The following is a 40,818-nucleotide window of genomic DNA, read 5'->3' on the forward strand; positions in this document are numbered from 1 at the left end:
GTGCGTGACGGGCAGATTGTCGGCGAAGGCTGGCACATCCGCGCTGGCGAGCCCCATGCCGAAGTCCATGCCCTGCGGGCCGCCGGTGACAACGCCCGGGGCGCCACGGCCTACGTGACCCTCGAGCCTTGCAGTCATCACGGGCGTACCCCGCCTTGTGCCGATGCGCTGGTCAATGCCGGCGTGGCGCGGGTGGTGGCAGCGATGCAGGACCCTAACCCGGCAGTCGCCGGGCGTGGCCTGCAACGCCTGGCCCAGGCCGGCATCGCCACCGAAAGCGGCGTGCTGGAAGGCGAGGCGCGCCTGCTCAACCAGGGTTTCCTCAAGCGCATGGAGCACGGCTTGCCGTACGTGCGGGTCAAGCTCGCCATGAGCCTGGATGGCCGCACCGCCATGGAAAGCGGCGAAAGCCAGTGGATCACCGGCCCGGCCGCACGTTCGGCGGTCCAACGCCTGCGCGCCCAGGCCAGTGTGGTGCTGACCGGTGCCGATACGGTGCTGGCGGACAACGCCCGGCTGACCGTACGCGCCGATGAACTCGGGCTGGATGCCGAGCAGACGGCGTTGGTCATGAGCCGTCCGCCGCTGCGGGTACTGGTGGACGGGCGCCTGCGGGTGCCCCTGGATTCGGCGTTTTTCAAGGCCGGCCCGGCGCTGGTCGCTACCTGCATGGCGGTGGAAGAACAGTACGCCAACGGTCCCGAATGCATGATCGTGGCGGGTGATGACGGCCAGGTCGATCTGCGTCGGCTGCTGGTGGCGCTGGCTGCCCGGGATGTCAATGAAGTACTGGTGGAGGCCGGTCCGCGCCTGGCGGGGGCTTTCGCCCGGCTGGGGCTGGTGGACGAGTTCCAGATCTTCATCGCCGGCAAGTTCCTCGGTTCTTCGGCGCGGCCACTGCTGGACTGGCCGCTGGCGCAGATGAAGGACGCTCCCCAGCTGAAAATCACCGAAATCCGCGCCGTGGGCGATGACTGGCGAGTCATCGCCGTTCCCGTGCCACCGGCCAGCGTATAATTCCCGGCTTTCGCTCACGCGGCGGCCCGTTCTCGAGGAGGACTCCATGTTTACCGGCATCATCGAATCCATCGGCAGCATCCGTGCACTCACCCCCAAGGGCGGCGATGTGCGGGTCTATGTCGAAACCGGCAAGCTCGACCTGAGCGACGTCAAGCTGGGCGACAGCATCGCGGTAAACGGCGTTTGCCTGACCGCCGTTGAACTGCCAGGCAACGGCTTCCTGGCGGACGTCAGCCGCGAAACCCTCGACTGCACGGCCATGAACGACCTCAAGAGCGGCAGCCCGGTCAACCTGGAAAAAGCCCTGACCCCCACCACTCGCCTGGGCGGGCATCTGGTCAGCGGCCACGTGGACGGCGTCGGCGAAGTGGTTTCGCGCACGGATAACGCCCGGGCCGTGGAGTTTCGTATCCGCGCCCCGAAGGAGCTGGCCAAGTACATCGCCCATAAAGGCTCGATCACCGTCGACGGCACCAGCCTGACGGTCAACGCGGTGGATGGCGCCGAATTCCTGCTGACGATCATTCCCCACACGTTGAGCGAAACCATCATGGCTTCGTACCGGCCAGGTCGCCGGGTCAATCTGGAAGTCGACTTGCTGGCCCGTTACCTGGAGCGCCTGCTTATGGGAGACAAGGCCGCAGAGCCTGACTCTTCACAGCGGCGGGCCGGTAACATCACCGAAAGTTTTCTGGCCGCCAACGGCTACCTCAAATCCTGACCCAAGGGGGTGCCGCGTGGCGCTCAATAGCATCGAAGAACTGGTTGAAGACATCCGCCAAGGCAAGATGGTCATCCTCATGGATGACGAAGACCGCGAGAATGAAGGCGACCTGATCATGGCCGCCGAGTGCTGCAAGGCCGAACACATCAACTTCATGGCCAAGCACGCCCGTGGGCTGATCTGCATGCCGATGACCCGCGAGCGCTGCGAACTGCTGAAGCTGCCGCTGATGGCGCCACGCAACGGTTCGGGCTTCGGCACCAAGTTCACCGTGTCCATCGAGGCCGCCGAAGGCGTGACCACCGGGATCTCCGCCGCTGATCGCGCGCGCACCGTACAGGCTGCCGCCGCCCGGGACGCCAAGGCCGAAGATATCGTCAGCCCCGGCCACATCTTCCCGCTGATGGCCCAGGCCGGTGGCACCCTGGCCCGCGCCGGCCACACCGAAGCGGCGTGCGACCTGGCACGCATGGCCGGCTTCGAACCCAGTGGCGTGATCTGCGAAGTGATGAACGACGACGGCACCATGTCCCGTCGCGCGGAGCTGGAAACCTTCGCCGCCGAACACAACATCAAGATCGGCACCATCGCCGACCTGATCCACTACCGGATGATCCACGAACGTACCGTTCAGCGGATTGCCGAGCAGCCGCTGGACAGCGAACTGGGCCAGTTCAACCTGGTGACCTACCGCGACTCGGTGGAAGGCGACGTGCACATGGCGCTGACCCTGGGCACCGTATGCGCCGAAGAGCCGACCCTGGTGCGCGTGCACAACATGGACCCGCTGCGCGACCTGCTGATGGTCAAGCAACCCGGCCGCTGGAGCCTGCGGGCCGCCATGGCCGCGGTGGCTGAGGCCGGCAGCGGCGTGGTGTTGTTGCTCGGTCACCCACTCGATGGCGACGTGCTGCTGGCGCACATTCGTGAAACCGGCGATCAGGCAGTGGTGAAAAAACCGACCACCTACAGCATCGTCGGTGCCGGTTCGCAGATCCTTCGTGACCTGGGCGTGCGTAAAATGCGCCTGATGAGCGCGCCGATGAAATTTAATGCGATATCCGGTTTCGATCTGGAAGTTGTAGAATACGTGCCCTCCGAATAATGGCCCGGGGTTCCGGCATTATTGTTCACTTGAGGGATTCATGTGTGGCGAGGGGATTTATCCCCGCTGGACTGCGCAGCAGTCCCAAAAAAGGGGCCGCTTCGCAGCCCAGCGGGGATAAATCCCCTCACCACAAAGATGCGCAAGTGAGCGGCAATGCGGGATCTGCGAGTGCTGTAATTCGTGGCTAATATCACTGAAGGAGCGCGTATAGAACGCGCTCTGGCTCTTTAAGAGATCTGACGAATGACCCTGAAGACCATCGAAGGTACCTTCATCGCCCCTAAAGGCCGCTACGCTCTGGTAGTGGGCCGTTTCAACAGTTTCGTGGTCGAGAGCCTGGTTGGCGGTGCGGTCGATGCCCTGGTTCGCCATGGCGTGAGCGAAAGCGACATCACCATCATCCGTGCCCCTGGCGCCTTCGAAATTCCGCTGGTTGCGCAGAAAGTCGCTCAAAAGGGCGAATATGCGGCGATCATCGCCCTGGGCGCGGTCATTCGTGGCGGTACTCCGCACTTCGAATACGTGGCTGGCGAATGCACCAAGGGCCTGGCCCAGGTGTCCATGGAATTCGGCGTGCCGGTCGCTTTTGGCGTGCTGACCGTTGATTCCATCGAACAAGCCATCGAGCGTTCCGGCACCAAGGCCGGTAACAAAGGTGCCGAAGCTGCCCTGTCCGCCCTGGAAATGGTCAGCCTGCTGGCGCAGTTGGAGGCCAAGTGATTAGCGACGAAAGCGATCGTTTCAACCCGCGCGATCCAAAGCCTGCGGACGCCGGCAAGCCGTCGAAAAGCGCCAAGCGTCGCGAAGCCCGTCAGCTCGCGACCCAGGCGCTGTATCAATGGCACATGGCCAAGCAATCGCTGAACGAGATCGAAGCGCAGTTTCGGGTCGATAACGATTTCAGTGATGTCGACGGTGCTTATTTCCGCGAGATCCTACACGGGGTCCCGCAGTTCAAGACCGAAATCGACACCGCGCTCACGCCTTGCCTGGACTTGACCATCGAAGAGCTGGATCCGGTTGAACTGGCGGTTCTGCGTCTGTCCACCTGGGAACTGCTCAAGCGCGTCGACGTGCCGTACCGCGTGGTGATCAACGAAGGGATCGAACTGGCGAAAGTCTTCGGTTCCACCGATGGCCACAAGTTCGTCAACGGTGTGCTCGACAAGCTCGCCCCGCGCCTGCGTGAAGCTGAAGTGAAGGCGTTCAAGCGCTGATTGGCGCTTGTTATCCCAATGGGTGAGTTTGAGCTGATCCGTAACTACTTCGCCGCCGCGCCTTGCGCGCAGGGCGGCGAGGGCGTTGCGCTGGGGATCGGCGACGACTGCGCCTTGCTGGCCGTTCCTCCCGGGGAACAGCTGGCGGTCTCCACCGACACGCTCGTGGCCGGTGTGCATTTTCCAGACTCTTGCGAGCCGTTCCTGCTCGGCCAGCGCTCGCTGGCCGTGGCGGTCAGCGACCTGGCCGCCATGGGCGCCAAGCCTTTGGCCTTTACCCTTGCCCTGACCTTGCCGACGGTGACCACCGATTGGCTGCAAGCCTATGCCCGCGGTTTGAACCAGATGGCCCTGGCCTGTGGCGTGGCGCTGGTGGGAGGGGACACCACGCGTGGGCCGTTGAGCCTGACCATGACCGTGTTCGGCCACGTGTCTTCCGGCCAGGCCCTGATCCGCAGCGGCGCGCGGCCCGGCGACCTGCTGTGTGTCGGCGGCGAACTGGGCAATGCCGCCGGCGCCTTGCCGTTGGTGCTTGGCCAGCGTCGCGCCGAGCCTGTGATTGCCGAGCCACTGCTGGCTCATTATTGGTCGCCCCGACCGCAGATCGACTTGGGCCTGGCGTTGCGGGGAAAGGCCAGCGCGGCGATGGATATTTCCGATGGCCTGCTGGCCGATTGCGGGCATATCGCCCTGGCGTCCGGGGTAGCCTTGCAGGTTGAACGGGACCGACTGCCGCTGTCCAACGCTCTGGTAGCGTTTCTTGGTGGAGCCGATGCCGCGCAGGCCGCCCTGAGTGGCGGTGACGATTATGTGCTGCTGTTCGCCCTGCCACCGGGCCGATTGCCGGCGTTGCAGGCCGCAGGCTGGCCGATCCATGTGATCGGCAGCGTCCTGGCCGGGCAAGGCGTCACGCTGGTGGACAGCGACGGGCACGACATCACCCCGCACGTACGGGGCTATCAACATTTTCGGGAGACACCGTGACAGATCATCCCAACCAGGTCCCGGCAGAGTTCGTTCCGCCTTCGGTCTGGCGCAATCCCTGGCATTTCCTCGCATTTGGCTTTGGATCGGGCACTTTACCCAAGGCGCCGGGCACCTGGGGCTCGCTGGTTGCGCTACCCTTCATACCGTTGTGGCAGATGTTGCCGGACTGGGGCTACTGGTTGATGCTCGGCATCACCATGCTGTTTGGCTTCTGGCTGTGTGGCAAGGTGGCGGACGACCTGCGGGTGCACGACCATGAAGGCATCGTCTGGGACGAAATGGTCGGCATGTGGATCACCTTGTGGCTCGTGCCGGAAGGCTGGTATTGGTTGCTGACGGGATTTCTGGTGTTCCGCTTCTTCGATATCCTCAAGCCGTGGCCGATCCGCTGGATCGATCGACATGTGCACGGAGGCGTCGGGATCATGCTCGACGATGTATTGGCCGGGGTTTTCGCCTGGCTGGCAATGCAAGGATTGGTGTGGTGTTTCACCTGAAGGAGCCAGGCATGGGCGTAAGCCGCGCACTACTGCTGTTGCTGTGTCTAGGCGCCTGTGCGGGTGTGAGGGTGGCCGAGTCGGCACCGCTGCCTGACAAGGTCCGCGCGGCCAGCGAGGAGTGGGCCGATTACACCCAGGCCGATGGCCAGGGCATGGGCTGGGACATCTTGCGCGCGGTGTTCGAACCTGAAGGCGTCAAGCTGGAAATCCGCAGCGTGCCCTACACCCGTTCGATAGGGCTGGTGCAGCGCGGCGAGGTCGATGTGCAGGTCGGCGCCTATCGGGATGAATCCGAAGGCGTGCTTTACCCGAAGTGGCACTACGACGTCGATCACATCTATGCCTTGGGGTTGGCCTCCAAGCCGACGCCCACCCTGGCGACGATTGGCAACTATCGGCTGGTATGGATGCGCGGGTACGAATACAACAACTACCTGCCCAACATCCGGCGTTTCAATGAGATCCACCGGGCGGTGGGTATCTTGCCGATGCTGATCCATGAGCGAGCGGATTTTTACATCGATGCGTCGATGGAAATCGAAGAAGTGCTCGCCAAGGCCGATAACCCGAAGCAGTTCAAACGCTCGCCGCTGATCAATTTGCCCCTCTACCTGGGCTTTGCCAACAACGCCAATGGACGAGCATTGAGCGAGCTGTTCGACCGGCGGATGGAAGTGCTGGTGAAAACCGGCCAGCTCAAGCCGATTTTCGAACATTGGAAGCAACCTTATCCTTTCGACGAGAATGGCAAGCCACCGAAGCCGTAATCAAACTTTTCGATGGTTATGGGCGACAATTCAGCCTAAGCGTCGGTCGGGACGTGCTGTTACAATGCCCGCCTCTGCGAAACTCCAGTACTAGATCAGGAGCACACCGGTGCCTGTCGTTTTTGTTGCCGCTTCCAAGCTGCCAACGCCCTTTGCGCAATTCACCATGCATGGTTTTCTCGATGAAGCCACCGGCCGCGAGCATGTCGTGCTCAGCCTGGGTGATTTCGCCGACGGTTCTGCGGTGCTGGGTCGCCTGCATTCCGAATGCCTGACCGGCGACGCCCTGTTCAGCCAGCGCTGCGATTGCGGTTCGCAACTCGAGGCCGCGCTGCAGGCCATCGCCCGCGAAGGCCGTGGCGTGCTGCTGTACCTGCGCCAGGAAGGCCGTGGCATTGGCCTGTTGAACAAGATCCGCGCCTATGAACTGCAAGATGGCGGCGCCGATACCGTGGAAGCCAACGAGCGCCTGGGCTTTGCCGCCGACATGCGCGACTACAGCATCTGCCTGCCGATGCTGGAGCATCTGGGCGTGAAGTCGCTGCGCTTGATGACCAACAACCCGCGCAAGGTCAAGGCATTGACCGACATGGGCATCGTGGTGGCCGAGCGTGTGCCGCTGCACACCGGTCACAATCCCCACAACAAGCTCTACCTGGCAACCAAGGCCAGCAAGCTCGACCACATGATGGGCAACGAGCACCAAGGCGAGGTTGACCGGGCGTGACGCGCGGTCAGGTTCGGCGGCGGCTGTCGGTCAATTGGTGGAAATACCTGGCCCTGGCCTTGCTGCCACTGTTTGTGATCAATGCGGTGTTCGGCCAGGGCGAAGGGATTCTGCCGGTGCTGGCGATGCCGTTGTTCATTGCCGGCCTGGCGTCGATGTTTGTCAGCCTGCGATTCTTCGGGCCGTACAAGCAAGCCCTGGTCGCCACCCAGAAAGCCCTCGACACACCCGAAGAGCCCCAGGCCTGGATCGACCTGGCGGCCCGTCGCCGCGCCGCCTTCCTGGTGGCCGGGCTACCGGCCTGGATCGGCGCCCTGGCGGTGTTCGTGGGCCTGGAAGCGGTGCCGTTGATGCTGCTGGCCTTGTCGACCGCCGTGTTGTTCTACCTGTACCGCATCCCGCGTCAACTCGGCTGATGAGCCGCTGGCTGGCGGTGTTGCTGCTGGCCGTCAGCGCCTCGACGATGGCCGCCTCGCGGGTCGTCAGCCTGGCGCCATCGCTGTCGGAAATTGTCGTTGAACTGGGCTCCGCCGACCTGTTGGTGGGCGTGCTGGATGGCGGGGATCGCCCGCCGGCGCTCAAGGGCGTGCCCTCGGTAGGCCGTTACGGGCAACTGGACATGGAGCGCTTGCTCAGCCTCAAGCCCGATCTGCTCCTGCTCTGGCCTGGCAGTGTCGGCCCGGCCCAGCGCGAGCAGCTCAAGGGCCTGGGCATCCCCATCCATGTCGCCGAGCCCCGCAGCCTCGACCAACTCATCACGCAAATCGAAGTCATCGCCCAGCAGATCGGCCGCCCGGAGCGGGGTGTGCAGCGGGCGGCGCAGTTGCGCGTGCGTCTCGAGGCGCTACGCCAGCGCTATCGACGGGACCCGCCGTTGCCGGTGTTCTACCAGGTCTGGGACCGGCCGCTGTACACCGTTGGTGGCGGGCAGATCATCAGTGATGCGCTGAGCGTATGCGGTGCCCACAACGTTTTTGCCGAGCTGAGCGTGCCGGCGCCGCAGGTGAGTGTGGAAGCGGTGCTGCAACGTAATCCGCAAGTCATCCTGGCCACGGAACAGACGCAGCTCGATGCCTGGAAAACCTGGCCGGTGGCGCAGGGGCGGTTGTTGTTGGTCAATGACAAAGGCCTGGAACGGCCCAGTGGGCAGATGATCGAGGCGACGGCGCGGTTATGTGAGTTGATTGCGCCAGACCGATAGACCGCGGCGCGGCCTTCGCGAGCAAGCCCGCGAAGAGGCCAGTCCAAGCACCACAAGCTCTGGATCAGAGTGACGGTGTCCACGTCGCCCCAAACAACCACGCCCGACCTTCCTCCCGATACCCATACTGCCCCCCATCGTGGCTATACAGCGCCCGGCTGTAACCCTTGTCCAGCAGGTTATCCACCTTCATCTCCAGCTTCACCTCCCGGGTCAGCGCCCAACTGCCGCGCAACCCGAGCAGGGCATAGCCGCCCAGGGCGTTGCGGTTGTCTTCATCGTCATAGCTGCCGCTCACCGCTTGCCAGGTGGCGCCCAGGCCGAGGCGGTCGAATTGCCGGTCCAGGTCCAGGCTCAAGGTCCGTCGAGCGCGGCGAGCCAGGGTGTGACCGCTGTCGCGGTCGCGCGGGTCGATGATGGCCAGGGCCAGATTGCCCTGCCAGCCGAATACATCCTGCAGATAGGCCATTTCAAAGCCGTTGATCCGCGCCGAGGCGACGTTCTGCGGGCGTGAGTCGCGACCAAAAATGATCGCGTCTTCCAGGTCGGTGCGGTACAGCGAGGTTTCCAGGCGGGCGCTGTCGCTCAGTTGGCTGCGCCATTGCAGCTCGTAGCTCTTGGCCGTCTCGGGCTTCAGGCCGGGGTTGCTGAAGTCTGGGTAGTAGAGGTCGTTGAAGGTTGGTGCGCGGAAGCTCTCGCTGTAGGTCAGCAACAGGTCGTTGGCCGGATCGACCGGCAGGGTGAAGGTGCCGCTCCAACTGTTCTGGCCGCCAAACTGTTGGTTCTGGTCGCGACGCAGGCCCAGTTCAGTCGAGAACGTTTCGGCCTGGAAGCGGTGCTGGATGAACGCTGCGCGGTTCCAGCGGCTGTCTTCGTCGAACGGCGTGCTGCTGTTGACCCGGTCCTGATACCAGTCGCCGCCGACGATCAGGCTGTTGCGCTCGTCCAGCGTCACATTGTTCTGCCAGGTCACCGAATCGCGGTAGGTGTTGAAGACTTCGCGGACATCGCTGAGCTTGTCGAAGGTCTTTTCGCGGTTCTCGCTGTGGCCCAGTTCCAGGCGGGATTTCCAGGCGTCGTTGATGCGCCCGTCCACATAGGTGCTGAAGCTGCTCACCGCGAACTCGCTGTAGGGTTGTTGGGGCAGGGACTCGAACGTGCTCGGGTCGAAGCGGCCGAACGGGTTGTCGTATTCGCTTTTGCCGCGGTTATCCAGCAGGTTCAGGCCAACTTCCAGATCATCGCTGGCCGCATGGCTCAGGCTCAGGCTGAAGGACTGGTTGCGGTTGGCATCGTCGTCGCGGTCGCTGGCGTAGGACTCGTGGGTCCGGTTGCTACCGTCACTGTCGTCGAGACTGGCACCGAGGTTGAAACGGGTTTGCTCGTCGCCGCCGGACAGGCCCAGGCTGCGCTCCCAGGTCTGGTGGCTGCCGACCCCCATATGCAGGCGCGGTTGCAGGCCTTGAGTGTTGCCGCGACGGGTGAAAATCTGGATCACCCCGCCCACCGCGTCGGCGCCGTAGATCACCGAACGCGAACCGCGCAGCACTTCCACGCGCTCGATCTGGTTGATGTTCAGGCGTTGCAGGTTGCTGTCACCGGAGGTGGCGTTGCCGATGCGCTGGCCGTCCACCAGCACCAGGCTCTGGGCCGATTTGGTCCCGCGGATGTAAATCCCCGGCAGGCTGCCGCGCCCACCCAGCGGCGCCACTTGCACCCCCGGCACGCGGCTGAGCAAGTCCGTGACACTGGCCGGTTGCAAGCGCTCGATGTCGTCGCGGGTGAACACGGTGTTGGCGGCACTGCTGTCGTTGCGGGCCTCGACCTGGCGGTTGGCGCTGATCACGATGTCGGGCAGCTTCAAGGCCTGGTCGCGTTCGAAGGTGTCGGCCAGCAGGTCTGGGGTTGGCAGTAGGGACAGGGTTAGGGCGAGGCGGAGTTTCATGGGGGTTCCGATCATGTGTGCTTCACGCAAGCCAATGTGGGAGCGGGCTTGCTCGCGAAAGCGGTGCATCAGTCAATATCGAATTCGACTGACACACCGCTTTCGCGAGCAAGCCCGCTCCCACAGGGTTCTGTATTGTTTGAAAGTTACAGGCCCAACAGCTGCAACCGCTGACGCACCGCCGCTTCGATCCCCGCCTCGTCCAGCCCGCATTCGGCGAGCATCTGCGCTGGCTTGGCGTGTTCGACGTAGCTGTCCGGCAGGCCCAGGTGCAGCACCGACTTGAGGATGTTCTCCCGGGCCAGGAACTCGCTGACCGCCGCGCCGGCACCGCCCATGATGGCGTTTTCCTCGATGGTCACCAGCAGGTCATGGCTGCCGGCCATTTCGCGCACCAGGGCTTCATCCAGGGGTTTGACGAAACGCATGTCCACCACGGTAGCGTCCAAGGTGTGGGCGACTTTCAAGGCCTCGGCCAGTTGCACGCCGAACACCAGCAGGGCGGTTTGCTTGCCCTGGCGGCGGATCACGCCCTTGCCGATCTCGATGGGCTCGAGGTCGGTCGAGAGGGTCGCGTTCGGGCCGGTGCCACGAGGGTAGCGCACCGCCGCCGGACCATCGAACAGGTGGCCGGTGGTGAGCATCTTGCGCAGTTCGTTTTCGTCGCTCGGGGTCATCACCAGCATGCCAGGGATGCAGCGCAGGAACGACAGGTCGAAGCTGCCGGCGTGGGTCGGGCCGTCTTCGCCCACCAGGCCGGCACGGTCGATGGCGAACAGCACGTCGAGGTTCTGCACCGCCACGTCATGAATCAACTGGTCGTAGGCCCGTTGCAGGAAGGTCGAATAGATCGCCACCACCGGCTTGGCGCCTTCGCAGGCCATGCCGGCGGCGAGGGTCACGGCGTGCTGCTCGGCAATCGCCACGTCGAAATAGCGTTGCGGGTAGCGTTCGCTGAACGCCACCAGGTCCGAGCCTTCCTTCATCGCCGGGGTAATGCCCACCAGGCGTGGATCGGCGGCGGCCATGTCGCACAGCCATTGGCCGAAAACGCTGGAGTACTTCGGTCCACTGGCTTTTTTCGGCGCGGCGGCCGGGGCGTCCAGGGGTTCGAGCTTGGTGATGGCGTGGTAGCCGATCGGGTCGACCTCCGCCGGGGCGAAGCCTTTGCCTTTCTTGGTGACCACGTGCAGGAACTGCGGCCCCTTGAGGTCGCGCATGTTGCGCAGGGTGGCGATCAGGGTCGGCAGGTCGTGGCCGTCGATGGGGCCGATGTAGTTCCAGCCCAGTTCTTCGAACAGCGTGCCGGGCACCAGCATGCCCTTGGCGTACTCTTCGGTACGGCGGGCGATTTCCCAGGCACCGGGCAGGCGTGACAACACCTTCTTGCTGCCTTCGCGCATGCTGGCGTAGGTGCGGCTGGAGAGGATCTTCGCCAGGTAGTTGGACAACCCGCCGACATTGCGCGAGATCGACATGTCGTTGTCGTTGAGGATCACCAGCATGTTGGCGTTGACTTCCGGCGCATGATTCAGCGCCTCGAAGGCCATGCCCGCGGTCAGTGCGCCGTCGCCGATCACGGCAATGGCCTTGCGCTCGCTGTTTTGCAGGCGGGCGGCAATCGCCATGCCCAGGGCGGCGCTGATGGACGTGCTGGAATGGCCGACGCCAAAGGTGTCGTATTCGCTCTCGGAACGGCGCGGGAAGGCGGCGATACCGTCCTTCTGGCGCAGCGTGCCCATGCGCTCGCGACGGCCGGTCAGGATCTTGTGCGGGTAGGCCTGGTGCCCGACGTCCCACACCAGCCGGTCGTCCGGGGTGTCGAACACGTAATGCAGCGCGATCGTCAGCTCGATGACGCCCAGGCCGGCACCGAAGTGCCCACCGGTCTGGCCGACTGTATAGAGCAGTTCCAGGCGCAACTCATCGGCCAGGGTTTCCAGCTCGGCTTCACCCAGGCGACGCAGGCCGTCCGGCGTGTTGGCGCGGTCCAGCAGGGGCGTGGTCGGGCGCTTGCGGGGAATCTCTTGAAACGTCGTGGGCATCAGGCGAATCGTTATAGGTATAGAAAGAGGCGGCAGTTTACCTTATGCATCGCAAGCTGCCCACGCGTAGGCCGGAACTTGGCCGATACGCACTTATGAATGGGTTGACCCTGTATCAGCTGCGTCGTTCGACGATATAGCGCGCCAAGTCGCGCAACGGCTCGGCCGCCGCGTCAAAGGGTCGCAGCGCGGCCAAGGCCTGGTCGCGCAACTCCAGGGCGTAGACCTTGGCCGCGTCGAGGCCGAGCAGGGCCGGGTAGGTCGGCTTGTCCCGGGCGATATCGGCGCCCTGGCGTTTGCCGAGGGTCTGGGTATCGCTTTCCACGTCGAGGATGTCGTCCTGCACCTGGAACGCCAGGCCAATGGCCCGGGCGTAGGTCTGCAAGGCTTGCAACTGCTCGGGGGTGGCCCGACCGCTGGCCAGGGCACCGAGCTGGACGCTGGCCTCGATCAGCGCGCCGGTCTTGTGCCGGTGCATGTATTCCAGGGCGCTCTGGTCCAGCTTCAGGCCCACCGAACCCAAGTCGATGGCCTGGCCGCCGACCATTCCTGCGGGGCCCGCCGCCAGCGCCAAGGCGCTGACCATGTCCAGGCGAATCTGCGCCGGGCAGTCGCTCAGGGCCGGGTCCAGCAGGGCGCTGAACGCCAGGCTCTGCAAGCCGTCGCCGGCCAGGATCGCGCAGGCTTCGTCGAATTGCTTGTGGGTGGTCGGCTGGCCGCGGCGCAGGTCATCATCGTCCATGGCCGGCAAGTCGTCGTGCACCAGCGAATACGCGTGGATCAGCTCCACCGCGCAGGCCGCGCCATTGGCCTGTTCGGCCTGGCCGCCCAAGGCTTCGCACGCGGCATAGGCCAACAGCGGCCGCACACGCTTGCCGCCGTTCATCACGCTGTAGCGCATGGCTTCGTACAGGCGCGCCAGTTCCGGGCTCGGGGCGCTGAACAACGTATCCAGTGCAGCATTGACCCGGGCCTGGCTGCTGGCCTGATAGGCACCGATCATTCAGGTTGTTCCGCGTCGAAAGGCTCTTCGGTCAGCTCACCGTCGCGCTCGAGCAGCAATTGCACCTTCTGCTCGGCCTGGGCCAGCGCCGCCTGGCAGTCGCGAGTCAAGCCGATACCCTGCTCGAAGGCGGTCAGCGAGTCTTCCAGCGACAATTCGCCGTTCTCCAGCCGTTCCACCAGCGTTTGCAGGTCGGCCAGAGATTGTTCGAAATCCAGTGCAGCTTTTTTGCGGGCCATGGCGGCTATTCCGGTTGACTGTTAAACCGGCGCGACACTAGCAGACATGGGGTTTTGGGGCAAATCAGGGCAGGCGGGCTGGCCTTATATCGGCTAGGAAGGCAGAACCGCTTGGACGGGGCATGATGGACCTGTGGCGAGGGGATTTATCCCCGCTGGGTTGCGAAGCGACCCCCTCGCTCATCTGCCTCGATGCTTCAGGCGAACTTTCTTCAAGCTTTATTGGGGCTGCTTCGCAACCCAACGGGGATAAATCCCCTCGCCACAGGTGATCTTATGTGTCTGGATAACTGACTCGATACCGGGTACTGCGTCCACCGCCGGGCATTCGTTCCAGGCAGCCTTTCTCCAGCAGTTCGGCGAGATGGCGGGTCGCCGTCGCCTTGGAAACCTTCGCCACCGCTTGGTATTGGGCTGCGCTGATTCCGCCCTCGAAGCCTTTTTCACCGCCATCGAGCATTCGGTTGAGTACCTTGATCTGCTCAGGCGTAAGCGCGCTATTGCGATGAACTTGCCAGAATCTCGCTTTGCAAAACACGCTGTCGATCTGCTTCATCGCCTGCTGGAGGCTGCGCAGCAACGTCTGCAGAAACCAGGTCAGCCAGGCGGTGATATCCAGTGTGGCCTTCTGGCTGTTCTCCAGGATCCGGTAATAACCGGCGCGGTCTTCGAGGATGCTCACGGACATGGCGTAGAAACGGATTGCCTGGGCCTCGCCTTGGGCCAGTGCCAGGTCGGTCAGGGTGCGGGTCAGGCGGCCATTGCCATCGTCGAATGGATGCAGGGTGACGAACCAGAAATGAGCGATGCCAGCCCGCAACAACGGATCGAGGTCGGCCTGATGACGACTGGTCTCGAACCAGTCGATGAACGTTTGCAATTGCTGCTCAAGACCCTGGCGAGGAGGCGCCTCGAAGTGAACGGTGGGGCGGTCCAACCTGCCTGAGACTACTTGCATCGGTTCGTCACCGCGCAGCGTACCTATGCGGATCTGTCGGTGGGCAAAGTCGCTGGTTTGATCAGGGAACAACCACTCATGCCATTCCAGCAAGCGTTCGACAGTCAGGGGCTGGTTGAAATGCCGGGTCGCGTCCAGCAAGAGGTTCGCCAAGCCTTCGCTGCGTTGGCTGACCGGCGTGTCGTCGCCTTGTTCCAGGCCGAGGCGGCGAGCCAGGGACGAGCGCACCGAGCCGACATTCAATTGCTCTCCTTCGATAGCCGAGGAGGTCACGATGTTTTGCAGCAAGGCATCCAGTTCGCTCTGGGCACTGAGCGAAGCTGTGACCGCGCCCGTCATGCCGAGCAACTGGCCTTGGGTCTGCACACATTCGCGAAGCAGCGGTGCCAATGCTTCAGCTTGCCAGCGGAAGCCGGGCCAGTCGGGCTGTTGCCAGATCCAATGGGGGGCCATGCGCCTGTCCAAAGATGAATGAGCCGAATAATAGCGCTATTCGGCTCATTTGGTGAGCCGAATAAAACCCCTATTCGGCTCACGCACCTCTCAGTACGTGATTTCCCACACAGAATCGCGCGTTCCCCGATTGTGGAAAATCCGCCGAATAGCTACTCTTCGCGCCATCTACGGCCCCTTGTAGCGGGGCCTCCAGACGAAACCCGAATAATGACAAGCAGCGCCGAGGAAGGGCGCCGGGTTGCGTTGTGCATGGCAGGAGGCATACGTGCGTTTTCTTTCTTTATTGATCGTGTTGCTCGGTGCGCCGTTGGCGTGGGCCGAGCCTTCGGCCGAGCTGTCGGAGCCGGTCGGGGGCTGGCGCTACAGTGGCCTGCTCGATCGCACGGAAAACCCCCAGGTCGCCTATCCCACCCCGCCCATCGACCGAGGCGTGCAGCGCAACCGCACGATGATCGAGGGCCGGATCAAGGACATGGGCACGGCTCGCCAGCCCCATAGCCTGGCGGTCAACGGCAATCCACTGAATCTCTATACCGACGACGAGGGGCGTTTCGCCCGGCCGTATGCGTTCGGCGCCGGTTCCAACAGCGTCGAGGTGCGCAGCTCCGAAGGCCGCTCCCTCAAGCGCGTGCAATTCTATGAAGCCAACAACCTGCGCACCCCGGCGCAGATCCGTGTGGTGCTGGGCTGGGACGATCCCAAGGCCGAACTGGACCTGCACATCGTGACGCCCGACGGCCAGCATGCGTTCTTCGGTCGACCGGCGCTGACCAACGGCGGCGGCCTCGACCCGGATGGCGTCGATGGCCCCGGCCCTGAAATGTTCACCATGACCGCGCCGATGCACGGCACCTACCTGGTCTACGTGAACTATTGGGGCAACTACGGCAACGGCGGCTACAACTTTGATGAGGCCAGCAACCAGAACGAGGTGATCACCTCGCAGATCAACCTGGTGCTCAACGAAAACACCGTCGATGAAAAACGCGAGACCTTTGTCGTACCCCTGCGCGCCATTGGCGATCTGTTGCTGGTCAAGACTTTCAATTACTAAGCTCCACGGATGAACAGGCCCTTGTGAATATGAGCGACAACACTGCTTCCCCGACCACGCCGACCCCTGTCGCCAAACCTGTGCGCCGCTGGCCGGCGATACTGATCGGGCTGTGCCTGGTAGCGGGTGTGGCCGCCGGGTTGGGCTGGTTCATGACCAAGCCCAAGGCGCCGCCCATGGAGTTGGCGTTGGAAAAACTCGGCCTGAGCCGCCCCGACGGCTTGCTCGAGGCGCATTCCCTGAGCCAGTTGCCCAAGGACCTGTTGGCGGTGCCGTTCCTCAAGGCCACGCTCACCGAGGACTTCGTCTTCTATTACGAGGCCCACGCCGACCGCCTCGGGCTGATCGGCAGCCTGCGCCGGATCATCTACGAGCACGACCTCAAGCTGCAGGACAGCCTGATCGAAGAGCTTTTCGACCAGCCGGCCGATGTCGCGTTGTGGCGCGGTGCGGACGGTCGCCTCAAGGATTTCCTGCTGGTGATGGATCGCGGCGGCCTGGCGAAGGTGTTGGAGCCGTTGGCGAAAGTCGCACTGGATGACACGCAACTGAGCAAGCTCAGCGACCTGAAGGTCGGCGGTGACGACGTTGCGCTCTACCAGCTCAGCTACAACGCCAGCAAATCCCTGCTCTTCGCCTCCCATGGCGACAAGCTGGTGGTGCTGTCCAACCCGATCAAGCTGTACGACCCGGCCAGCGGCTCCGCGGTTGAACCGGGCAGCGTTTCGACGACTGCCCTGGCTGCCTTGCTCAACGGCGACAAACTGTTCCCCGAAGCCTTCGGCCTGCCGCCCAAGGCGCCGGAGGTCAAGCAACGCATCTCGGTCAACGCCAGCGTGCTCGCCATGGGCTACCAGCGTTTCATCCCGAACTTTGCCGGTTTGCGTTTCGACATGGACGACAAGGGCTGGCACAGCTTCCTGGCCATGGACGAGCTGGAAAACCAGCCGGACTTCGACTTCAAGCCGATCTGGCAAGCCATGCCCATGGGCGCCAGCGCCTGCGTGGCCTTGCCCCTGGCCGCCGAGCAACAGAAACCGTTGCTGGTCAAACTCGGCGCCGACGAAAAAGCCGCCCAGGCCATGGTCGATCATGTGGCCGGCGCCGCAGGCCTGTGCTGGTACGCCGATTCGCGCCTGTACACGCCGCTGTTGGTGGCGAGCCTGAATGAAGACGATGGCAAGCTCGATGCCGACCTGGGCAACCTGTTCGGTTCGATGGTCGGCGCCTACGAAAACAATGTCGCCGAACATGCCTTCCCGGTCGTCGAGAAACAACAAGGCTCGACACACCAGTGGCTGCGTCAGGTCAGCTCCAATTTCGGCCCTTACCTGGCCAAGGAAGCGGAGCAGCCCGAGGCGATTACCGGCAAGGCATTCCTGCGGGTCAGCCTGGCACGCCACGGTTCGACCTTGCTGTTCTCCCTCGATGACAAACTCGTGGACAAGGCCCTCGGCACCCTCGACAAACGCTTCCCGCCCATGGCCGACGTCGTGCCCAAGGACCTGCTGATGCCGGTCTACTTCGGCCCGGATTCCATGGCGCAACTGATGCAGCGTGAAACCCTCGACAGCTTGCCCCAGGACATGGAGCCGGTGTTCTACAACGCCGCGCAAACCTACCTGATCCCGAAACTGCGCACCCTCGGTGGCTATGGCAAGTACGCGCTGACCTTGCCTGCAGGCAGCGAGCCGGATGGCCACTGGCAGTGGCTGCCGCTGGAATGGAAAGCGCTGTGACGGCACTGATCCGCAACCCCGCGTTGACGTTGCTGCTGGCGTTGCTGCTCGGCGGGCCGGCGCTTGCCGTCGAGGCGCCGGCGCTGGATGTGCAGCAATCCCAGGTCTTTCGCGCCTGGTTCGTGCGCATTGCCCAGGAACAATTGACCAGAGGCCCGAGCCCGCGCTGGTACCAGCAGGACTGCGCCGGGCTGGTGCGTTTCGCCGCCAACGAAGCGCTCAAGGTCCACGATGAAAAATGGCTGCGCAGCAATGGCCTGTCCAATCGCTACCTGCCGCCGGAACTGCCGCTCAGCGATGCGCAACGGCGCCTCGCCCAGCAATGGCAGCAGGGCGGCGGCAAGGTCGGGCCCTACGTCAACGCCATCAAGCTGATCCAGTTCAACAGTCGCCTGGTGGGCCGCGATGTCGCCCAGGCCCGCCCCGGCGACCTGATGTTCTTCGACCAGGGCGACGACCAGCACCTGATGATCTGGATGGGCCGCTACATCGCCTATCACACCGGCACCACAACCCCTACCGACAACGGCATGCGCTCCGCAAGCCTGCAACAACTCATGAACTGGAAGGACACCCGATGGATACCCGACGCAGCCAACCCCAACTTCATCGGCGTCTATCGACTCAACTTTCTCTCCCAATGACCGGTGCCCGCATGCTGCGCTTGTGTTCAAAATTGCCCCTGCTGTTCGCCCTGTTGCTGGCACCTGTCGTGAATGCCGAAGACACGGTGGAGCCCAGCGGCTACACGCCGGTGGCCGGTGAAAGTTTCTTCCTGCTGGCCGACAGCAGCTTTGCCAGCGACGAACAGGCCATGGTTCGCCTCGAAGCGCCGGGCCGCGACTACCGTCGGTTCCGCATGGAGCCCTACGGCGGCGCCGACATCCGCGTCTATCGCATCGACAAGCCGCTGGACTTCCTCAAGCGCCAGAAGAACCTGCACCGCGTGGTCAGCGACGGCCAGTTCAAGGGCGAAGGCCTGTCGAACACCCTCGCGTACCTGTGGGACAACTGGTACCGCAAGTCCCGTCGGGTGATGCAGCGGGCGTTCTCCTACGAGTCCCGCCAGCAAGTCACCGAAGAAGTGCCGGAATTGAAGATTGGCGACGCCCTGGTCGCGCCGACGCCGTATGAAGCGCCGACACAGTTCGCCTTGATCCCGGGCTTGCCAGTGGTCAGCCAGTTCCGTTATCCACTGTGGCAGGCCAAGCCGATCCAGCCGCCAGCCGGGGTCAACCTGGCCGGTTCGTCCAGTGAGTTCGTCAGCGTCGCGCCGGGCAACGTCTATGTGCCGCTGGGCCAGTTGAAGCCGGGCCTGTACCTGGTGGAAGCGCTGATCGGCAAATACCGCGCGACCACCATGGTCTTCGTTTCCAACACCGTGGCCGTGAGCAAGATTGCCGGCGACGAATTGCTGGTCTGGGCCGCGCGCAAGCATGAAGGGCGTTCGGTGCCCAAGGTCAATGTGCTATGGACCGACGGCCTGGGCGTGATGAGCAGCGGTGCCACCGATGAAGACGGTTTACTGCGCCTCAAGCACGTCAGCCCGGAACGTTCGTTCGTCATTGGCGAAGACGAGGAGGGCGGGGTATTCGTCTCGGAAAATTTCTATTACGACAGCGAAATCTACGACACCAAGCTCTATGCCTTCACCGACCGGCCGCTGTACCGCCCGGGGGACTGGGTGTCGCTGAAAATCGTTGGCCGTGAGTTCAAGAACGCCCGTGATTCGGTACAGCCGACCGCCGCCGACGTGAATGTCAGCGTGCTGGACGCCACCGGCACCGCGCTGCAAACCCTGGCCCTGAAGCTGGACTCCAAGGCCGGCACCCAAGGCCGTTTCCAACTGCCGGAAAACGCCGTGGCCGGCGGTTATGAACTGCGCTTCAGCTACAAGGACCAGCTCTACAGCAGTGCCTTTCGCGTGGCCGAATACATCAAGCCGCACTTCGAGATCGCCCTGAACCTGGCCAAGCAGGATTACCGGACCGGCGAGCCGGTCAAGGGCAACCTCGTGTTGCTGTACCCGGACGGCAAGCCCGTGGTGAATGCCAAGGTGAGCCTGAGCCTGCGCGCCCAGCAACTGTCGATGGTGGATAACGAGCTGCAATACCTGGGGCAATTCCCGGTGGAACTGACCAGCAGCGAAGTGACCACCGACGCCAAGGGCAACGCGACCCTCGACCTGCCCGCCGCCGACAAGCCGAGCCGCTACACCCTCACCGTGTTCGCCAGCGATGGCGCGGCGTATCGGGTCAAGACCACCAAGGAAATCCTCATCGACCGTGGCGCGGCGAATTTCCGCCTGAGCGCACCCCAGCGCTTCAGCGCCGTCGGCCAGAAAGTGGCGTTCAGCTACGCCAACGAAGGCGGCAACGAGCAAGCCAAAGCCGTGACACCCGGCAGCTACGCTTGGGTGCGCCTGGAAGACCAGAGCACCGGCGAAGGCAAGCTGGCGGCCAAGGACAAGGGCTTCAGCCTGACCTTCGAGCGCCCGGGCACCTACAACCTGACGCTCAAGGACGACCATGGCCGGGTCATCGGCGCCGCCGCCCATGCGGTGACCGGTGAAGGTATCAAGGCCGTGCCAGGCACGGTCGAGATCGTCTTCGACAAACCTGAATACAAGACCGGTGACGAAGCGCTGGCGCTGATCACCTTCCCGGAACCGGTCAGCGATGCGTTGCTGTCGCTGGAGCGGGACAAGGTCGAGGCCACGGCGCTGCTGTCCAAGGGCGGCGACTGGCTGAAGATGGAAAAACTCAGCGACACCCAATACCGCGCGCGCATTCCGGTGAAGGACGCCTTCGCGCCGAACCTGACCTTCTCGGTGCTCTACACCAAGGGCGGCCAGTACAGCTTCCAGAACGCCGGCATCAAGGTGGTCACGCCGCAGATCGACGTTGCCGTCGTCACCGACAAGGCGACTTACCGCCCCGGCGACACGGTGACCGTGGACCTGAGCACCCAGTTCGCCGGCAAGGCGATCCCGGCGCACCTGACGGTCAGCGTGGTGGACGAAATGGTCTATGCCCTGCAACCGGAAGTCGCGCCGACCATCGACCAGTTCTTCTATCACCCGCGCCGTAATAACGTGCGCACCAGTGCCAGCCTGTCGTTCATCAGCTACGACGTGGCGCTGCCTGGCAGCCCCGGCGCGCCGGGCAAGGCCAACCGCAGCGAACGTGGGGTCAAGGTGCTGGAGCGGCCGCGGCGTGAAGACGTCGACACCGCCGCGTGGCAACCGGAGCTAGTCACCGACGCCAACGGCAAGGCGCGCTTCACCTTCAAGATGCCGGACTCCCTGACCCGCTGGCGCATCACGGCCAAGGCGATCGCTGACGATGGCCAGGTGGGGCAGAAGAAGCAGTTCATCGCCTCGGAAAAACCGCTGTACCTGAAGTGGAGCGGCCCGACCCGTTTCCGCACGGGCGACAAGCCGCAACTGGGCCTGTTCGCGTTCAGCCAAGCGGAAAAACCACTGAAGGCCGAACTGCTGATTCGTTACGCCGGTGCTGAACAGCGTGTGGCGGCGGAGCTGAAAAACGGCATCAACTACGTGGCGCTGCCGGCCATGGAACTGAGCAGTGGCGACTTGAGCGTGCAGTTGCAGTTGAACGGCGAAACCCAGGACGCCCTGGCCATGCACTTGAACGCCATTGGTAACGGCTGGCAAGTCACCCAGAGCCAGCGCGTTGACGTGGCAGGCGCCGACACCCCGCTGAGCCTGCCGGCCGACGCCAGCGATGTTCGCCTGCGCCTGGATGACAGCCCGCAAGCGTTGTTCCGTTCGGCCCTGGACGACCTGCTGAGCTACCCGTACGGAGGCGTCGAGCAGACCGCCAGCCGTCTGCTGCCGTTGAGCATCGCCTATCCGACCCTGGCGTCGAACCCGCAGATCCGCGACCGCTTGCGGTTGATCATGCAAAACAGCCGCTTGCGCCTGGTGCAGATGGCCGGACCGTCGGCGAGCTTCACCTGGTGGGGCCAGGACGGTGAGCCGGATGCCTTCCTCACCGCCTATGCCTATTACGCCGACTGGCACGCCAGCCAGGCCCTGGCCCTGAGCCTGCCGCCGGAACACTGGCAGCGGGTGCTGGAGGTCTACGCCAAGCAGGCCGGTGATACGCCGCTGCTGCAACGGGCGTTGATCCTGTCGTTCGCCAAGCAGATGCAACTGCCGGTGAACACCTTGCTCAGCGGCCTGATGGATGATCTGGCGAAGGCCAGTGAAGACAGTAGCGAGAGCGTGCTGGACAGCGGCGAAGACAGCCTGGTCATGTACGCGCCGGATTCGGCCCTTGGCTTGGCCAGTGCCCGTGTCCTGACCGCGTCCCTGGCGAAACAGGCCAAGGTGCCGTTGCCGGCGGCCTTCAGCCGTCAAGCCGATGCGGCTCAACAGCAACTGGAACTCAGCTCCCAGCCGTTCGTCGAGGCCCTGGTGCTGTCGTTGCAGAGCTTCGATCAGGCCCGCGCCACCGCGCTGCTGGAGCGCGTGTTGCCACAGCAGTCCACCCTGGAACGGGCCCTGGCCCTGACCTGGTTGCAGCGCAGCATCGAACAGGCAGCGCCGGCCGTGGCCTTGGCACCGGGCGAAGGCTGGGCCGCCAGGCAGGGCGCGACCGGTGAAACCTACTGGCAGTGGCAGGGCGCGCAGCTTCCAACGACGCTGACCCTGACCGGTGCCCAGGAGCGCCCATTGCAAGCGGCACTGAGCTTCCAGAGCCAGCAACCACCAGTAGCGCCAATGGCGGTGTCCATCACCCGGCGCCTGTCGCGCCTGGTGCCAGGGGACGAGGCCTTCACCTTCAAGCTCGAAGCCGTGGGCAACAAACCGTTGTCCAGCGACAGCCTCTACCTGGATGAAGTGATCATCAACAGCAAGGCCTCGACGCCGCTGCGCTACGGCATGCTCGAAGTGCCGCTGCCGCCGGGCGCCGATGTGGAGCGCACCACGTGGGGCATCCAGTTGATGGGCAAGGCCGACAGCGAACCGACGTCCCTGGAAAAGGCCCGCTTCGAGCCCGGCCAGATGGCGTACGCGGTACCGGTGGACGCCCTCAGTGGCGAGCTGCGCCTGCGGCACTTGGTGCGCTTCTCCCAGAAAGGCCAGTTCACCTTGCCACCAGTGCGCTTCACCCAGGTCTACGCGCCGCAGAATCAGGCTCGTGAACAGAAACCGGCGCTTGGTCAGGTCACGGTCAACTGACATGCGCAGGCGGTGGGCTGGGTGGTTGTTGTGCTTGATCCCTGCGCTGGCAACGGCGCAGGACGAGCCGTTGCGCCTGGCCTTCGACGGTCAATTGCTGCGAGTGAGCCAGGCCCAGGTGCTGGATCGCCAGCCGCTGCCCGCTTCCTTGCAGGCGCCACTGGGCAGTCTGTGGAAACTGTTTGTCTACGCCTGGTTGGTGGACACCGACGCTCGCGAGCCGGTCTATGAGTGCCGCGGCGAGTCGAAGGAAGAGGTCTATTGCTGCAATGCCGGACAGAGCATCGGTCGCGATCAGGCGCTGGTGAAGTCCTGTGGCTTGTACTTCGAGCCGCAGCGGCTCGGGCTGTCGGCTTCGAACTGGCGCGATTACTGGCAGGCCCGCCAGGCGCCGGCCTGGTTGTCGGACCTGTCGGCCTTGCAGCCCCAGACGCAGGTGCCGGTCGCGGAACTGCTCAAGGCCCTGGCCATGCTGCCGGCCCAGGACCAGGCTCGTCGGGTGCTGCTGGATGTGGTGCTCGGCGCGGCGGACGGGCGGCTGGTCGGCGAGTTGGGCAGTCGCCTGCGGGTCAAGACCTGGAGCTGGCTGGGTGACCAGGGGCCTTCCTCCCGACAAGGTGGTTTCGCCGGTTGGCTGGCCGACGGCACCCCGGTGTGGGCCGGGGGCCGTGGCACCAGCCAGCAGGTCCTGAAGGTCTACGGCGAAGGTTTGGCGGCGGCATTGCCGTCGCGCTGGTCGGCGGAAACCGGGCGTTGCGTGGAAGTCGGCCTGTTCGCCCGCTATCCCTGGCAGCGGGTGATGGCCGGTGACCGGCCTGCCGCGCCGGGTCAATTGCGCGGTGACTACCGCGTCGAATTCACCAACGGCAACCAATTGGACATCCACAGTGATGGCGAGCTGTTCCTGATGCCCGGCAAGTTGGTGGCGCGCCTGGACCGGGAGGAATACGTCGCCCGGGTCCTGCAGCGCGAAGCCAAGGCCGAGCCCGCCGAAGCCGCCAAGGCACTGGCCGTGGCGATCCGCACCTATCTGCTGCAGAACGCCCAACGCAACGGTGATTGCTTGAGCATCGACGACAGCAGCCATCGCCAGCGCGTCGCGCCACGTCCGGCGGCGCCTGAAACCCGTGCCATTGCCGCCTGGACCAGCGACCTGGTCCTGGCCGGTACCGACGTCACCTACCACTCCGACCAGCCCGGCCCGGACAAACTGTCCTGGGCGCAAGCCGTAGAACAAGCCAACGCCGGCCAACGCTACGACGCCATCCTGCTGCACGCCTATCCGCGTGCCAGCCTCAGCCGCTGGGACAATCCGGTGGCGTCCTGCGAGGCGCTGCCCGCGGCCCAGGACTGGCTGCTCAAGCAGCGCCGGGGCTGGCGTGAGCGGCTGGAAGGTGAAGTGGGCTACAACGAAATCAGCACTTTCGCCGTCTGCCGCGTTGCCTTTGGCCGGCCTTATGTCGACCGCGAGCGCCAGCGCATCTATGTGCGCGGCGTGCTGTCGCTGCAAGACCGTCTCGACCTGACCCATGAATATCTGCACCTGGCCTTCGAAGCTCACCCCAACGGCCAGGACGAAACCTATATCGAAGGGCTCGCCCGTCACCTCTTGCTGGAATAGACCATGACACTCCGTTATCCACAGGTCTTGCTGTTGCTCTGCGCCCTGACCGCGTTGCCACCGGCCATGGCCGCTGACGCCATCAAGCTCGACAGCCCCATTGGCGGCTGGCGCAGCGGGGCGCCGGGCGGTGAAGGCGAAAGCTTCAGCCAGACGGTCAACTACCCGGCCTCGTCGGTCAACACGCCCCCAGGCCAGGCCAACACCGCCCGCATTACCGGGCAGATCAAAGGCGCGCCCAAGGACAGCAATGCGCCGGGCCAGTTGATCGTCAACGGCGTCAGCCTGCCGCTGAAGCTGGATGAGGAGGGGCGCTTCGACCGGCCGTTCTCGTTCCCCAACGGCAGCAACAGCGTGGAAGTACGCAGCGCCGATGGCCAGCAGCGCCACCGTACGCAGTTCCTCAACACCAGCGGCGGCGCCACCCCGGCCAAGCTGCGGGTCCTGCTGACCTGGGACAGCGACGGCACCGACCTGGACTTGCACCTGGTCACCCCCGACGGCGCCCACATCTGGTACGGGGACCGCGTCGTCCCCAACGGCGCCGCGCTCGATGTTGACGTCACCACCGGCTACGGCCCGGAAATCTTCGCCATGCCCGCGCCGATCAAAGGCCAGTACCTGGTGTATGTGAACTACTACGGCGGGGGTTATCGCAGTGAAGAGGACGGCGAAGAGCAAGCGCAACAAGCCCTGACCACCGCACAAGTCACCGTGATCACGGAGGAAGGCACGCCGAACGAGAAGATGGAAACCTTCGTCGTGCCGATGCGGGCGGTGGGCGAGCTGACGTTGGTCAAGAGCTTCAGCTATCCGTAAGCCGCCATCAGCAGCGACAACTGATGCTGCAGCCTGTGGAGATCCCCCTGTGGGAGCTGAGGATCGATGGTGGATGCCCGATCTGTGAACGCTCAAAAAACTGTGGGAGCCGAGCTTGCTCGCGATGGCGTCGGTAAATCCAGCCTCTCTGCAAACTGATACACCGCTATCGCGAGCAAGCTCGCTCCCACAAGGTTCATCAGCCATTTGTGACAAATAAAAATCTCACGCGTGAGCTATTGTGGGCTTTTGAAACTACCTGTAGTGTTTCTCACGCGTGAGTTTTTCACAGTGGGGTCAGTACCATGCCAACCAGCGCTCCATCAGATCCGCCTGACGGGTCTGTGACCGATTCAGCGAGCCGCACGGGAGAGCGCGCCAAGCCCTCCGCGAAAAAACCGTCGAGCTTCTACATGAAGCAGATGCGCGCGGGCCTGAGTGCCGCCGGGTATGTGAAACACGAGACTTGGGTGCTTCCCGAAAACCGAAGCCTGCTCAAGCAAATGGAGAAACAGCTACGCCAACCGATTCTGGCTGGCTCATTCATGTCGGAGGATTACATGAGCGCAGGTAATAACTGGAACATCGATCGCCTCTACAGCGCCCTTCAGGCCCTGGACGAAGTGGTCGCGAACGACATCACCCTCTCCCTCGTCCAAGGCTCCGAGTCCAGCATCAAGCTGGAAATGAATGATTTCGGTGGCTTGCCGATCTACATCGCAGTCGTGGGCGACCAGATCATCGTCGATACCGTCCTGGTGGATGTCGAGTCGATCAGCGACGTGGCGGCCTTCAACGACGCCGTGTTGCGCAGCCGGGAAATGTTCCCGCTGTCGTCCATCGGCATCGAGACCATGCCCAACGGGCAAGTCGTCTACAACATGTTCGGCGCGCTGAGCTCCGACTCCAGCCTGACCAACGTCGTCACCGAAGTCAAAACCCTCGTCGACAACGTCCAGCGCGCCAGCGAAGCCTTCGAACGCTTCTTCATTTAATTCACCGAACAGGAACTATCCAATGACTCAGTCCATCTGGAGCAAATTGTTCACCGCACTGCGTGGCGGTGCCAGCGAAGTCGGTGAATCGATCGTCGACCAACAGGCCCTGCGCATCCTCGACCAGGAAATCCGCGATGCCGACAGCGCGCTGGCCAATGCCAAGCGTGAGCTGGTCACCATCATGGCCAAGCACAAGCTGGCGACTGATCGCGTCGGCGAATACAACGCCAAGATCAAGGACCTGGAAGCCAAGGCCCTGGCCGCGATCCAGGCCAACCGCGAAGACCTGGCGCTGGAAGTGGCCGAAGCCATTTCGACCCTGACCAACGAACTGGACGCCGAGCAAAAGCACGCGACCGAATTCGGCGGCTACGCGGACAATATGCGCAAGGACATCACCAAGGCCGAAAGCCGCATCAAGAGCCTGCGCCAGCAAGTGGACATGGCCAAGGCCCGCGAAAGCGTGCAGAAGGCCCAGGTCAGTGCCTCCATCGCCAGCGGTGGCGCCAATGGCAAGCTGGAAACCGCCGTCGGTACGCTCAACCGCCTGCAGGCCAAGCAACAGCAACGTGCCGCTGAACTGCAGGCCCAGGACGAACTGGCCGAAGCTTCGACCGGCTCCGACCTGGAACGCAAGCTGCGCGATGCCGGCATCACGCCGAACGAAGGCAGCGCCAATGCGATCCTGGAACGCCTGAAGAAAAAATCGGCTGAGTAACGGGCTGGGCCTTGCCTGGGTGAAGACCAGCCAAGGCAAGCCAGGCACATACCTTGTGGCGAGGGGATTTATCCCCGCTGGGCTGCGCAGTAGCCCTAGGACCTGACACTTCGGTGTGTCAGTTTGGTGGTGTTCGCTGCTTTGGGGCTGCTACGCAGCCCAGCGGGGCGGTGCGACGTTTCGATAAATCCCCTCGCCACAGGTTTGTGCTCGGCATCAGGGTTTTGTGCTTGAGTTCTGCTTTCCTGGAAATCACCGGGTTTATTGTCACCGAAGTACTTTTATCCAAGCCCGGCAACAGGTTTAATGCTGTCCGGTCACTAAGTTCGGCATTCACATGCCAGAGCGATGATCCCGCCAGGAACGAAGCCCCACGGAGTCAGGGACGAAATGTCGATTTTCCTTTTGTTGCGCACCTACGCATCGTCCTTCTTCCATCGGTTCGGCTGGGCCGGCCTGGCCATTGCGTTGGGCGTGCACCTGTCCACGGCCTGGATCGGCCTGGTGCTGCTGGGCGAGCAACACCTCATCACCGCCGCCACGTTTATCTACTTCTATCTCACCACCACGCTCACCGTCGGCTATGGCGATCTGTTGCCACAGACATCCGCCGGGCGAATTTTCGTGGCGACCTGGATCATGCTCGGGGGCATTGCCCTGTTGACGACGGTCATCGGCAAAACCACCAGCAGCGTCATCGATGTTTGGAGAAAAGGCATGAAGGGCAAAGGCGATTTCACCGGCAAGGTCGGCCACACGGTTCTCATCGGCTGGGAGGGCGCCTCCAGCGAACGGGTCATCGACCTGCTGCTGCAGGACGAAACCTCCAATGACAACCTGATCGTCATCTGCGATTGCGATCTCGAAGAAAACCCTATGCCCGGCAAGGCGTCATTCATCAAGGGCGACAGCCTGTCCTCCGTCGCACTGCTGCAGCGCGCTGGCGTGCCGGGTGCAGAACGCGTGCTGGTGCGCACCCATTCCGACGACCTGACCCTGGCCACCGTGCTGGCGGTCAATCAACTGGGGCCTGCCGGGCATGTAGTCGCCCACTTCAATGACAGCGAAATCGCCGCCCTCGCCAGCGCCTATGCCCCAAGCCTGGAATGCACCTCCAGCATGGCCATTGAAATGCTGGTGCGGGCCTCCCAGGATCCGGGCTCGTCAGTGGTCATCAATGAGTTGCTCTGTGTGGGGGAAGGCGCCACCCAGTACCTGATGAAACTGCCCGAGGCGTTTGAAGCGACGTTCGGCGAGCTCTACACCCGGATGAAAGAGCAGCATAACGCTACGCTGATCGGCTACCGCGCCCAGGGCGCCCGCCACCCAGCGATCAACCCGCCCGGCACCACGCGCGTTGTGGGCGGAGAACTCTTCTACATCGCCTCCACGCGACTCAAGGAAATTTCCCATGGGGTGGTTTAAACAGTTGATGGGGCTCGAGGCTCCGAACGCGAAGACGACAGCCAGCCATGGCGCCCCCGTCACCGGGCCGTTGGGCCTGGCCTCCGGCAAGCAGGTCATGTTCGATGCCACGCTCAAGTTGCTGCTCGACGGCAACAGCACCGTGGTCATCCCGGGTTCCCAGCAGGTCTGGAGCCTGGGCATCGTCGACCTCGGGCAGTCGAACTGGCTGTCGCGCTGCTACATGAACGACGAAGACTACTGGCTGCAAGTGCACACCAGCGGTGACATCGCCGGGCAGGTCGAGTCGGTGATCCTGTTCAACTACCTCAGCTACGTCACGATCAACAGCGAAGCGGAGTTGCGTCGCCTGGCCGGCCCTGAAAGCCTGATCGGCCTGCCGACCTACACCCACGACGGCGTCGAGTACAGCCGCGAATGGGGCACCGAGGCGGGCCAGACAGAATTGGTGACGTTGAGCGAGCGCGTGAGCAATCCGGATGAGTCCTACAGCGTCGAGCACCGTTCGATGCTGTACGCCCGCGACACCGGCCTGACCGATCGCCGGGAGTTCCTGTTGTTCTCCGTCGAAGAGGACGCCGAAGGCACCGTCAGCCTGAGCACTTCGCTGGGTATTTCGCTGTACACCACTGACCTGAACACTCTTTGAATAAGGAAGAAGTCCATGCTTGAAGCGCTCTCCATTTCCCTGAACAAGGCCGCCGTGTTCGGCTTCGCCCTGTACATCCTCGGCGCCGCCGTGCTGTTCGCGCTGTTCCAGTTCATCTACATCCATGTCACGCCGCACAAAGAGTTCGAACTGATCCGCTCGGGCAACGTGGCGGCGGCGATCGCCCTGAGCGGTGCCCTCATTGGTTTCGCCATCCCGGCCAGCAACGTGATTGCCTACTCGATCAGCATGCTGGATTTCGTCGTCTGGACGGTGATCGCCGCTGTCGTCCAGTTGCTGGCGTTCCTGGTGACCAGCCTGGTGCTCAAGGGCGCTTCGGCGCGCATCAAGCAGGGTGAAATCGCCGCCGGTATCTACATCGCCGCCGTGGCCATCAGCGTCGGCCTGTTGAACGCCGCGTGCATGACGCCGTCCACGAACTGATTGCGCCACGGAGAACCCGATGAAACGAAGCAAGTATGTCCAGCTTTCGCTGGCCGCGTCGGTCGCCCTGGCGATATCCGGTTGCGGGCCTGCGGAAAAAACCTACAAGTTGCAGAAGAAGTACAACTTCCAGTCCGTCCAGGAATGTGTCGATGAAAAGCTGCCGGTGGACATTTGCTCCACCGCCTACATGACCGCCATGGGTGAGCATCGTCGCATCGCGCCGGTATACGATAGCAAGGCCGATTGCGATGCCGACTTCGTGCCCGATTGGTGCCAGCAGGACTCGGCCGGCAAGTTCCTGCCCAAGCTGGGTGGTTTCGAGCTGAACGCCGATGGCGAAGTCACGCAGTCCGAGGTCGATGCCGCCCGGGCCCAGTTGCCGGCTTCGGAAGCGAACGTCGGTGGATCAGGCTTTGGCAACCTGTTGACCGGCCTGTTGATCGGCAACATGTTGAGCGGCAACCGCAGCAGTTATTACTCCGAGCCGGTCTACCGCTACCGCGATGACCGCGGCAACTTCGGGTCCTCGACGCTGAGCCAGCGGGTTTCCAGCGGCTCGACCTTTACCAAGTCCAATCAGGCGCGGTATGGCAGCTACACCGACTCCATCAAGACCAGCAAGGCGATGTCGGTCGCTTCGTCCACGTCTCGCGGCGGCTTCGGCAGCAAGTCCAGCGCCCGCAGCGGTTGGGGCGGATCGAGCAGCTCCGGCGGTTGAGGAACCAGCGCCATGAAGAAGATCCATTGCGCAGAGCGTCCTGACTGGAAGCAGACCGCCGAGCAGCTCGGCTTTCTGTTCCACACCATCGACGACGAACCCTATTGGGACGAAAGCGCGTACTACCAGTTCACCCTCAAGCAGATCGAGGACGACCTGGAAGACCCGACCACCGAGATCCATGACATGTGCATGGACCTGGTGGCCCGCGTGGTCCAGAGCGAAGAATTGCTGGAGCGCCTGAGCATTCCTGCGCCGTTCTTCGACCTGGTGCGCACTTCATGGCTTGAAGGCCACCCGCACCTGTATGGGCGCATGGATTTCTCCTACAACGGCAGCGGCCCGGCCAAGCTGTTGGAGCTCAACTACGACACGCCGACCAGCCTCTACGAAGCGGCGGCGTTCCAGTGGGGCTGGTTGGAGCAATGCATCGAGCGCGGCACGCTGCCGGCCCATGCCGACCAGTTCAACAGCATCGACACCAAGCTGCACCAGGCCTTCGCCCAGTTGCAGCTCACCCAGCCGTTTTATTTCGCCTCGATGAAAGACTCAATCGAAGACAAAGGCACCACGGACTACCTGCGTCTGATCGCGGAAAAAGTCGGCATCGAGTCGCGGCACATCGATATCGAAGACATCGGCCTCAACAGTGACGGGCGTTTCGTCGACCTGGAAGAGCGCTGGATTCCACACCTGTTCAAGCTGCATGCCTGGGAGTTCATATTCCATGAGCCCTTTGGTGCGGCGATTGCCCAATGCGATACGCAGTTTTTCGAGCCGGCCTGGAAGTCGATCATCTCCAACAAAGGCATCCTGCCGTTGCTGTGGGAGTTCAACAAAGGCCACCCGAACCTGCTGGCGGCTCACCTGGATACCGATACCAGCAAAGCCGTGCCCAAGGGCTGGGTGCGCAAGCCGTTCTTTTCCCGGGAAGGTGCCAACATCGAGCTGCAGACGGCTGACGGCTTGATCGTAAAAGAGGACGGCCCGTACACCGACGCGCCGTTCATCCTCCAGGAATTCGCGCCGCTGCCGAAGTTTGACGACAGCTACACCCTGATCGGCTCCTGGGTCATTGGCGACCAGGCGGCTGGCATTGGCGTGCGGGAAGACAACAGCCTGATCACCAAGGATTCGAGCCGGTTCCTGCCGCACCTGATCCTCGACTGACCGATTGCCATCCGCTCTTGTGGCGAGGGGTTTATCTGTGGCGAGGGGATTTATCCCCGCTGGGCTGCGAAGCAGCCCCACGAGAACTCAACTCAATCTGTCTGCAGTACCGAGGTATGGCTTTTTAGGGCTGCTTCGCAGCCCATCGGGGATAAATCCCCTCGCCACAAGAGCGCTTGGCAGTGGGCCAGTGAAGGAGCAAGCAACGCCCCCTGTGGGAGCTCGCCTAAGACTTTCCTCAGGTCCACCAGTACCGCACCAGGTGGAAGAAGATCGGTGCCGCAAAGCACACCGAATCCAACCGATCGAGCATGCCGCCATGGCCTTCGATCATGTGGCCCCAGTCCTTGACGCCACGGTCGCGTTTGATCGCCGACATGACGATGCCGCCGGCAAACCCCAGCAGGTTGATCAGCAAGGCGATGAGGAACGACTGCCACGGATTGAACGGCGTGATCCACCACAACGCGCCACCGATCAGCGAGGCCAGGAAAATGCCGCCGACAAAGCCCTCGACGGTTTTCGAGGGCGACAGGTTCGGCGCGATCTTGTGTTTACCGAACAGCTTGCCGCACACGTACTGCAGCACATCCGACAACTGCACCACGATCACCAGGTAGGCGATCAGCAACAGGTTGCGGCCTTCGAAACCGGCGATGTCCAAGGTCAGCAGGGCGGGCACGAAGGAGATGCAGAACACTGCGATCATCAAGCCCCACTGAACCTTCGAGGCGCGCTCGAGGAAGTGTGTGCTATCGCCGCCCAGGGACGCCAGGATCGGCAGCAGCAGGAACACATACACCGGGATGAAGATCGAAAACAGCCCGTACCAGTCGTAGTAGATCAACAGGTATTGCAGCGGCAGCGCCAGGTAGAACGCCGCCACCAGGGCCGGGTAGTCACTGCGTCGGGTCGGTGTCAGGGTCAGGAATTCCCGCAGGGCGTAGAACGACACGGCGTAGAACAGCAGGATGACCGCCGCGTTGCCGAGCCAGAACGCCACGCCGATCACCAACACCATGATCCACCAGGCATTGATCCGGGCGTTGAGGTTATCGATCACCGAGTTCGGCGCGCCGCGGGTTTTCAGCCTGAGAATGAAACCGATCAACGAAGCCAGCACCAGGATGGCGCCAATCCCGCCAAACAACATCAGGGTATATCGATCCATGTCAGACGTGCTCCGGGGCCAGTGCCAGCAGCGCGGCGCGGCTGCGTTCAAGGAATTGCTCTTTGCTTTCGCCTTCTTCGATGCACAGCGGCGCGCCGAAACTGGTGGTGCATAACAGCGGCAGCGGCAGCACACGACCCTTGGGCATGACGCGGTTGAGGTTGGCGATCCACACCGGGATCACCTCGACCTCGGGGTGATTTTTCATCAAGTGATAGATCCCGCTCTTGAAGGGCAACAGGCCTTCCTCCGGATTGCGCGTACCCTCGGGGAAGATGATCAGCGAGTCGCCGTTTTCCAGCGCATCGAGCATTGGCTGCAATGGGCTGTAGGAAGGATCCTTGCGCTCGCGGTCCACCAGCACGCCGTTGAACACCCGGTTGATGATGTAGCGACGCACCGGGCTGGTTTGCCAATAGTCGGCTCCGGCTACCGGGCGGGTGAGCTTGCGCAGCGCCGGCGGCAGCGAGGCCCAGAGCAACACGAAGTCGCCGTGGCTGCTGTGGTTGGCGAAGTAGATCCGTTGCACCGGCGTCGGCGCGCAGCCGAGCCACAGGCTGCGAGCGCCCGTGACCATGCGGGCGGCGGAGGTGATGAGGTTGGCGACCACGGGTTCGAACATGAGGATTCCTTGTCCTGAGAAACGTAAGCATAACTGTGGCGAGGGAACACACCCTTTGTGGCGAGGGGATTTATCCCCGCTGGGCTGCGCAGCAGCCCTAAAGCAGTTAACTCAATCTTCTTGGCACACCGAGGTGCCTGGTTGGGGGCTGCTGCGCAGCCCAACGGGGATAAATCCCCTCGCCACAAAACGATTTAGATACTTGAAGCTAACCAGGGGCTGGCCAGGATGAAGCCCAGCACCAGGACGACTTGTACGGCCAATAATCGTGACTGCCGACGCAGCAGCAACAACGCGCCGTGCCGGCGTTCAGTCCAGAGACGCCCTGCACGTGCGGCCGGTTGCAGGCCCAGGGAGGTGAGGGCTTGATCCAAGGTATAGGTGCGCTCGGCCAGGGACTGGGTGCTGTCAGCCATGCGCTGGAACAGATCGGCATCGAATGCCACGCGCAGTGCCCAGTATTTTTCCAGCACGCCGAGCACCAGTAGCGCCACACTCAACAGCAGCAACCACGGATCGATGACGCCCACCAGCCACTGCCCCAAGCCCAGCAGCGCCCCAAGCAGCGTCAGCCCGGTGGACAGCTGATCCAGCGAATGACCCCGGCGCAACAGGCTCGCCACGGTGTGGAGCTCCATGTCACTGATCATGGACGTGCCCCCGTGCTATGGATAATTGCTCCAGCGCCCGACGGTGCGCCGCCTGCAAAACGATACGCGGACGGGCGCGCTGGATTTGCACGATCGCCGCATCGACGTTCGCCGCCCGGCCGCTGTGCAGCAACCAGGCCACCACCGCCGTGGCGCTGCGCGAATAACCCAAGGCGCAGCAGACCAGCACCGGCCCGTGCTGGCGCAGGCTTTCGATGGCTTCTGCCGCGTTCAGGCATTGTTCGGTGGTCGGTGCCGTGAGGTCGAGCACCGGCAATGAGCGATAGGCGACGCCCGTGCTATCCATGGACAGTTCCGCGCAGAGGTCGAGCACGCCGGTAAACGCACTGTCCTTCAATTCCATCGGCGTGGGGATTCGCCCCAGCCAGACGTTATCCGCCACTTGGTCGGGCTGCGGATGCTGGCGCGTCCAGCCGCGAGAATTGATCCACGCCGCCGCCAGATAAGGCGCCAGCAACCAACGCGCTGCCGGACTCAAGCGACCATCGGCACGCTTCTGGAAACCGTCGGCACCGAACACCAGGTAATTCAGCGCCACCATGAGCACCGCGACCGCCGGCCAGATCAGCCAGAGCCACGCGCCGCCCAAGGCAAACGCCGGAACAAACAGCGCCGCCGCGCCCAGGCCATAACGCAAGGCCAGGCGTCGGCGAGCAGGATCCGCCGCCAGACGCGCACTCAGCAGCGGACTGGGTCGATCCAGCGGCCACAACCACACGCACAGCCAACCGGCCAACGCGCCCGTGGGCAGGTCAATGAAGTGATGTTGATACGTGGTCAGCACCGACACGCCGATCAACGCGAACCAACCGTGCATCACCCAACGCCAGACCCCCTGCAAATGCCGCTGATAGCAGACCCAAAGGATGACCAGCAACGCAATGTGCAGCGACGGCGCCTGGTTGAACGGCTTGTCGAAACCCGCCAGCACTTCGAACAACCAACCAAACACCCCGTCCATTTCCGGGCGGGGGAAAGTGAAGCGCAACGGCCAGAGCAAAAAGCAACTGACCGCAATCACCTGCGCCGTCAGCAGGCGCAAGGCATGGCGCTTGAGTTCGTCGCGGCTGGTGGGCAATAGCAAGGACAGGCCGTACAACAGATCGATCGACCAGTAAGGCACGATGGTCCAGGCCATGAACGGCATGTGGGTTTCCCAGGCGAACACCAGCGTGCCGACGTCGTCACGCTGGGAGGTGACCCAGGTGGCGAAGCCGTAGGTGGTGAAGAACAGCGGCGCCAGCAATAGCAGCCACAGCACCGCCGGTTTCAGCAGTGCGGGTTCGCGGGCCGGAGCGATGACGGCGCTCATTACTGCACTCGCTGCGCCAGGGAAACGCTGAAAATGCCCCATTCATCGACCCGCAGGGTGATCTTGCGGAAGCCCGCCGCCTCAACCAATTGGTCCATTTCCGCCTGGGTACGTCGACGCATCACCCAGGCCTGGCCGGCGCGGTGGCTGGTGAGGGCGCGGGCGATCAGTTCCAGCTGCGGGTGCCACGGCTGGCCGGTGTAGACCAGGAAACCGCCAGGCTCCACGGCTTCGGCCAGGCCCGCGAGGGAACCACCGACCAGTTGGTTGTCGGCAAACAGCTCGTACAGGCCCGACACCACGGCGAGGGTCGGCTTGGGTTCCAGCGCCGCCAGGTCCTGGCGGTCGAAGGCATCACCTTTGACGAATCGAGCGATATCGCCCAAGCCTTTTTCAACGATCAGCGCACTGCCATCGCGCACGTTGATGTCGCTGTAGTCGCGCAGCAGGATCGACTCGGGCAACGGGCTGACGCCTTGCAGGGCTTCGAGAATGTAACGGCCATGGCCGGCGGCGATGTCGACGATGCGCACCTCGCGGTCCTGGGCGCGCAACTCGGCCATCGCCAGGCGCAGCAGCTCCTCGACGTTCAGCTTGCGCTGGCGAATGCCGCGCCAGCCGATGGAGTTCAGGTAGTTCTGGTCGATCATCTTGCCCAGCGCCGAGGTACCGGTGGGGCGGTTGCGGTAGACGTAATCCAGGGTACTGCCGGAGTCGAACCCGGTGTCGAAACCCAGCTTCACCCCGGCCGACAACTTGCTGCCAAAGCGCATGCTGGCACGGGTCATGCGCCAGTAGAGGTCGCGCAGCGAGTTGTGGGGCAGCGGCGTGGCCAGGGTTTCGGCTTCGGCACAGGTCGCGCCCAGGCGATCGGCGTCCAGCAGAGAAGGGCGGTCTAGCGGTCGGGCGAAGTTTTGCAGGATGAAGCGGCGCGCACTGGCAACGGCGGGCGCGCGGTTCTTCTCGCCGAGGGTGTCGTGGAAGAAACCCGGCAGGATGTGCTTTTCCTTGTGCAGGCTGCCCAGGCGCTCGAAGAATTGCTCCTGGGGTTTGCGGTGTACCACGAAGTCCGAACCGGAGATCAACAACTGCGTCGGCACCTGGATCGCCTGGGCATCGGCCACCACGCGGTCGGCGGCTTCGTACAGGCCCAGCAGCACGTTCACCGAAATGGCCTTGGTGATCAACGGATCGCTGTCGTAGGACGCCACCCGCTCCGGGTCATGGCTGAGGAATTTCGCCTTGACGTAGCTGTTGACGAAGAAATTGCCGCGGAACTTGCGCATCAGCGCCAGGCCCGGACGGGCAAACGGCACGTAGAGCTTGACCTTGAACGCCGGCGACGCCAGCACCAGCGAGCGAATGCGCGGCGCGTAGTCGTGGACCCAGGTGGACACGATCACCGCGCCGACGCTTTGTGCGACCACGGCGATGTTCGCTTCGTCGATCTGATGCGCCGATCCGATGTGATCGCAGAACGTCTGCACGTCCCGCGCACTGGTGGCGAAGCTCGGGCTGTCGCCCCGTTCGCCCGGCGACTGGCCATGGCCACGGGCGTCCCAGGCAAAGAAGTCGAACCCGGGCAGGTCCAGTTCGTCCACCAGGTGCGCGATGCGCCCGGAGTGTTCATGACCACGATGAAACAACAACACAGCCTGGCGGGGTTCACCCGCTGCCGCGTCGACAGCCGGCCAGTGTTGGTAGAACAGTTCCACGCCATCGTGGGTGGTGAATGTCCGGTGTTGGGCTTCGCGCATTGCAAGTTCCTTTATGCTGAGGGAGCGTTTTCCTTCACCTGGTCCAGGCCATGACGCACCCGATTGACCAAGGTATAAACCAGCAGGGCGGCAACCACCGCCATCACACCATTTATCCACAGCGTCCCGAGCCAACCCAGGGCAATACCGGTCGCCAACACGCCGAACACAAAGGCCCGGTCACTCTTGCCCATCGGCCCGTCATACCGCCGCGAAGCCCCCACCATCGCCCCCAGCACGCCGGCGTATTCGCTGAACAGCGCCAACAGCGTGACCAACAACACGAGCAGAAGACTGGTATCGGCAAACAAGGCAAAAGGCAGGATCAGGGCAACGTCGGCGATGATATCGCATAGCTCATTGAGGTAGGCGCCCAGATGGGATTGTTGACCAAACTCCCGCGCCAGCATGCCATCCACCGCATTCAACGCCATGCGCAGGAACATCCAGACCGGAACCAGGACGAAAATCCACGGATGGCTGGCGAACCAGGCAATCACCGCCCCCACCAACACCGAGACGATACCCGCGAGCAGGGTGACCTGGTTAGCGGTGACCCCGTTGTTGTAGAGGCGTTGAACCATGGGGCGCAGCAGGTTTTGAAAGGCAGGCTTGAGTTGGTAGATGGAGGGCATCGGGGGAAGATCTCGGCCGGTTGCGGGGCTGGGGCTTATACAGATGCGAGATTACGATAGGTTGAAGGGTTGCTGGCGGGTATTTCTCGAGAATGCGCGCGGGTAGGCATCTATTCGCGCATTTATCTGCGCAAGACACTCCGGAAAATTGAAAAAACACAGACCCATGGCGAGGGAGCTTGCTCCCGCTGGGCTGCGGTAGGAGCTGCCGAAGGCTGCGATCTTTTGATCTGATCTTTCGCTTGATACTCAATTGGTTTTGGAAAGATCGCAGCCTCGTTTCACTCGGCAGCTCCTACGGCGCAGCCGAGCGGGAGCAAGCTCCCTCGCCACAATGATTCATACAGCCTTAAGTTAACCAGCGCCTGTGAGAACAGCAGTCCGCGCATTCCCGACCCCACCACAAGTCCCCTGTGGGAGCGAGCTTGCTCGCGATGGCGGTGCGTCAAACAAAAAGATCTTCAGCCGGCTGGCACCGGCATCCACAATGGCGGTAAAACCGACTCAAACCCTCCCGCCGGGGCAAATAAACAAGGAGTGTTTTAAATGCTGCGAATCGATTGGCTCGCCAACCACATGGATAAATGCGACCAGATGGCCGAGTGGCTCCATCGGGAGTTCAGTTATGAATTTGCCCAGCAGTCCCTCGCCAGTTGGCAGCAGGAGTTCGCCGCGGGGCAGCAAGATGGCCGCTGGAAATGCCTGATCGCCACGGAGCACGGCCAGTTGCTCGGTGGTGCCTCACTTGCCAGCCACGACCTGCCTGACCGGCCAGACCTGGGTCCATGGCTGGCGTGTGTATTCGTCAGCCCAGACGCCCGGCGCAGAGGGCTTGCGGCGCAGTTGATCGACGGCATCTGTAGCGATGCGCGAGCGGCGGGCCACACCACCTTGTTCTTGCACACCCACAGTCAGCGTGACTATTACACCAAGCTGGGTTGGGACGTGCTGGAGCGCTTTGAGGCTTGGGGGAAAGCGCAATGGCTGATGGTGCGGTGTTTATAGCTATCGGCGAGGCTTCCACGCCAAGCGTTTAAATTTAGCGAATCGCCCTACATCCCTTGTCCCCTTCCACTGACTTAATTCCCCTGTCATCCCCGGCAGAGTCTCGCGTTCGTCCCCGCACCGCGAGATTCCTGCATGTTTGCCCCCGACAAGCTCCTGGCCCTGAACAACACCATCGGTTCTTTGGTGATGGCGGCCATGGACCCCGAGCAGCCGGATGTCGAGGCGGTTTTCCAGGACTTTCGAAACTGCCTGAACGACTACGACGCCTGGGCTGAAAGCTTTTGGGCCGGGTGGGCGCTGGACCTTGAACAGGTATTCAAGGTCGGCAACGAGGTGTCCCTGGCGGCGCCGAAGAATCTCGATCAACCCATCAGTACCACGGTGGTCGCGTGCCCGGCGAGTGGGCCGCTGACGCTGGTGCACATGTTCCAGGCGGCGCGTTTTGTGCCGATTGGCGATACCCCGGTGATGCTGGAGCCCGTCACCGGAGGCGAGCCCGGGAAGGAAACCTTTGGCGAGCCAGTGCATCACGTCATTGGCCCCAGCGGCATCCTGGAAATCCCCGAATGTTGGCGTGGCGGGCGCTACCGCATCACTTTTTTTCCCCATGTGACGGCCGATCACGTCAAGGCGCTGTATGCGTCCTACCAAGGGGTGATGGACGAACTTGAGGGCTGGCTGAAGGCCGAGTGGGACGAGTTTCAACCCCTGTGGGCGGAGTTTTCCGACGCCGGATTTCGCGAACGTTATGACCTGTTGCAGCAGGCCGATTGGCGCGGTTTTGAAAACGCCCTGCATCAGCTATGGGATGACGTTAAACAGGTTTTCGAGCTGCTGGCCAATCTGCAGGCCAATAGCGAAAAGCTCCTGGAGTATCTGACCCAGGTTGAACTTGAGCAGTTACTGAAAACGTCATCCGCGGCCATCGCCAAAGGACTGATGGTGTTGAGCGACGAGCCGTTGCTCTTCGTTCACGTGGCCGCATTCACCAGTTGGCTGCGAATGTTGCCGCCTCAGTACATGGCCGAAGTCGTGGGCGAAATGCGCGCTTCGGTGCTGATCAACTTCCTGTTGATGCGATTGACCGGCGCCCTGGGCATGGGCGTGCGAATGAGCTGCAAGGTACTTGGCCAGCTCCGCTCGGAGCGGGCTCGCGAATGGTTAACCGCATCAAGCCTCAGGCTGGCCCAACGCTCCACCGACCGGCTCGACCGGCATGCCGATGTGCTGAAGCCGTTGGTGGTCAGCGCCCAGCGCGCGCCCTTGAAGCCGACGCCTGTCGGACCTTTGCACATCACCCCTGAACACTCTGCGCCATTGTCTGTGAGCAATCCGGCCGCCGTGGCGCGGGAAAAGTCCCAGTCTTCTACCCGCCTGAGCAAATACGAACCCCACGACGACGCCCCGGCCCAATCGAAAAACCCCAACGGCGACAGCGCCGACACCGCGGCCCAGACCCAGACCAGCGGCTGCCCGGTGTCGATGGTCACCGGCGAAGAACTGCTGACCCTGGACGACGGCACCCTCGACGGGCGCTTGCCGTTCGTCTTCACCCGTTTGTACCGCACCAGCGCCGTCGAACTGGACGTCGGCCTCGGGCGCGGCTGGAGCCATGCCCTGGCCCATCGCCTGGAGCTCAAGGGCGAGCAGGTCACCTGGGTCGACCAGGAAAACCGCCGCACGATCTTTCCATTGCCCACCACCCAGCGTCCGGCGATCCACAACAGCCTGGCCCGGGCGGCCATCTACCTGGGGGCCGAGCCGGACGAACTGATCATCGCCCAGCCCGGGGAAAACGCCCCGTTCCTGCACTTTCGCGACGGTCACCTGATCGCCCTCAGCGACCGCTACGACAACCGCCTGACCGTCCAGCGCAACATCCACGGCGACATCAGCCGCCTGGACAACGGCGCCGGGCGTTCCCTGCGCCTGCGTTACGAACAGCGCCACCTGGTCGCCGTCGACTACCAGAGCTTCCACCCGGCCCTCACCCTCGACGAGGCCTGGCGGACCGAACAGACGCTGGTGTCCTACCGCTACGACGGACGTTTCCGACTGATCGAAGCGACCAATGCCGCCGGTGAAAGCGAACGCTACGACTACGACGACCAGCACGTCATCCTCCAGCGGCAACTGGCCGGCGGGGCGAGCTTTTACTGGGAGTGGCAAGGCGTCGGG

At 63.1% G+C, this 40,818-nt stretch carries 37 protein-coding genes (1 of these 37 cut by a window edge); 26 read left to right on the forward strand and 11 right to left on the reverse strand.

Features of this window, described 5'->3' with window-relative positions; genetic code table 11:
• From ribD to BLP82_RS21805, 11 genes are all read left to right on the forward strand, one after another.
• Nucleotides 1-1,017 carry the 3' portion of a bifunctional diaminohydroxyphosphoribosylaminopyrimidine deaminase/5-amino-6-(5-phosphoribosylamino)uracil reductase RibD gene (gene ribD, locus BLP82_RS21755; RefSeq protein ID WP_092172792.1) on the forward strand. Its footprint begins 117 nt before the window's first position, so the window shows 1,017 of its 1,134 coding nt (coding positions 118-1,134); its start codon lies off the left edge, out of view; the stop codon is at nucleotides 1,015-1,017.
• A gap of 46 nt (nucleotides 1,018-1,063) precedes the next feature.
• Entirely contained in the window at nucleotides 1,064-1,741 is a 678-nt protein-coding gene (locus BLP82_RS21760) for a riboflavin synthase (RefSeq protein WP_028237110.1), read from the forward strand.
• A gap of 16 nt (nucleotides 1,742-1,757) precedes the next feature.
• Nucleotides 1,758-2,849 carry a bifunctional 3,4-dihydroxy-2-butanone-4-phosphate synthase/GTP cyclohydrolase II gene (ribBA, locus tag BLP82_RS21765; RefSeq protein ID WP_024617563.1) on the forward strand — a complete coding sequence of 364 codons (1,092 nt, stop codon included), beginning with the start codon at nucleotides 1,758-1,760 and terminating at the stop codon, nucleotides 2,847-2,849.
• A gap of 246 nt (nucleotides 2,850-3,095) precedes the next feature.
• A complete protein-coding gene (gene ribE / locus BLP82_RS21770; RefSeq protein WP_003206025.1) occupies nucleotides 3,096-3,572 on the forward strand; it encodes a 6,7-dimethyl-8-ribityllumazine synthase in 477 nt (158 codons plus the stop codon).
• Nucleotides 3,569-4,069, forward strand: a complete 501-nt coding sequence (nusB, locus tag BLP82_RS21775; RefSeq protein ID WP_057713127.1) for a transcription antitermination factor NusB — start codon at nucleotides 3,569-3,571, stop codon at nucleotides 4,067-4,069. Before ribE ends, nusB begins: the two co-directional genes overlap by 4 nt.
• 18 nt (nucleotides 4,070-4,087) lie before the next feature.
• Nucleotides 4,088-5,053, forward strand: a complete 966-nt coding sequence (thiL, locus tag BLP82_RS21780; RefSeq protein WP_092172795.1) for a thiamine-phosphate kinase — start codon at nucleotides 4,088-4,090, stop codon at nucleotides 5,051-5,053.
• Nucleotides 5,050-5,553, forward strand: coding sequence for a phosphatidylglycerophosphatase A family protein (locus tag BLP82_RS21785; RefSeq protein ID WP_053125805.1), 504 nt, complete (start codon nucleotides 5,050-5,052; stop codon nucleotides 5,551-5,553). Before thiL ends, BLP82_RS21785 begins: the two co-directional genes overlap by 4 nt.
• Before the next feature lie 11 nt (nucleotides 5,554-5,564).
• Nucleotides 5,565-6,323, forward strand: a complete 759-nt coding sequence (locus BLP82_RS21790) for a substrate-binding periplasmic protein (RefSeq protein WP_092172798.1) — start codon at nucleotides 5,565-5,567, stop codon at nucleotides 6,321-6,323.
• Nucleotides 6,324-6,432: 109 nt separating this feature from the next.
• Nucleotides 6,433-7,050, forward strand: a complete 618-nt coding sequence (ribA, locus tag BLP82_RS21795) for a GTP cyclohydrolase II (protein WP_092172801.1) — start codon at nucleotides 6,433-6,435, stop codon at nucleotides 7,048-7,050.
• Nucleotides 7,047-7,466: an MFS transporter gene (locus BLP82_RS21800; RefSeq protein ID WP_092172804.1), complete on the forward strand. Its 420-nt coding sequence runs from the start codon at nucleotides 7,047-7,049 to the stop codon at nucleotides 7,464-7,466. Before ribA ends, BLP82_RS21800 begins: the two co-directional genes overlap by 4 nt.
• Nucleotides 7,466-8,251 (forward strand): cobalamin-binding protein, encoded by a 786-nt coding sequence (locus tag BLP82_RS21805; RefSeq protein WP_092172807.1) that lies wholly within the window; start codon nucleotides 7,466-7,468, stop codon nucleotides 8,249-8,251. Before BLP82_RS21800 ends, BLP82_RS21805 begins: the two co-directional genes overlap by 1 nt.
• Nucleotides 8,252-8,315: 64 nt before the next feature.
• Here BLP82_RS21805 and BLP82_RS21810 read toward each other — a convergent pair whose 3' ends face one another.
• From BLP82_RS21810 to BLP82_RS21830, 5 genes are all read right to left on the reverse strand, one after another.
• Nucleotides 8,316-10,196 carry a TonB-dependent receptor domain-containing protein gene (locus tag BLP82_RS21810; RefSeq protein ID WP_092172810.1) on the reverse strand — a complete coding sequence of 627 codons (1,881 nt, stop codon included), beginning with the start codon at nucleotides 10,194-10,196 and terminating at the stop codon, nucleotides 8,316-8,318.
• Between the two features lie 146 nt (nucleotides 10,197-10,342).
• Nucleotides 10,343-12,241 (reverse strand): 1-deoxy-D-xylulose-5-phosphate synthase, encoded by a 1,899-nt coding sequence (gene dxs, locus BLP82_RS21815; RefSeq protein ID WP_092172813.1) that lies wholly within the window; start codon nucleotides 12,239-12,241, stop codon nucleotides 10,343-10,345.
• Nucleotides 12,242-12,356: 115 nt separating this feature from the next.
• Nucleotides 12,357-13,244: a (2E,6E)-farnesyl diphosphate synthase gene (ispA, locus tag BLP82_RS21820; RefSeq protein ID WP_092172816.1), complete on the reverse strand. Its 888-nt coding sequence runs from the start codon at nucleotides 13,242-13,244 to the stop codon at nucleotides 12,357-12,359.
• Nucleotides 13,241-13,483: an exodeoxyribonuclease VII small subunit gene (locus tag BLP82_RS21825; protein ID WP_003185917.1), complete on the reverse strand. Its 243-nt coding sequence runs from the start codon at nucleotides 13,481-13,483 to the stop codon at nucleotides 13,241-13,243. Before BLP82_RS21825 ends, ispA begins: the two co-directional genes overlap by 4 nt.
• A 274-nt stretch (nucleotides 13,484-13,757) precedes the next feature.
• Complete coding sequence (locus tag BLP82_RS21830; protein WP_092172819.1) at nucleotides 13,758-14,894, reverse strand: Fic family protein; 1,137 nt, start codon at nucleotides 14,892-14,894, stop codon at nucleotides 13,758-13,760.
• 268 nt (nucleotides 14,895-15,162) lie between these two features.
• On the opposite strand from BLP82_RS21830, the gene BLP82_RS21835 reads away from it, so the two are divergent.
• The 13 genes from BLP82_RS21835 (at nucleotide 15,163) to BLP82_RS21895 (ending at nucleotide 31,464) form a co-directional block, all read left to right on the forward strand.
• Nucleotides 15,163-15,951, forward strand: a complete 789-nt coding sequence (locus BLP82_RS21835) for a YfaP family protein (RefSeq protein ID WP_092172822.1) — start codon at nucleotides 15,163-15,165, stop codon at nucleotides 15,949-15,951.
• A gap of 29 nt (nucleotides 15,952-15,980) precedes the next feature.
• Complete coding sequence (locus BLP82_RS21840) at nucleotides 15,981-17,690, forward strand: DUF2138 domain-containing protein (RefSeq protein ID WP_092172825.1); 1,710 nt, start codon at nucleotides 15,981-15,983, stop codon at nucleotides 17,688-17,690.
• Nucleotides 17,675-18,334, forward strand: a complete 660-nt coding sequence (locus tag BLP82_RS21845) for a DUF1175 domain-containing protein (RefSeq protein WP_092172828.1) — start codon at nucleotides 17,675-17,677, stop codon at nucleotides 18,332-18,334. Before BLP82_RS21840 ends, BLP82_RS21845 begins: the two co-directional genes overlap by 16 nt.
• Nucleotides 18,331-22,899: an alpha-2-macroglobulin family protein gene (locus BLP82_RS21850; RefSeq protein WP_092172831.1), complete on the forward strand. Its 4,569-nt coding sequence runs from the start codon at nucleotides 18,331-18,333 to the stop codon at nucleotides 22,897-22,899. Before BLP82_RS21845 ends, BLP82_RS21850 begins: the two co-directional genes overlap by 4 nt.
• 1 nt (nucleotide 22,900) lies before the next feature.
• Nucleotides 22,901-24,520, forward strand: coding sequence for a DUF2300 domain-containing protein (locus BLP82_RS21855; protein ID WP_092172834.1), 1,620 nt, complete (start codon nucleotides 22,901-22,903; stop codon nucleotides 24,518-24,520).
• 3 nt (nucleotides 24,521-24,523) lie between these two features.
• Nucleotides 24,524-25,339, forward strand: coding sequence for a YfaP family protein (locus BLP82_RS21860; RefSeq protein ID WP_092172837.1), 816 nt, complete (start codon nucleotides 24,524-24,526; stop codon nucleotides 25,337-25,339).
• Between the two features lie 413 nt (nucleotides 25,340-25,752).
• Nucleotides 25,753-26,334, forward strand: coding sequence for a YjfI family protein (locus BLP82_RS21865; RefSeq protein WP_003205989.1), 582 nt, complete (start codon nucleotides 25,753-25,755; stop codon nucleotides 26,332-26,334).
• Between the two features lie 22 nt (nucleotides 26,335-26,356).
• Complete coding sequence (locus BLP82_RS21870; protein WP_003205987.1) at nucleotides 26,357-27,055, forward strand: PspA/IM30 family protein; 699 nt, start codon at nucleotides 26,357-26,359, stop codon at nucleotides 27,053-27,055.
• Between the two features lie 390 nt (nucleotides 27,056-27,445).
• Nucleotides 27,446-28,480, forward strand: a complete 1,035-nt coding sequence (locus tag BLP82_RS21875; RefSeq protein ID WP_092172840.1) for an ion channel — start codon at nucleotides 27,446-27,448, stop codon at nucleotides 28,478-28,480.
• Nucleotides 28,467-29,129 carry a DUF2491 family protein gene (locus tag BLP82_RS21880; RefSeq protein ID WP_092172843.1) on the forward strand — a complete coding sequence of 221 codons (663 nt, stop codon included), beginning with the start codon at nucleotides 28,467-28,469 and terminating at the stop codon, nucleotides 29,127-29,129. The genes BLP82_RS21875 and BLP82_RS21880 overlap by 14 nt, the downstream gene beginning before the upstream one ends.
• Nucleotides 29,130-29,144: 15 nt before the next feature.
• Nucleotides 29,145-29,573, forward strand: a complete 429-nt coding sequence (locus BLP82_RS21885) for a DUF350 domain-containing protein (protein ID WP_060740436.1) — start codon at nucleotides 29,145-29,147, stop codon at nucleotides 29,571-29,573.
• Between the two features lie 19 nt (nucleotides 29,574-29,592).
• Complete coding sequence (locus BLP82_RS21890; protein WP_092172846.1) at nucleotides 29,593-30,294, forward strand: DUF1190 domain-containing protein; 702 nt, start codon at nucleotides 29,593-29,595, stop codon at nucleotides 30,292-30,294.
• A 12-nt stretch (nucleotides 30,295-30,306) separates the two neighbouring features.
• On the forward strand, nucleotides 30,307-31,464 hold the full coding sequence (locus BLP82_RS21895; protein ID WP_092172849.1) for a glutathionylspermidine synthase family protein: 1,158 nt from the start codon (nucleotides 30,307-30,309) through the stop codon (nucleotides 31,462-31,464).
• A gap of 238 nt (nucleotides 31,465-31,702) precedes the next feature.
• Here BLP82_RS21895 and BLP82_RS21900 read toward each other — a convergent pair whose 3' ends face one another.
• The 6 genes from BLP82_RS21900 to BLP82_RS21925 all read right to left on the reverse strand — a co-directional run bounded on the left by BLP82_RS21900 (nucleotide 31,703) and on the right by BLP82_RS21925 (nucleotide 37,632).
• Entirely contained in the window at nucleotides 31,703-32,635 is a 933-nt protein-coding gene (locus BLP82_RS21900) for a phosphatidate cytidylyltransferase (protein WP_060740439.1), read from the reverse strand.
• Between the two features lies 1 nt (nucleotide 32,636).
• Entirely contained in the window at nucleotides 32,637-33,257 is a 621-nt protein-coding gene (locus tag BLP82_RS21905) for a lysophospholipid acyltransferase family protein (RefSeq protein ID WP_003205972.1), read from the reverse strand.
• Between the two features lie 194 nt (nucleotides 33,258-33,451).
• Complete coding sequence (locus BLP82_RS21910; RefSeq protein ID WP_092172851.1) at nucleotides 33,452-33,907, reverse strand: hypothetical protein; 456 nt, start codon at nucleotides 33,905-33,907, stop codon at nucleotides 33,452-33,454.
• Nucleotides 33,897-35,240 (reverse strand): phosphatase PAP2/dual specificity phosphatase family protein, encoded by a 1,344-nt coding sequence (locus BLP82_RS21915; RefSeq protein WP_092172853.1) that lies wholly within the window; start codon nucleotides 35,238-35,240, stop codon nucleotides 33,897-33,899. Before BLP82_RS21915 ends, BLP82_RS21910 begins: the two co-directional genes overlap by 11 nt.
• Nucleotides 35,240-36,997 (reverse strand): bifunctional alpha/beta hydrolase/class I SAM-dependent methyltransferase, encoded by a 1,758-nt coding sequence (locus BLP82_RS21920; RefSeq protein WP_092172855.1) that lies wholly within the window; start codon nucleotides 36,995-36,997, stop codon nucleotides 35,240-35,242. The genes BLP82_RS21915 and BLP82_RS21920 overlap by 1 nt, the downstream gene beginning before the upstream one ends.
• Nucleotides 36,998-37,008: 11 nt before the next feature.
• Nucleotides 37,009-37,632 carry a CDP-alcohol phosphatidyltransferase family protein gene (locus BLP82_RS21925; RefSeq protein WP_092172858.1) on the reverse strand — a complete coding sequence of 208 codons (624 nt, stop codon included), beginning with the start codon at nucleotides 37,630-37,632 and terminating at the stop codon, nucleotides 37,009-37,011.
• A 546-nt stretch (nucleotides 37,633-38,178) separates the two neighbouring features.
• Here BLP82_RS21925 and BLP82_RS21930 point away from each other — a divergent pair.
• Nucleotides 38,179-38,637: a GNAT family N-acetyltransferase gene (locus BLP82_RS21930; protein WP_092172861.1), complete on the forward strand. Its 459-nt coding sequence runs from the start codon at nucleotides 38,179-38,181 to the stop codon at nucleotides 38,635-38,637.
• 135 nt (nucleotides 38,638-38,772) lie between these two features.
• The coding region (locus BLP82_RS21935; RefSeq protein ID WP_256576654.1) for a YD repeat-containing protein at nucleotides 38,773-40,818 on the forward strand (2,046 nt) is incomplete at its 3' end.

The sequence above is a fragment of the Pseudomonas sp. NFACC37-1 genome (assembly GCF_900101575.1).
GTDB classification, from domain to species: domain Bacteria; phylum Pseudomonadota; class Gammaproteobacteria; order Pseudomonadales; family Pseudomonadaceae; genus Aquipseudomonas; species Aquipseudomonas fluorescens_AA.

Excerpts from the sequence above, each read along its gene's own strand:
- BLP82_RS21760 (WP_028237110.1), top strand. The coding sequence starts at position 1,064 with ATGTTTACCGGCATCATCGAATCCATCGGCAGCATCCGTGCACTCACC.
- ribE (WP_003206025.1), top strand. The coding sequence starts at position 3,096 with ATGACCCTGAAGACCATCGAAGGTACCTTCATCGCCCCTAAAGGCCGC.
- thiL (WP_092172795.1), top strand. The coding sequence starts at position 4,088 with ATGGGTGAGTTTGAGCTGATCCGTAACTACTTCGCCGCCGCGCCTTGC.
- BLP82_RS21790 (WP_092172798.1), top strand. The coding sequence starts at position 5,565 with ATGGGCGTAAGCCGCGCACTACTGCTGTTGCTGTGTCTAGGCGCCTGT.
- BLP82_RS21805 (WP_092172807.1), top strand. The coding sequence starts at position 7,466 with ATGAGCCGCTGGCTGGCGGTGTTGCTGCTGGCCGTCAGCGCCTCGACG.
- BLP82_RS21810 (WP_092172810.1), bottom strand. The coding sequence starts at position 10,196 with ATGAAACTCCGCCTCGCCCTAACCCTGTCCCTACTGCCAACCCCAGAC.
- dxs (WP_092172813.1), bottom strand. The coding sequence starts at position 12,241 with ATGCCCACGACGTTTCAAGAGATTCCCCGCAAGCGCCCGACCACGCCC.
- ispA (WP_092172816.1), bottom strand. The coding sequence starts at position 13,244 with ATGATCGGTGCCTATCAGGCCAGCAGCCAGGCCCGGGTCAATGCTGCA.
- BLP82_RS21825 (WP_003185917.1), bottom strand. The coding sequence starts at position 13,483 with ATGGCCCGCAAAAAAGCTGCACTGGATTTCGAACAATCTCTGGCCGAC.
- BLP82_RS21830 (WP_092172819.1), bottom strand. The coding sequence starts at position 14,894 with ATGGCCCCCCATTGGATCTGGCAACAGCCCGACTGGCCCGGCTTCCGC.
- BLP82_RS21840 (WP_092172825.1), top strand. The coding sequence starts at position 15,981 with ATGAGCGACAACACTGCTTCCCCGACCACGCCGACCCCTGTCGCCAAA.
- BLP82_RS21845 (WP_092172828.1), top strand. The coding sequence starts at position 17,675 with ATGGAAAGCGCTGTGACGGCACTGATCCGCAACCCCGCGTTGACGTTG.
- BLP82_RS21850 (WP_092172831.1), top strand. The coding sequence starts at position 18,331 with ATGACCGGTGCCCGCATGCTGCGCTTGTGTTCAAAATTGCCCCTGCTG.
- BLP82_RS21855 (WP_092172834.1), top strand. The coding sequence starts at position 22,901 with ATGCGCAGGCGGTGGGCTGGGTGGTTGTTGTGCTTGATCCCTGCGCTG.
- BLP82_RS21860 (WP_092172837.1), top strand. The coding sequence starts at position 24,524 with ATGACACTCCGTTATCCACAGGTCTTGCTGTTGCTCTGCGCCCTGACC.
- BLP82_RS21865 (WP_003205989.1), top strand. The coding sequence starts at position 25,753 with ATGAAGCAGATGCGCGCGGGCCTGAGTGCCGCCGGGTATGTGAAACAC.
- BLP82_RS21870 (WP_003205987.1), top strand. The coding sequence starts at position 26,357 with ATGACTCAGTCCATCTGGAGCAAATTGTTCACCGCACTGCGTGGCGGT.
- BLP82_RS21875 (WP_092172840.1), top strand. The coding sequence starts at position 27,446 with ATGTCGATTTTCCTTTTGTTGCGCACCTACGCATCGTCCTTCTTCCAT.
- BLP82_RS21880 (WP_092172843.1), top strand. The coding sequence starts at position 28,467 with ATGGGGTGGTTTAAACAGTTGATGGGGCTCGAGGCTCCGAACGCGAAG.
- BLP82_RS21885 (WP_060740436.1), top strand. The coding sequence starts at position 29,145 with ATGCTTGAAGCGCTCTCCATTTCCCTGAACAAGGCCGCCGTGTTCGGC.
- BLP82_RS21890 (WP_092172846.1), top strand. The coding sequence starts at position 29,593 with ATGAAACGAAGCAAGTATGTCCAGCTTTCGCTGGCCGCGTCGGTCGCC.
- BLP82_RS21895 (WP_092172849.1), top strand. The coding sequence starts at position 30,307 with ATGAAGAAGATCCATTGCGCAGAGCGTCCTGACTGGAAGCAGACCGCC.
- BLP82_RS21900 (WP_060740439.1), bottom strand. The coding sequence starts at position 32,635 with ATGGATCGATATACCCTGATGTTGTTTGGCGGGATTGGCGCCATCCTG.
- BLP82_RS21905 (WP_003205972.1), bottom strand. The coding sequence starts at position 33,257 with ATGTTCGAACCCGTGGTCGCCAACCTCATCACCTCCGCCGCCCGCATG.
- BLP82_RS21910 (WP_092172851.1), bottom strand. The coding sequence starts at position 33,907 with ATGATCAGTGACATGGAGCTCCACACCGTGGCGAGCCTGTTGCGCCGG.
- BLP82_RS21915 (WP_092172853.1), bottom strand. The coding sequence starts at position 35,240 with ATGAGCGCCGTCATCGCTCCGGCCCGCGAACCCGCACTGCTGAAACCG.
- BLP82_RS21920 (WP_092172855.1), bottom strand. The coding sequence starts at position 36,997 with ATGCGCGAAGCCCAACACCGGACATTCACCACCCACGATGGCGTGGAA.
- BLP82_RS21925 (WP_092172858.1), bottom strand. The coding sequence starts at position 37,632 with ATGCCCTCCATCTACCAACTCAAGCCTGCCTTTCAAAACCTGCTGCGC.
- BLP82_RS21930 (WP_092172861.1), top strand. The coding sequence starts at position 38,179 with ATGCTGCGAATCGATTGGCTCGCCAACCACATGGATAAATGCGACCAG.